General features: G+C 68.8%; 53 protein-coding genes (2 of these 53 cut by a window edge). 28 read left to right on the plus strand and 25 right to left on the minus strand.

Going from position 1 to position 55,542, the window contains the following annotated elements; all coding sequences use genetic code 11:
• The 3 genes in view from OG570_RS11775 to OG570_RS11785 are tightly spaced (at most 30 nt apart) and all read left to right on the plus strand, a layout consistent with a single transcriptional unit that may run on beyond the window.
• Nucleotides 1–485: the 3' portion of an ABC transporter ATP-binding protein gene (locus tag OG570_RS11775; RefSeq protein WP_247059500.1), read on the plus strand. Its footprint begins 121 nt before the window's first position; 485 of the gene's 606 nt are visible here — the last part of the coding sequence; the start codon falls outside the window, past its left edge; it ends in the stop codon at nucleotides 483–485.
• Nucleotides 479–1,759, plus strand: a complete 1,281-nt coding sequence (locus OG570_RS11780; RefSeq protein WP_326956509.1) for a hypothetical protein — start codon at nucleotides 479–481, stop codon at nucleotides 1,757–1,759. The genes OG570_RS11775 and OG570_RS11780 overlap by 7 nt, the downstream gene beginning before the upstream one ends.
• Nucleotides 1,760–1,789: 30 nt before the next feature.
• Nucleotides 1,790–2,368, plus strand: a complete 579-nt coding sequence (locus OG570_RS11785) for an EndoU domain-containing protein (RefSeq protein WP_326956510.1) — start codon at nucleotides 1,790–1,792, stop codon at nucleotides 2,366–2,368.
• Between the two features lie 24 nt (nucleotides 2,369–2,392).
• Here the strand turns inward: OG570_RS11785 and OG570_RS11790 are convergent, their stop codons facing one another.
• Both OG570_RS11790 and OG570_RS11795 read right to left on the minus strand, forming a co-directional pair.
• Nucleotides 2,393–2,665 carry a helix-turn-helix domain-containing protein gene (locus tag OG570_RS11790; RefSeq protein WP_326956511.1) on the minus strand — a complete coding sequence of 91 codons (273 nt, stop codon included), beginning with the start codon at nucleotides 2,663–2,665 and terminating at the stop codon, nucleotides 2,393–2,395.
• Nucleotides 2,666–2,779: 114 nt separating this feature from the next.
• Nucleotides 2,780–4,399, minus strand: coding sequence for an alpha/beta hydrolase (locus OG570_RS11795; protein WP_326956512.1), 1,620 nt, complete (start codon nucleotides 4,397–4,399; stop codon nucleotides 2,780–2,782).
• A gap of 200 nt (nucleotides 4,400–4,599) precedes the next feature.
• On the opposite strand from OG570_RS11795, the gene OG570_RS11800 reads away from it, so the two are divergent.
• A complete protein-coding gene (locus tag OG570_RS11800) occupies nucleotides 4,600–4,881 on the plus strand; it encodes a DUF3311 domain-containing protein (RefSeq protein WP_326945334.1) in 282 nt (93 codons plus the stop codon).
• Nucleotides 4,878–6,536, plus strand: a complete 1,659-nt coding sequence (mctP, locus tag OG570_RS11805) for a monocarboxylate uptake permease MctP (protein WP_326956513.1) — start codon at nucleotides 4,878–4,880, stop codon at nucleotides 6,534–6,536. Before OG570_RS11800 ends, mctP begins: the two co-directional genes overlap by 4 nt.
• On the opposite strand, the gene OG570_RS11810 is transcribed toward mctP, so the two are convergent.
• Nucleotides 6,530–7,135 (minus strand): hypothetical protein, encoded by a 606-nt coding sequence (locus tag OG570_RS11810; protein ID WP_326956514.1) that lies wholly within the window; start codon nucleotides 7,133–7,135, stop codon nucleotides 6,530–6,532. The two genes, mctP and OG570_RS11810, sit on opposite strands and share 7 nt — an antisense overlap.
• A gap of 32 nt (nucleotides 7,136–7,167) precedes the next feature.
• On the opposite strand from OG570_RS11810, the gene OG570_RS11815 reads away from it, so the two are divergent.
• Nucleotides 7,168–7,743, plus strand: a complete 576-nt coding sequence (locus OG570_RS11815) for a peroxidase-related enzyme (protein WP_326945332.1) — start codon at nucleotides 7,168–7,170, stop codon at nucleotides 7,741–7,743.
• Here OG570_RS11815 and OG570_RS11820 read toward each other — a convergent pair.
• The 3 genes from OG570_RS11820 to OG570_RS11830 form a co-directional block, all read right to left on the minus strand.
• A complete protein-coding gene (locus OG570_RS11820) occupies nucleotides 7,740–8,666 on the minus strand; it encodes a bifunctional helix-turn-helix transcriptional regulator/GNAT family N-acetyltransferase (protein ID WP_326956515.1) in 927 nt (308 codons plus the stop codon). The two genes, OG570_RS11815 and OG570_RS11820, sit on opposite strands and share 4 nt — an antisense overlap.
• A 222-nt stretch (nucleotides 8,667–8,888) precedes the next feature.
• Nucleotides 8,889–9,038: a hypothetical protein gene (locus OG570_RS11825; RefSeq protein ID WP_247059489.1), complete on the minus strand. Its 150-nt coding sequence runs from the start codon at nucleotides 9,036–9,038 to the stop codon at nucleotides 8,889–8,891.
• Nucleotides 9,039–9,308: 270 nt separating this feature from the next.
• Nucleotides 9,309–10,499, minus strand: a complete 1,191-nt coding sequence (locus tag OG570_RS11830) for an ATP-binding protein (RefSeq protein WP_247059488.1) — start codon at nucleotides 10,497–10,499, stop codon at nucleotides 9,309–9,311.
• 397 nt (nucleotides 10,500–10,896) lie between these two features.
• On the opposite strand from OG570_RS11830, the gene OG570_RS11835 reads away from it, so the two are divergent.
• Complete coding sequence (locus OG570_RS11835) at nucleotides 10,897–11,388, plus strand: hypothetical protein (protein WP_326956516.1); 492 nt, start codon at nucleotides 10,897–10,899, stop codon at nucleotides 11,386–11,388.
• Between the two features lie 59 nt (nucleotides 11,389–11,447).
• Here OG570_RS11835 and OG570_RS11840 read toward each other — a convergent pair whose 3' ends face one another.
• Complete coding sequence (locus tag OG570_RS11840; protein WP_326956517.1) at nucleotides 11,448–12,182, minus strand: MerR family transcriptional regulator; 735 nt, start codon at nucleotides 12,180–12,182, stop codon at nucleotides 11,448–11,450.
• A 177-nt stretch (nucleotides 12,183–12,359) separates the two neighbouring features.
• On the opposite strand from OG570_RS11840, the gene OG570_RS11845 reads away from it, so the two are divergent.
• Nucleotides 12,360–12,899, plus strand: coding sequence for a DoxX family protein (locus OG570_RS11845; protein WP_326945328.1), 540 nt, complete (start codon nucleotides 12,360–12,362; stop codon nucleotides 12,897–12,899).
• A 50-nt stretch (nucleotides 12,900–12,949) separates the two neighbouring features.
• Here OG570_RS11845 and OG570_RS11850 read toward each other — a convergent pair whose 3' ends face one another.
• Nucleotides 12,950–14,239: an acetyl-CoA C-acetyltransferase gene (locus OG570_RS11850; protein WP_326956518.1), complete on the minus strand. Its 1,290-nt coding sequence runs from the start codon at nucleotides 14,237–14,239 to the stop codon at nucleotides 12,950–12,952.
• A gap of 93 nt (nucleotides 14,240–14,332) precedes the next feature.
• Here OG570_RS11850 and OG570_RS11855 point away from each other — a divergent pair, with 93 nt between their 5' ends.
• Nucleotides 14,333–15,667 carry a 3-oxoacyl-ACP reductase gene (locus OG570_RS11855; protein WP_326956519.1) on the plus strand — a complete coding sequence of 445 codons (1,335 nt, stop codon included), beginning with the start codon at nucleotides 14,333–14,335 and terminating at the stop codon, nucleotides 15,665–15,667.
• Nucleotide 15,668: 1 nt separating this feature from the next.
• Complete coding sequence (locus tag OG570_RS11860; protein ID WP_326956520.1) at nucleotides 15,669–16,511, plus strand: MaoC family dehydratase; 843 nt, start codon at nucleotides 15,669–15,671, stop codon at nucleotides 16,509–16,511.
• On the opposite strand, the gene OG570_RS11865 is transcribed toward OG570_RS11860, so the two are convergent.
• Nucleotides 16,503–17,159: a TetR/AcrR family transcriptional regulator gene (locus tag OG570_RS11865; RefSeq protein ID WP_247059480.1), complete on the minus strand. Its 657-nt coding sequence runs from the start codon at nucleotides 17,157–17,159 to the stop codon at nucleotides 16,503–16,505. The genes OG570_RS11860 and OG570_RS11865 overlap by 9 nt on opposite strands.
• Nucleotides 17,160–17,286: 127 nt before the next feature.
• Here OG570_RS11865 and OG570_RS11870 point away from each other — a divergent pair, with 127 nt between their 5' ends.
• Together OG570_RS11870 and OG570_RS11875 are read left to right on the plus strand one after the other, a co-directional pair.
• Nucleotides 17,287–17,949 (plus strand): SCP2 sterol-binding domain-containing protein, encoded by a 663-nt coding sequence (locus OG570_RS11870; RefSeq protein ID WP_326956521.1) that lies wholly within the window; start codon nucleotides 17,287–17,289, stop codon nucleotides 17,947–17,949.
• 102 nt (nucleotides 17,950–18,051) lie between these two features.
• On the plus strand, nucleotides 18,052–18,603 hold the full coding sequence (locus OG570_RS11875) for an SCP2 sterol-binding domain-containing protein (protein ID WP_326959984.1): 552 nt from the start codon (nucleotides 18,052–18,054) through the stop codon (nucleotides 18,601–18,603).
• A gap of 45 nt (nucleotides 18,604–18,648) precedes the next feature.
• On the opposite strand, the gene OG570_RS11880 is transcribed toward OG570_RS11875, so the two are convergent.
• Nucleotides 18,649–18,837 (minus strand): hypothetical protein, encoded by a 189-nt coding sequence (locus OG570_RS11880; RefSeq protein ID WP_326956522.1) that lies wholly within the window; start codon nucleotides 18,835–18,837, stop codon nucleotides 18,649–18,651.
• 1,451 nt (nucleotides 18,838–20,288) lie between these two features.
• Between OG570_RS11880 and OG570_RS11885 the strand changes: the two genes are divergently transcribed.
• From OG570_RS11885 to OG570_RS11895, 3 genes are all read left to right on the plus strand, one after another.
• Entirely contained in the window at nucleotides 20,289–20,966 is a 678-nt protein-coding gene (locus OG570_RS11885; protein ID WP_326956523.1) for a hypothetical protein, read from the plus strand.
• A 69-nt stretch (nucleotides 20,967–21,035) separates the two neighbouring features.
• Nucleotides 21,036–22,442: a transcriptional regulator gene (locus OG570_RS11890; RefSeq protein ID WP_326956524.1), complete on the plus strand. Its 1,407-nt coding sequence runs from the start codon at nucleotides 21,036–21,038 to the stop codon at nucleotides 22,440–22,442.
• Nucleotides 22,443–24,269, plus strand: coding sequence for a DEAD/DEAH box helicase (locus OG570_RS11895; protein WP_326956525.1), 1,827 nt, complete (start codon nucleotides 22,443–22,445; stop codon nucleotides 24,267–24,269).
• Here the strand turns inward: OG570_RS11895 and OG570_RS11900 are convergent.
• Nucleotides 24,262–25,569 carry a DNA cytosine methyltransferase gene (locus tag OG570_RS11900; RefSeq protein WP_326956526.1) on the minus strand — a complete coding sequence of 436 codons (1,308 nt, stop codon included), beginning with the start codon at nucleotides 25,567–25,569 and terminating at the stop codon, nucleotides 24,262–24,264. The two genes, OG570_RS11895 and OG570_RS11900, sit on opposite strands and share 8 nt — an antisense overlap.
• 53 nt (nucleotides 25,570–25,622) lie before the next feature.
• Here OG570_RS11900 and OG570_RS11905 point away from each other — a divergent pair, with 53 nt between their 5' ends.
• Entirely contained in the window at nucleotides 25,623–26,081 is a 459-nt protein-coding gene (locus OG570_RS11905; protein WP_326945317.1) for a very short patch repair endonuclease, read from the plus strand.
• Between the two features lie 80 nt (nucleotides 26,082–26,161).
• Here OG570_RS11905 and OG570_RS11910 read toward each other — a convergent pair whose 3' ends face one another.
• The 3 genes from OG570_RS11910 to OG570_RS11920 all read right to left on the minus strand — a co-directional run bounded on the left by OG570_RS11910 (nucleotide 26,162) and on the right by OG570_RS11920 (nucleotide 27,737).
• Nucleotides 26,162–26,641, minus strand: a complete 480-nt coding sequence (locus tag OG570_RS11910; RefSeq protein WP_326956527.1) for an FxsA family protein — start codon at nucleotides 26,639–26,641, stop codon at nucleotides 26,162–26,164.
• Between the two features lie 167 nt (nucleotides 26,642–26,808).
• The gene (locus tag OG570_RS11915; RefSeq protein ID WP_326956528.1) at nucleotides 26,809–27,048 is read right to left on the minus strand and encodes a hypothetical protein; all 240 of its coding nucleotides are present in this window, start codon (nucleotides 27,046–27,048) and stop codon (nucleotides 26,809–26,811) included.
• A gap of 137 nt (nucleotides 27,049–27,185) precedes the next feature.
• Nucleotides 27,186–27,737 (minus strand): TetR/AcrR family transcriptional regulator, encoded by a 552-nt coding sequence (locus OG570_RS11920; protein ID WP_326956529.1) that lies wholly within the window; start codon nucleotides 27,735–27,737, stop codon nucleotides 27,186–27,188.
• An 85-nt stretch (nucleotides 27,738–27,822) separates the two neighbouring features.
• Between OG570_RS11920 and OG570_RS11925 the strand changes: the two genes are divergently transcribed.
• On the plus strand, nucleotides 27,823–28,737 hold the full coding sequence (locus OG570_RS11925; RefSeq protein ID WP_326956530.1) for a quinone oxidoreductase family protein: 915 nt from the start codon (nucleotides 27,823–27,825) through the stop codon (nucleotides 28,735–28,737).
• Here OG570_RS11925 and OG570_RS11930 read toward each other — a convergent pair.
• Both OG570_RS11930 and OG570_RS11935 read right to left on the minus strand, forming a co-directional pair.
• Nucleotides 28,734–30,680: an ABC transporter ATP-binding protein gene (locus OG570_RS11930; protein ID WP_326945311.1), complete on the minus strand. Its 1,947-nt coding sequence runs from the start codon at nucleotides 30,678–30,680 to the stop codon at nucleotides 28,734–28,736. The genes OG570_RS11925 and OG570_RS11930 overlap by 4 nt on opposite strands.
• A 20-nt stretch (nucleotides 30,681–30,700) precedes the next feature.
• Nucleotides 30,701–31,282, minus strand: coding sequence for a TetR/AcrR family transcriptional regulator (locus OG570_RS11935; RefSeq protein ID WP_247059462.1), 582 nt, complete (start codon nucleotides 31,280–31,282; stop codon nucleotides 30,701–30,703).
• Between the two features lie 95 nt (nucleotides 31,283–31,377).
• Here OG570_RS11935 and OG570_RS11940 point away from each other — a divergent pair, with 95 nt between their 5' ends.
• Entirely contained in the window at nucleotides 31,378–31,671 is a 294-nt protein-coding gene (locus OG570_RS11940) for a DUF6191 domain-containing protein (protein ID WP_326945310.1), read from the plus strand.
• Between the two features lie 49 nt (nucleotides 31,672–31,720).
• Here the strand turns inward: OG570_RS11940 and OG570_RS11945 are convergent, their stop codons facing one another.
• The 3 genes from OG570_RS11945 to pdhA are packed head-to-tail and all read right to left on the minus strand — an operon-like array spanning nucleotide 31,721 to nucleotide 35,284.
• Nucleotides 31,721–33,070, minus strand: a complete 1,350-nt coding sequence (locus tag OG570_RS11945) for a dihydrolipoamide acetyltransferase family protein (RefSeq protein ID WP_326956531.1) — start codon at nucleotides 33,068–33,070, stop codon at nucleotides 31,721–31,723.
• Between the two features lie 16 nt (nucleotides 33,071–33,086).
• Complete coding sequence (locus OG570_RS11950) at nucleotides 33,087–34,079, minus strand: alpha-ketoacid dehydrogenase subunit beta (RefSeq protein WP_326945307.1); 993 nt, start codon at nucleotides 34,077–34,079, stop codon at nucleotides 33,087–33,089.
• The gene (gene pdhA / locus OG570_RS11955) at nucleotides 34,079–35,284 is read right to left on the minus strand and encodes a pyruvate dehydrogenase (acetyl-transferring) E1 component subunit alpha (RefSeq protein ID WP_326945306.1); all 1,206 of its coding nucleotides are present in this window, start codon (nucleotides 35,282–35,284) and stop codon (nucleotides 34,079–34,081) included. The genes OG570_RS11950 and pdhA overlap by 1 nt, the downstream gene beginning before the upstream one ends.
• A gap of 373 nt (nucleotides 35,285–35,657) precedes the next feature.
• Here pdhA and OG570_RS11960 point away from each other — a divergent pair, with 373 nt between their 5' ends.
• Nucleotides 35,658–37,079 carry a M20/M25/M40 family metallo-hydrolase gene (locus OG570_RS11960; RefSeq protein WP_326956532.1) on the plus strand — a complete coding sequence of 474 codons (1,422 nt, stop codon included), beginning with the start codon at nucleotides 35,658–35,660 and terminating at the stop codon, nucleotides 37,077–37,079.
• Nucleotides 37,080–37,161: 82 nt separating this feature from the next.
• On the opposite strand, the gene OG570_RS11965 is transcribed toward OG570_RS11960, so the two are convergent.
• From OG570_RS11965 to OG570_RS11975, 3 genes are read right to left on the minus strand one after another with little or no spacing between them, the layout of a single operon-like run.
• Nucleotides 37,162–38,004, minus strand: a complete 843-nt coding sequence (locus OG570_RS11965; RefSeq protein ID WP_247059456.1) for a transglutaminase family protein — start codon at nucleotides 38,002–38,004, stop codon at nucleotides 37,162–37,164.
• The gene (locus OG570_RS11970; protein WP_326945304.1) at nucleotides 38,001–38,948 is read right to left on the minus strand and encodes an alpha-E domain-containing protein; all 948 of its coding nucleotides are present in this window, start codon (nucleotides 38,946–38,948) and stop codon (nucleotides 38,001–38,003) included. Before OG570_RS11970 ends, OG570_RS11965 begins: the two co-directional genes overlap by 4 nt.
• A 10-nt stretch (nucleotides 38,949–38,958) precedes the next feature.
• Nucleotides 38,959–40,620 carry a circularly permuted type 2 ATP-grasp protein gene (locus tag OG570_RS11975; RefSeq protein WP_326956533.1) on the minus strand — a complete coding sequence of 554 codons (1,662 nt, stop codon included), beginning with the start codon at nucleotides 40,618–40,620 and terminating at the stop codon, nucleotides 38,959–38,961.
• 148 nt (nucleotides 40,621–40,768) lie between these two features.
• On the opposite strand from OG570_RS11975, the gene OG570_RS11980 reads away from it, so the two are divergent.
• The 5 genes from OG570_RS11980 (at nucleotide 40,769) to OG570_RS12000 (ending at nucleotide 46,639) form a co-directional block, all read left to right on the plus strand.
• Nucleotides 40,769–41,704 carry an ABC transporter substrate-binding protein gene (locus OG570_RS11980; protein ID WP_326956534.1) on the plus strand — a complete coding sequence of 312 codons (936 nt, stop codon included), beginning with the start codon at nucleotides 40,769–40,771 and terminating at the stop codon, nucleotides 41,702–41,704.
• 17 nt (nucleotides 41,705–41,721) lie between these two features.
• The gene (locus tag OG570_RS11985; RefSeq protein WP_326945301.1) at nucleotides 41,722–42,684 is read left to right on the plus strand and encodes an amino acid ABC transporter permease; all 963 of its coding nucleotides are present in this window, start codon (nucleotides 41,722–41,724) and stop codon (nucleotides 42,682–42,684) included.
• Nucleotides 42,681–43,454: an amino acid ABC transporter ATP-binding protein gene (locus OG570_RS11990; RefSeq protein WP_247059450.1), complete on the plus strand. Its 774-nt coding sequence runs from the start codon at nucleotides 42,681–42,683 to the stop codon at nucleotides 43,452–43,454. Before OG570_RS11985 ends, OG570_RS11990 begins: the two co-directional genes overlap by 4 nt.
• A gap of 84 nt (nucleotides 43,455–43,538) precedes the next feature.
• Nucleotides 43,539–45,854, plus strand: a complete 2,316-nt coding sequence (locus OG570_RS11995; RefSeq protein WP_326945300.1) for an oxidoreductase — start codon at nucleotides 43,539–43,541, stop codon at nucleotides 45,852–45,854.
• Between the two features lie 317 nt (nucleotides 45,855–46,171).
• Entirely contained in the window at nucleotides 46,172–46,639 is a 468-nt protein-coding gene (locus OG570_RS12000; protein ID WP_326956535.1) for an SRPBCC family protein, read from the plus strand.
• On the opposite strand, the gene OG570_RS12005 is transcribed toward OG570_RS12000, so the two are convergent.
• Nucleotides 46,629–47,204 (minus strand): hypothetical protein, encoded by a 576-nt coding sequence (locus OG570_RS12005; RefSeq protein WP_247059447.1) that lies wholly within the window; start codon nucleotides 47,202–47,204, stop codon nucleotides 46,629–46,631. The genes OG570_RS12000 and OG570_RS12005 overlap by 11 nt on opposite strands.
• Before the next feature lie 177 nt (nucleotides 47,205–47,381).
• Between OG570_RS12005 and OG570_RS12010 the strand changes: the two genes are divergently transcribed.
• The 3 genes from OG570_RS12010 (at nucleotide 47,382) to OG570_RS12020 (ending at nucleotide 52,895) form a co-directional block, all read left to right on the plus strand.
• Nucleotides 47,382–49,199 carry an NHL domain-containing thioredoxin family protein gene (locus OG570_RS12010; protein ID WP_326959986.1) on the plus strand — a complete coding sequence of 606 codons (1,818 nt, stop codon included), beginning with the start codon at nucleotides 47,382–47,384 and terminating at the stop codon, nucleotides 49,197–49,199.
• A 1-nt stretch (nucleotide 49,200) separates the two neighbouring features.
• Entirely contained in the window at nucleotides 49,201–49,533 is a 333-nt protein-coding gene (locus OG570_RS12015; RefSeq protein WP_247059446.1) for a GroES family chaperonin, read from the plus strand.
• 1,298 nt (nucleotides 49,534–50,831) lie between these two features.
• The gene (locus tag OG570_RS12020; RefSeq protein WP_442788315.1) at nucleotides 50,832–52,895 is read left to right on the plus strand and encodes a VanW family protein; all 2,064 of its coding nucleotides are present in this window, start codon (nucleotides 50,832–50,834) and stop codon (nucleotides 52,893–52,895) included.
• Between the two features lie 4 nt (nucleotides 52,896–52,899).
• Here the strand turns inward: OG570_RS12020 and OG570_RS12025 are convergent, their stop codons facing one another.
• Entirely contained in the window at nucleotides 52,900–53,664 is a 765-nt protein-coding gene (locus OG570_RS12025; RefSeq protein WP_326956536.1) for a leucine-rich repeat domain-containing protein, read from the minus strand.
• The gene (locus tag OG570_RS12030; protein WP_326956537.1) at nucleotides 53,661–54,506 is read right to left on the minus strand and encodes a helix-turn-helix transcriptional regulator; all 846 of its coding nucleotides are present in this window, start codon (nucleotides 54,504–54,506) and stop codon (nucleotides 53,661–53,663) included. The genes OG570_RS12025 and OG570_RS12030 overlap by 4 nt, the downstream gene beginning before the upstream one ends.
• A gap of 111 nt (nucleotides 54,507–54,617) precedes the next feature.
• Between OG570_RS12030 and OG570_RS12035 the strand changes: the two genes are divergently transcribed.
• Nucleotides 54,618–55,542 carry the 5' portion of an MFS transporter gene (locus OG570_RS12035; RefSeq protein ID WP_326956538.1) on the plus strand. The gene runs 479 nt beyond the window's last position, so 925 of the gene's 1,404 nt are visible here — the first part of the coding sequence; the start codon lies at nucleotides 54,618–54,620; the stop codon falls past the right edge of the window.

The raw sequence follows: 55,542 nt of genomic DNA on the forward strand, positions 1-55,542 counted from the left end.
CGACGTTGATGCGCTGCTTCTACGGCATGCAGCGGCCGCAGCGGGGCCGCGTGCTGGTGGACGGCAAGCTGCCCGACGAGCGGGACGTCGAGTTCCGGCGGAAGGTGTCGGTGCTGTTCGACGACTCCGACTTCTTCGCCGAGCTGACCCCGTTGCAGCACCTCGACCTGCTCTCCGGCACGTTCGGCGCCGACCTCGGCGACCACCAGGACCTGCTGCGCGACGCGGGCCTCGGTGAACGCATGCACGTCACGTCCGGGCACTTCTCCGCCGGCCAGCGCCGTCGGTTGCTGCTGCTCGGCGTCACCGCGCGGCCGCACCGCGTCCTGCTGCTCGACGAGCCGGAGCGCGCGCTGGACACCGCGGGCAAGGAGTGGCTGGTCGAGGTGATCGCCCGGTCGACGGCGGCCGGCGCGGCGGTCGTGGTGGCCACCCACCACCCGCCGCTGCTGGAGGCCGCGGACAGCGTGCTCGAACTGTGGTGACCGTCGCGCCGCGGCGGATGAAGATCCCGGGCCGCAAGCGCTTCGGCGGGATCTTCAGCGGCGACACGGCGTCGTTCGTCTTCCTGTTCGGCTTCGGGTTCCTCTTCACGGCGTTCTTCCACGTCGACGGCTGGCGCCCGGCGGTCTACGGCTCGTCGCGAGTGGACTTCCCGGCCGTCCTCGGCTTGCTGACGCTGTGCTGCGCGGTCGGCTGGCGCGGCCTGCTGCGCCGCGGGTTCGCCTGGGTCGAGCCGGCCGAACTGACCTGGCTGGACTTCGCCCCTGTGGACCGCGGCCGCGTGGTCGCGCTGCGGCTGCTCGGCGCGTGGACCGGCGTCGTGGCGGTGACCGGTTACCTGGCCGCGCTGCTGCTCGCGGTCGGCGGCGGCGGGCTCGACGAGTGGCGCGCGGGGATCGCCGTCGTCGCGGCGACCGCCGTGATCGCGTACGTGACGGCGCGTCGGACGGCGTTGTGGTTCGACGCGGCCGGCCCGCTGGTGCTGGCGGTGCTCGGGCTGGCGATCGCCGCGTTCCACCTCGGCGCCGCCACGGTGGAGTTCGTCGCGGCCGGCGTGGTCGTCGCGGCCCTGCCGCTGGCGTTCGGCGGCGAGCCGGTGACGCGCGCGGGCCGGTCGGCGCTGCTCGCCGGCTGGGAGGGCCGGGTGCTGCGCTCGGTCGCCGTCACCTTCCTCGACCCGATGATGCTGCTCCCGCCGTCGGCGCCGGTCGGGCGGATCTCCGTGCGCCGGCCGACGCCGCTGCGGCTGGCCGTGGCGGAAACCGTCGGCCGGACCAAGTACGCGGGCGCGGCCGTGCTGGTCGGCTTCGCGATCGTCGTCGCGCACATCGCGCTGCCGACGCTGCCGGGCCCGGTCCTCGTCGGCCTCGGCGCGTACCTCGCGTTGACGCCGTTCAGCGCCGGGCTCGGCGAGCTGTGGCGCAACCCGGGACGTCGCCGCTGGCTGGGCTCCCCGGACCGCGACCTGGTGCTGGCGAACGGCCTGGTGCTCGCCGGCGTCGGCCTGCTGTGGGCGGTGGTGCTGTACGGCGTCACGCTGGCGGCCGGGACGTCGTTCGCCGGGCCGGCGTGGCTCGCGGTGCCGCTGTCGGTGCTTTCGATCCTGCGCACGGTCACCCGCAAGGCCGTCGACTACGGCAACCCGGCGTTCGTGGACACCCCGATGGGCCCGATGCCCGCCAACCTCGTCCGCCAGCTCTTCCGCGGGCTCGACCTGCAGGTTATCGGGATCGTGCTGCTTTCTTTGCGCATTTGACCTACCCTCGATGCGACGAATGGAGCAGTCATGGGTGGCGGACACGCGTCAGGGGTGGGGCGCCGGGCGACCAGCGAGTTCCCGCCGGGCTGGAACGACGAGCACATCATCTCGGTGGTGAAGGACGTCGCGAACGACCCGAGCGAGGCCCGGCGGCAGCAGCGGAACGGCCGTTGGCGGTGTGCCGGCGAGCGGTTCAACGTGCACATCGTCGTGCTGGTCGAGGAGAACGGGTACGTGCACACGGCCTACCCGGTGGCGGGCCCCGGCGTGACCCGCAACCCGGACGCGGCCCGCGACCCGGCGAACCCGACGGTCGCCGACCTCAAGGAGAACCGCATCAGCTTCTTCGCCGACAGCGTCCTCACGATGCTCGGCGACCGGCTCTCCCCCGAGGACTTCACGCACTACCGCACGCTGCTGTGGTCAGGCGAGTGGGAAGAGCTGGCGGACGTCCTGGCCGCACACGCGGCCAAGGTGGACCTGAAGTTCTCGGCCGACGAGCTGTCGGACTTCGAGAAGCTGCTGAACAGCTACGACCTGCCGGTAGCGGGCTGCGCGTTCCTCAACGACCGCGACCACATCCTGACGCAGCTACGCCAAGGCTAGGCAACGCCCGAGGGCCAACTGCACCTAGCTGGCCTGCGAAAGCGGTGGTGACGGGGCCGGCGCGACGGCCGCGCGCAGCTCGTCCAGCGGCAGGCCGACGGCGTCCGCGATGGCCGTGACCGTGAAGAACGCCGGTGTCGGGATGCGGCCGGTCTCGATCTTGCGGAGCGTCTCGACCGAGATGCCGGCTTCCCCCGCGACGTCGACCATGCTCCGGCCGGCCCGCGCCGTCCGCAGCGCCTGACCGAGGCGTTCGCCTCGCTCGCGCTCTTCCTCCGTCAGCGGTACTCGCACCATGAAACCAATTCTAATACCAGTAGTTATCCACTGCCTGTGGACAACTCTGTGCACAGGTGTGGAAAAGCCCCGCCGAACCGGAGTTCGGCGGGGCTTCCACAACACCTGGTGGCGTCAGGCGCCCGGAGGCACCGGAAGTGCCACACCGGGCAGGCTCTGGTCGTTCGGCACAACACCGTCGACCAGGTAGGCCTCCACGACCTTGTCCACACCCGCGTTGCCGCCGGCGTAGATCCCGTGGTCACCCTCGCCGGTGATCGTCAGCATCCGCGAACCCGCGAACGCCTTGTGCGCGCGGCGCGCGCCTTCGATCGGCGTCGCCGGGTCGTGCTCCGACTCGACGATCAGCACCGGCGGGACACCCTTGCCGTCCAGCACGGGCAGCGGCGCCGGGGTCTTCTTCCAGAACAGGCACGGCTGGATGAACCAGCCGGCGCCCAGCAGCGGCTGCTGCTTGTCGATCAGCTTCTGCGAGTCCTTGATGGCACTGTTCGTCGTGCCGGTCCACGGACCCTCGTTGCAGGGGATGCTCCAGAAGCTGGCGTCGTACGAGTCGCCGTCGCTCGGCACCATCAGCGGCTGCGGGCCGAAGGTGGTGGTGCTCGTGTCGCCGGCCTTGACCTTCTGCGCGGCCGCGGCCTTGGCCTGCGACGAAGCGCCGCCCTGGGTCAGCGTGCGGACGCTGACCAGGTAGTCGGCCAGCGCCGGGAAGGCGCGCTTCGAGTAGATCTGCGACGCGATGAAGGCGTCCAGGCCGTTGGCCGACACGCTCGAACCGTCGGGCAGGGTGACCGCGCCCTGGGTCAGGGCGTAGCGGACCTGCTCGTAGGTCTGGCGGGCCGCCTCGCCGGTGGTGCCGAAGTGGTAGAGCTTGTCGTACTTCGCCACCCACGGGAGGAAGTCGGACCGGAAGCGGCGCTCGAAGCCGAGCGGCTGCCAGTCGAACGACTTCTGCCAGGTCGTCGTGAACTCCGTCGAGGAGTCGAGCACGAACCGGCCGGTGCGCGCGGGGTAGGCCTGGGCGTAGTGCGCGCCCATCCAGGTGCCCGCGGAGTAGCCGACCCAGTTGATCTTGTCGCGGCCGAGCAGCACGCGCAGCAGGTCGATGTCCTTGACCGTCTGGTCGGTGTTGATCAGCGGGCCGAGCTCGCCGGACTTCACCTGGCACGACTGCGCGGCGTACTTCGTCGCCTGCAGGATCAGGTTCAGGTTCGCGCGGTCGCGGTCACGCGGGTCCAGGTCCGAGCCGGTGCCGATGGCGCCGCCGCACGTGATGTTCGTGCTCTTGCCGGTGCCGCGCGGGTCGAACCCGACGATCTCCTGGTGCTCCCGCAGCTTCGGCTGGTTGCGCAGCCGCGCCGGGAAGTTCCGGCCGGGCGCGCCGGGGCCGCCGGGGTTGGTGACGACGCTGGCCGTCGCGTCGCCGGTCGCCTTCAGGCGGCTGACGGCGATGGTCAGGTCGATCTGGGCGTTCGCCTGGTACCAGTTGCGCGGCGTCTTGTAGGTCGCGCACTCCATGTCCTCGGCGCCCGCGGGCGGGGCCGTCGGCAGCTCGGAGGGGACTGCGCACTTGTGCCAGTCCAGCTTCTGGTTCGCGTACTGCACCGGGATGTTCGTGGAGTTCCGCGGCAGCTTGGCCGCCGCGGCCTCCTGACCTGCGAACGCAGGCGTGAACCCGGCCAGCAGGGTGCCGGCGATCGCCGGGATCACCACCGCGTAGCGGAGTCGTGTCATACGGTTGCCCCTTTGGATTTTCTTCAAGTGGAGTCGCGCTATTGATATAGGGCGGGTAACGACGGGGCAACCGACGTTGGTCGGGGTGTTGGCCGGCAACGCGGTACGCGGCGATCAAATCGATATCGGACAGACGTGACGTCCCGTCAGCCAGGTTCTAAGGTCAGGCGGTCGGTTACGGGAGTGTTAGGTGAGGTCCGATGTCGACTGTGAAGCACGACGACGGGAAGGTGCGCGGGAAGCCCTTCAACCCGTGGTACCTGCTCTTGATCGTCCCGCTGCTGGTCCTGGTCACGCCACTGTTCAACATGGACGGTCCGCGGCTGTTCGGGATGCCGTTCTTCTACTGGTTCCAGTTCCTCTTCGTCGTGGTCGGCGTCCTCAGCACGTGGATCGTCTACCTGATGACGCGGGAGAAGCCGGCCGGTGACGCCCCGGACAAGCTGAGCGTCGACGACCTGGACGAGGGGGACGCTCGATGAGCAACCTGCAGTGGCCGGAACTGATCATCTTCACGGTCCTGTTCCTGCTGGTCACCGTGCTCGGGTTCATGGCGGCGCGCTGGCAACGTGGCGGCGGGCTGGACCACCTGGACGAATGGGGCCTCGGCGGCCGCAAGTTCGGCTCGTGGGTCACCTGGTTCCTGCTCGGCGGTGACCTCTACACGGCGTACACGTTCGTCGCGGTGCCCGCGCTGGTGTTCAGCGCCGGCGCGCTCGGCCTCTACGCGCTGCCGTACACGATCGTCGTCTACCCGATCGTCCTGCTCCCGGCCCTGCGGATGTGGTCGGTGTCGCGGGTCCGCGGCTACGTCACCCCGGCCGACTTCGTGCGCGGCCGCTTCGGCTCGCCGATCCTCGCGCTGCTGATCGCCATCACCGGCATCGTCGCGACCATGCCGTACATCGCGCTGCAGCTGGTCGGCCTCGAAGCCGTGCTGCGGACCATGGGGATCAACGGCTCCGGCATCGTCGGGCACCTGCCGCTGCTGATCGCCTTCATCATCCTGGCGGTCTACACCTACCAGTCCGGCTTGCGGGCGCCTGCGCTGATCGCGTTCGTCAAGGACATCCTGATCTACATCGTCATCCTCGTGGCGATCATCTACCTGCCCTCGAAGCTGGGCGGCTGGTCACACATCTTCGACACGGCGGCGGCGAAGCTCGGCACGAAGAGCCCGGCCACCGGCAAGCCGGCCGGGTCGATCCTGCTGAACGCGAACAACCAGCTGCAGTACGCGACGCTGGCCCTGGGTTCGGCGCTCGCGCTGTTCCTCTACCCGCACTCGCTGACCAGCGTGCTGGCCTCGCGCGGCCGCAGCGTCATCAAGAAGAACATGGTCGCGCTGCCGGCGTACTCGCTGGTACTGGGCCTGCTGGCGTTGCTCGGGTACGTCGCGATCACGGCGGGCGTCAAGCCGCTGACGAACGCGGCGACCGGCAAGCCGGACGGCAACACGATCGTCCCGGTGCTGTTCGACAACCAGTTCTCGTCGTGGTTCGCCGGCATCGCGTTCGCCGCGATCGGCATCGGCGCGCTGGTGCCGGCCGCGATCATGTCGATCGCCGCGGCGAACCTGTGGACGCGCAACATCTACAAGGAGTACATCCGCAAGAACGCGACCCCGCAGGAAGAAGCGAAGCAGGCGAAGCTCGCTTCGCTGGTCGTGAAGCTGGGCGCGGTCGCGGTGATCATCCTGATCGACCCGCAGTTCTCGATCGACCTGCAGCTCATCGGCGGCGTGCTGATCCTGCAGACGCTGCCGGCGGTCGCGCTCGCGCTGTACACGCGCTGGTTCCACCGCTGGGGCCTGATCGCGGGCTGGGTCGTCGGCATCGGCTGGGGCCTGATCATGCTGTACGGCATCCCCAACCCGGCCAACGGAAAGCTCCACTTCGGCGGTTCGGCGCTGTCGCTCGGCAACCTGTCGATCTTCGGCTGGCACCCGTTCTCGGGCTCGCTGGTGCAGATCTACGTCGGCTTCGTCGCGTTGATCGCCAACCTGGTGGTCGCCGCGATCGTCACGGTGATCGCGCGGCAGATGAAGGTGTTCAACGGCACCGACGACACCAACCCCGCGGACTACCTGGCCGACGAGAACGACAAGAACCTGCGCCCGATCGGCGCGGCTCACTGAGCCGTGCGTCTGAGGATCACCGCGCGGGAAACGAGGTAGAGCACCACGCCGTTGAGCAGGTGCCAGAGGAAGTGCGTGCCGGCCGGGACGTAGTCGCAGACGTCCCGGTCGAGCGTGCGCAAGCTCAGTGACAGCGCGAAAATCGCACCCGCCACAGCGAAGTGCGTCCAGGAGGCGTCGCGCGAGAAGGCGAGAATCGCGACGACGACGCCGAACGTGATGAGCGCGGAGAGGTAGAGCCCGCCCCCGAGCAACGCCGTGACGACAGTGAGCACGAGGAACGCGGGTGCGGCGAGCCAGGCGAACCGCAGGTTGTATAACACGCGCGCGAACAACACGACGTACACCAGCACAAAAACGAGAATGCTCACCGAATCCGCGACGCCGGCCCAGCGCGTCGCGAGCAGGTGAAACGCCGTGCTGGCCGCGAAAACGAGTCCGATCAGCCCGGCCAGCAGCCGCCCGGCGCGGTCCCCCGCGGCCAGCCGCCACACGAGCACCGCGGCCACGAGAAACGCGAGATTGCCGAGACTGTTGAAGGGTTCTCCCCAGAGCCCGGGCGCGACCCGTTCGCAGTACCCGTCGACGTAGTCCGTCACGGGGACAGCCAACCATGACTAGCGTGGAGTGTATGAGCGACGCGGTGAGCCGGTTCCCGGTGACGGAACTCGAAGACCTGCCCGACGACCTGCGCGAGCGCGTCGGCGTGATCGCGGAGAAGTCCGGGTTCACGCCGAACATCTTCCGCGCGCTCGGCCACCGGCCGGCCGAGCTGCGGGCGTTCCTCGACTACCACGACGCGCTGATGGAACGGTCCGACGGACTCAGCAAGGCCGAGCGCGAGCTGGTCGTCGTCGCGACGTCGGGCGCCAACCACTGCACCTACTGCGTCGTCGCGCACGGTGCGATCCTGCGCATCCGCGCCAAGGACCCGGAGCTCGCCGACCGCGTGTCGAGCAACCCGTGGCAGGTGGAGCTGGACGAACGCGGCCGCGCGATCGTCGACCTGGCGCTCGCGCTGGCCCAGGACTCGGCGCTGTTCGGCGAGGGCGACCTCGAAGCCGCGCGTGAGGCGGGCCTGACCGACGACGAGATCTGGGACGTCGGCGCGATCACGGCGTTGTTCGCGATGTCGAACCGGCTCGCGCACCTGACGGCGTTGCGGCCGAACCCGGAGTTCTACACGCTCGGCCGCGTCCCGCGTTAGAACTCCCGGCGCCAGATCTCCTCGGTCAGCTTCGGACCCCAGCCGTCGAAATCCGCTTCTTCGACGAGTTCGAACCCGGCCGCGCGGTAGAGCGCCCGGGCGGCGTCGAGGATGGACACCGTCGACAGCTCCATCACGCGGTAGCCGTGGGCCCTGGCGAACTCGACGCACTCGGTCACCAGCCGCTTGCCGACGCCGCGACCCCGGGCCGCCGGCTCCAGCAGCAACAGCCGCAGCTTCGCGATGTCCGCGTCGGAGCCGCGGGCGCAGCCGATGCTGCCGACGCGCTCGCCGTCGAGCTCCGCGATCCAGAAGCCCTGGCGCGCGTCGTCGTGCACGGCGAAGTCCGCGACGATCCGGGCGACCAGCCCCTCGAACCGGTTGTCGAAGCCGTACTCGCGGGCGTAGAGCGCGCCGTGCCGCTGCACCACCCAGCCGAGGTCGCCCGGTCGTGGCGGGCGGAGGACGAGCGCCGGGTCGCGCCGGCGCTCGCCGACGACGTCACCGATCGTGCGCATGGCGGCCAGCATGCGCCGCTGGTCTTCGTCGGCGAAGCGCCGGAGCAGGCCACCGATCTGTTCGGTGGACCGGCGGTTGAGCAGCGCGAAGGCGTCCCGGCCGGCGGCGGTCGGCCGGACGAGCTGACGGCGGGCGTCCTCGTCGGACCGCTCGCGGGTGATCAGGCCGCGGCCCTCGAGGCGAGCGAGCAGCCTGCTGGCGTACCCGGCGTCGAGGTCGAGGCGTTTCCGCAGGTCGGTGACGGCCAGCGGGTCGCGCTGGGTCAGCTCGAAGAGCACCCGGGCTTCGGGGAGGGAGTACTCGGCGTCGGCCGGGCCTTCGTCCAGGACACCGATGACTCCGGTGTACAGCCGGTTGAAGGCGCGGACCGCGGCAACCCGTTCGGCCAGCTCAGTGTCATTCATTGACCACCTCAACAAAGTCGTTGACGGAGTCAATGATTACGCCATGAGGCGGCGCAGGCAAGAAGGTTTCGGGGAAATGGGAAACCCCGTGATGCTGCCAGGTCGGGGGTCCGCCAGCATCACGGGGTCGTAGGGGGTATCGACGCGGATTTGCGCGGCGTTACACCTTCACCAGTTTGTGGGCTAGGTCACTCGAATGGGCGACCGCCACCTGGTGGTTGGTCAGCGCATGTAGCCCGAGCGGGCCTGCGCGATCGCGATGAGTTCCTGACGAACCGTCGCGGTGGCAGCGGTGTCGATCGCCCGGTCCAGCGCCCGGCGAGTGCGAACCTCGGCGCGACGGGCTCGGAGCTTGGCGGCGATGTTGTTCATCGGTTTCTGCATCCCCTTCGGAGGGTCTCGGTGGCTTGTAGCTCTAGTATGCACCTTTTTTCACAAGGAAGCCAACGAATGTCCGGTGATGTGGCGCACTCGCCGATGAATCATCGGCAAATTTGGGAAAGAGCCGAAGAGATCATGGTGTCGGCGGTCACGACGAGGCAACCCGTCTGTCGTTGTCTACGACTGTCTAGTGATTCACCGATACTCGGCTAGCGACGCTCATAGACCGCGATACGGCCAGGTCAGGAGCGTCGGGCGCGGTCAGTCGCGGCTGAGCAGGTAGTGCCCGAAGTGCGGGACGGTGAAGGCGATCTGTCCCCGCTCGGCGGAGAACACGAGGCCCTTCTTCATCAGGCTGTCGCGCGCCGGCGACAGCGACGACGGCTTCCGCCCCAGGAAGACGGCGACGTCGGCGGTGCCGGCGGCCTCGTCGCGGCCCTGGGTCAGCTCGGCCATCGCGAGCAGGTACTCGCGCTCGGCCGGTGTCGCGCGCTCGTAGCGCGAGCCGAAGAACCCGACGGCCAGCTCGGACTCCGCCTCCGGCGCGGCGACCTGGACGTCCTTGAGCGTGATCGGGTCGGCCGGCGCCGCGTCCCAGGCCGCCTTGCCGTAGGCCTGGATGAAGTAGGGGTAACCGCCGGACGCGTCGAAGAGCGCGTCGAGCGCCTCCGGCTCGATGCTGGCGTCCTCACGCTCGATCGGCGCCATCACGGCGAAGTCGGCGTCCGCGCGGTCGAGCCGGTCGATGCGCGCGTAGCGGAAGAGCCGCTCGGAGTAGGACTTGGACGCCGAGAGCACCGCGGGCACGTGCGGCAGCCCGGCGCCGACGACGACAAGCGGCGCCCCGGACTGCGAGAGCTCGTGACAGGCGGCGCAGAGCGCCGAGACGTCGTCGGGCTGCAGGTCCTGGATCTCGTCGATGAGCAGCGCGACGCCGGTGCCGACGTCCGCGGCCAGCTCGGCGACGTCGGTGAACAGCTCCACGAGGTCGATCTCGATGTCGCCGGAGTCGGCCCGCCCCTGCGCGGCGGGCACGTCGATGCCCGGCTGCCACCGGTCACGCAGCTTCGCGTCGGCCTTGTTGGCCCGCAACGCGAACGCCTTGAGCACCCCGAGCACCTCTTCGACCCGATCCGGCGCCCGGTGCCGCACGGCGAGATCCCGGATGGCCCGGTGCAACGCGGCGGAGAGCGGCCGCCGCAGTTCGGCGTCCGGCCGCGCCTCGATCTTCCCGGCCCCCCACTTGTGCCGCACGGCCATCGCCCGCAGCTCACCGAGCAGCACGGTCTTCCCGACCCCACGCAGCCCGGTCAGCACAAGACTGCGTTCAGGCCGCCCCCGCGCCACGCGCTCCAGCACCACTTCGAAGGCCTTGAGCTCACGCTCACGCCCGGCCAGCTCGGGAGGCCGTTGCCCGGCGCCCGGCGCGAAGGGGTTGCGGATGGGGTCCACTCTGCCAAGCTATCGACGTATCTAGCGCCAGGACGATATTCGGCCATAGACAGCTAGCGCGTGTCGCCGGAGTTCGACCGGATGGCCGAACGATCACCAACCGGGCTCGCTGGCCACACATCGACGTGAGGGCCGCACACCGCGGCGCTGATGGCGCATCCGCAGGCCCCGCCAACAGCCGCAGTGCCAGCCTCACGGGAACCCGAGCGGCCCTTCGCCCCCACTGGCGTCCCCCACCCATCCCTGGGGGGCAGCCCCGTGTCCAGCGTATCGCCGCCCACCGACGAACCGGCTCCGTCGCCGCGATTCCGGCCCAGTTGTCCACAATCGCCACGACCTGTGGACAACCACGACCGGAAGCCGCGAGGCAAGGCCGCGATGTGGCACCGTGGGTGGCGTGACCGAATTGGACGTGGGCGCGGTGGTGGCCGGCACCGTGTCGATCATCCCGAGGCTCGGCGCCATCGGACTGTTCGTGGACCTGGGCGGTGCGCCGCAAGGATTTGTCGACGTCTTGAGCCTGCCGAGGCAAGCGACAGACTGGCCGCCCGTCGGCACGAAGACCACCTTCGAAGTCCTCACCCGCAGCCCGAAACAGATCCGCTTGTGGCCGCTCGATCCGCGATTCCGAGCAGGGCCGTTCGACAACGGCGTCTCCGAAGACGAGTGGCAGGCACGGAAAGCGCGGTACCCGGTCGGCGTGAGCCTGACCGCGGAGGTGAGCGACACCTACATCTCGGACGGTTCTTACTTAGTCCGGTACGAAGGCGGCTGGTCCTCGATGGAAGGACAGGGCGAGCCGCCCGAAGTAGGCACCCGCGCCGAATACGAGGTGGTCAGCCACCTCGACACGACCCGGCGCACACTCCTGCGTCCAGCCGGTACATAGAGACGAACAGGTCTGCAGCCCTGCTCGTCTCTACCCCCAGCGCGCACTACGACGCAGCGCTAGTCGCTCAGGTTCCGCTCCGCGTAGATCTTCATCGCGTCGCGGACGAACTCCGCCGTCGCGCCTTCGAACCCGTAGCGCGGGTCGTCCACGTACAGCTGTCCCAGGCCCGCGAAGTAGCCCGCGGACACCGACGAAACCGCCGGCCGGAGCCACGCGTGCAGCCGGCCCGTGATCGCTTGCACCTCGGCCGAGTCCGGGGAAAGCCCGGCCGCGCGGGCCGCGCCGAACGCCGTGGAGACGTCTACCTGCTCCTGCTGGTGGGCCTTCTTCTCGTCGGCCGACAGGGAACTCCACCACCGGTCCCCCGTCGCGTACGCCGAAGCGCCCCAGCGCCGGGTGACCTCTTCCTGGTACTGCGTGTGGTCGAAGCCGTCGAACACTTCTTCTGCCATCAGTCGTTCACCTCCCTTCAGTTTCCGTAGCGTTGTGCGGACCGACGCGATCTGCCGCCCGATCCGCCGCTGCTCCTGTTCGAGCAGGTCCAAGTGGGTCTCGAGCGCGGCCGCGCGGTCGCGTTGCCCGTCGAGGACCTCGGCGATGGCGGGGAGCCCGAGACCGAGATCGCGCAGCAGCAGGATCCGCTGCAGCCGGACGAGCGCGTGCTCGTCGTAGTAGCGGTAGCCGTTGCCGCCGATCCGGCTGGGCTCGAGCAGGCCGACCGCGCCGTAGTGGCGCAGCGTCCGGCTCGTGGTCCCGGCCGAGCGGGCGATGTCCTGGATCGACCACTCCATGACGTCGACGATAGAAGTTGACGCAGCGTCAAGGTCAAGCGCTAACGCTTTCTAGTCTTATCTAGGAACGACACGATATTCGCCCAGACAACGCTAGGAGGGTTCGGCGCCGGGCCGAGCGGGCATTCCAGCTGTAGGTTTGACCAGGAAGAAGCCCGGACCAGGAAGGCAACGACCGTGATACTCCGTCGTGTGGCTCGTCCACTGATCGCCGCGACATTCGTGTACGGCGGGATCAACGTGCTCCGGAACACGCAGTCGCACGCGAAGACCGCCGAGCCGTTCCTCACGGACGCCTTCGACAAGCTCGAAGGCGTCATTCCCGAGCAGGTGCCGCGCGACCCGGCCACGCTCGTCCGCATCGACGCCGCCGTGAAGATCGGCGCGGGTCTCGCGTTCGCGACGGGCAAGGCGCCGCGGCTGACGTCCGCGCTGCTGCTCGGCAGCCTGGTCCCGACGACGCTGGCGGCGCACAGCTTCTGGACGCTCCAGGACCCGGCCGAGAAGAAGAAGCAGCAGATCCAGTTCCTGAAGAACGCCGGCCTGGCCGGTGGGCTGATGCTGGCCGTCGCCGACACCGCGGGCAAGCCGTCGGTCGGCTGGCGGGCGCGTCGCGTGGCGAAGGACGCCGGTCACGGCGTCGAGAAGCTGGGCCGCAAGGCTGAGAAGCGCGCCAAGAAGCTGGCGAAGAAGGCCGAGAAGGCCCTCCCCAACTGACAAACGCGAAAAGGGGCCGTCCCAACCGGGAGGGCCCCTTTTCGCGTGCCTTACTTCTCCAGGATCGCGGTGACGCCCTGGCCGCCCGCCGCGCAGATGGAGATCAGGCCGCGGCCGGACCCCTTCTCGTGCAGCAGCTTCGCCAGCGTCGCGACGATCCGGCCGCCGGTCGCGGCGAACGGGTGCCCGGCCGCCAGCGACGAGCCGTTGACGTTCAGCTTCGCCCGGTCGATCGAGCCCAGCGGCTCGTCCAGTTCCAGCTTCTCCTTGGCGAACGCCGGATCCTCCCACGCCTTGAGCGTGGCCAGCACCTGCGACGCGAACGCCTCGTGGATCTCGTAGTAGTCGAAGTCCTGCAGCGAAAGCCCGGCCCGCGCGAGCATCCGCGGCACGGCGTACGCCGGCGCCATCAGCAGGCCTTCCTCGCCGTGCACGTAGTCGACGGCCGCGGTCTGCGAGAACGTCAGGTACGCCTGCACCGGCAGCTTGTGCGCCTTCGCCCACTCCTCGGTGGCCAGCAGCACGGTCGACGCGCCGTCGGTCAGCGGCGTCGAGTTGCCCGCGGTCATCGTGCCGCCCGGTCCGCCGAACGCCGGCTTGAGCTTGGCGAGCTTCTCCGCGGTCGAGTCCGCGCGCAGGTTCTGATCGCGCGCCAGCTTGAGGAACGGCGTCACGAGGTCGTCGAAGAAGCCGCGGTCGTAGGCGGCGGCGAGGTGCTGGTGGCTGGCGGCGGCCAGCTCGTCCTGCGCCTCGCGGGTGACGTCCCAGATCTTCGCGGTCAGCGCCGCGTGCTCGCCCATCGACAGCCCGGTGCGCGGCTCGGAGTTGCGCGGGATCGCCGGGACGATGTGCCCGGGGCGGACCTTCGCGAGGAGCTTCAGCCGGTCGCCGAGCGTCTTCGCGGCGTTGAGCTGAATGAGGATCTGGCGCAGGTCCTCGTTCACGGCCAGGGGCGCGTCGCTGGTGGTGTCGACGCCGCCGGCGATGGCCGAGTCGATCTCGCCGAGCGCGATCTTGTTCGCGACGTTGACGATGGCCTGCAGGCCGGTGCCGCACGCCATCTGCACGTCGGACGCGGGTGTCGCGGGCGAGAGCTTGCTGCCGAGCACGCTTTCGCGGGCCAGGTTGAAGTCCTTCGAGTGCTTGAGCACGGCGCCGGCCGCGACCTCGCCGATGACCTCGTCCTGCAGGGAGAAGCGGCTGACCAGGCCGTCGAGCGCGGCGGTGAACATGTCCTGGTTCGACGCCTTCGCGTACGGGCCGTTCGACCGCGCGAAGGGGATCCGGTTGCCGCCGATGATCGCGACCTTGCGGACGGCTGGTGCTTTCTTGGGCGGCATGAACGTCACCTCTCTGGTCGGCTCTCTCACACTGTAACCTACTCGCAAGTAGGTTAGACTGCGACGTGACGCAGACTGCACGGGAGGCAACCGATGGCTGACAGGTACCAGCAGTTCACGAAAACCCCGTTGGGGAAGTTCGTGGTGCCGAAGCTCGGCCTGCCCAGCCCCGCCACCCTGCGCCGGTACCAGCCCGGGCAACCCGCCCTCGAGGGTCCCGCACTTCTCGGCGCCGCGCCCGGCGGACGGCTGGAGAAGAAGGTCCGTGACCAGCTCGCGGACGCGGGCATCAACGTCGTCACCACTTCGGGTGACAGGCATGCGGCGCTCGTCTTCGACGCCACCGGCGTCACCGAGCCCGGCCGCCTGCGCGAGGTCTACGACTTCTTCCACCCGGTGATCCGCAGCGTCGGCCCGTCCGGCCGCGTCGTCATCCTGGGCACCCCGCCTGAGCAGGTCGAGGGCCGCGAGCGCATCGCGCAGCGCGCTCTCGAGGGCTTCGTGCGCTCCGTGGGCAAGGAGCTGAAGCGCGGCGCGACGGCTCAGCTCGTGTACGTCGCCGAAGGCGCCGAAGACGCGACGGAGTCGACGCTGCGCTTCCTGCTGTCCGCGAAGTCGGCCTTCGTCGACGCCCAGGTCATCCGGATCGGCGCCGAAGGCAAGACGGCGACCGCGCCGGCCAGCTGGGAGAAGCCCCTCACCGGCAAGGTCGCGCTGGTCACCGGCGCGTCCCGCGGTATCGGCGCGGCGATCGCCGACGTCCTGGCCCGCGACGGCGCGCACGTCGTCGCCCTCGACATCCCCGCCCAGGGCAGCGACCTGTCGAAGGTCGCCAACAAGATCGGCGGCTCGGCGCTGCAGCTCGACATCACTTCGCCGAGCGCGCCCGCGAAGCTCGCGGAGTACCTGAAGGAGCGTCACGGCGGCGTCGACGTCGTCGTGCACAACGCGGGCATCACGCGCGACAAGACGCTGGGCAACATGAGCGAGAGCGCGTGGGACTCGGTGATCGCGGTCAACCTCGCGTCGCAGCTCGCGGTGAACGACAAGCTGCTCGCCGACAAGATCCTGAACGAGAACGGCCGCGTCATCGGCGTCTCGTCGATCGCGGGCATCGCCGGCAACGTCGGCCAGACGAACTACGCGACGTCGAAGGCGGGTGTCATCGGCATGGTGAACGTCGGCGCGCCGCAGCTCGCGGCGTACGGCGGCACGATCAACGCCGTGGCGCCGGGCTTCATCGAGACGAAGATGACGGCGGCGGTCCCGCTGTTCATCCGCGAGGCCGGCCGCCGGCTGTCGAGCCTCGGCCAGGGCGGCCTGCCGGTGGACGTCGCCGAGACGATCGCCTGGTACGCGAACCCGGCGTCGGCCGCGGTGAACGGCAACGTGGTCCGCGTCTGCGGCCAGGCCCTGCTGGGGGCCTGACGTGGCGATCCGCGAACTCGACAGCACGCCGAGCCTGGCGACGCTGTACCCGAAGGCGCTGCTCGGCGGCGTCCTGCGCAAGCCGGCCGGCTCGTCGCTGCCGGACACGGAGCTGGTGCGCACCGGCGTCGTCGTCGACCCGGCGCACCTCGCGGCGTACAACACGGTGTGCGGCTTCCGGCTGAGCGACGAGCTGCCCGCGACGTACCCGCACATGCTGGCGTTCCCGCTGCAGATGGCGCTGATGACCGAGCAGGGCTTCCCGTTCCCGCTGCTGGGCATGGTCCACGTCGCGAACCGCATCACCCAGCACCGCGCGCTGCGGCTGGGCGAGCCGCTGACGGTGCGTGTCCGCGCGGAGAACCTGCGCCCGCACGAGAAGGGGCAGCAGTTCGACGTCATCAGCGAAGCCCAGGTCGGCGACGACACGGTGTGGACGGACGTCAGCACGTACCTGCGCCGCAGCGGCTCTACTGGCACTGCCCCTCGCCGCGAGCAGCTCGCGCCCCCGACCCCGGACGCGATCTGGCGAGTCCCGGGCGACATCGGAAGGCGCTACGCGGAGGTCTCGGGCGACCGCAACCCGATCCACCTGCACCCGCTGACGGCGCGCCTGTTCGGCTTCCCGAAGGCGATCGCCCACGGCATGTGGACGAAGGCCCACGCGCTCGCGGCGTTCGAGGGGCGTCTGCCGGAGGCGTTCACGGTGGACGTCCGCTTCAAGCAGCCGGTGCTGCTGCCGGCCAAGGCGGGCTTCACGTCGTGGGCCACGCCGGAGGGCTGGGCGTTCGAGCTGTGGAGCAAGTCGAAACCCCACCTGGACGGCACGATCACCTCACTCTGACGGCTTCCAGACCTCGCCCTCGATGAGGTCGTTGAAGCCGAGCCAGACGAGGTTCATCAGCCAGGACGCCAGGACGCCGTCCGAGATGTCGGGGTGGTCGAGGGCCCAGTCGGCCAGCGACTCGGCCGCCCCGACCAGGGCCGCTGACAGGCCTTCGCCGGAGAACTCGGCCTGCTCGCCGACGCCCTTGCGGGTGCCGGCGGACACGACGAGCGCCGCGACCAGCTGGATCGCGCGGGCCCGCATGTCGGTGACCTCCGCGGCGAACGCGCCGCCGACCGTCAGGGCCTGGCGGTGCAGCACCGTCCACGACTCGCGGTACTCCGCGACGAACCGGTAGAACGACCGCAGGCCGTGCCACAGCTGCATGTCCGGCGGCAGGTCGGGCTTCACACCGGCCTGGATGGCCTCCAGCAGCCGCGTCGCCTCGCGGCGGATGCACGCGCCGAACAGGTCCTCCTTCGAGCCGAGGTAGGTGTAGATCATCGGCTTCGAGACGCCGGCGACGTCGGAGATCTCGTCCATCGACGCCGCGTGGTACCCGTGGCGCGAGAAGACCTGGACGGCGGCGTCCAGGATCTGGCGCTCGCGCACCGCACGGGGCAGCCGCCGAGCCCGTTCGGGCGGACGCTGATCATCCTCTGACACGCTGGACCTCCCTGTTACTGACCGGAGACGGTACCGGGCGTTGACCCGGTGGGGTGATTTCGGCACGCTTGCCCGCCTACCTACTGGCGGGTAGCCTTACGCTCGGGTAACTGGAGAGGGAGTGACCATGGCCGACAATGCCGGGATGACCAGCGCCGATCAGATCGTCGGCCTCCGCGGGGCGGCGTTGCTCGACACCCTGGAACGGCTCGACCCGCTCGGCCCCGAGGCGCACGCCCTCGACGTCAACACCCTCGCCGACGCGGTCAACCCCCGCGATCTCGGCAAGGACGACTTCCGTCGGCTCCTGAATGCCCTGCTGCGCCTGGCCGAGCGCGCCCCCGCGTTCGACCTGAGCAAGGTCGACCCGGCGCGCTTCGCCTCGCTGGTCGCCGCCGCTTCGCGCGCCCAGCTCGAAAGCGTCGTCGCCGAGCGGCCGCTGCGCGAGCGCGTACTGGACGAGATCTTCGCCCGAATGGGTGCCCACATCCGCCCCGACCGCGCCCGCGACCTGCACGCCGTCGTCCACTGGCGCATGGCCGGCGGAACCGGCGACGGCGGCTACGACCGCTATGAGACGGTCATCTCCCGCGGCTCGTGCACGGTCAGTCGCGAGATGCGCGAACGCCCCCGCGTCACGATCACGATCGCCCCGGTGGACTTCTTCCGGCTCATCACCCACCAGGCGACACCCGCAGTGTTGTTCGTCACGGGAAAAATCAAAGTCAAAGGTGACCTCGCCTTTGCCGCCGGCCTGATCGGATTCTTCGATCTTCCGAAACCCGCCTGACCGGATACACTTTCGGCCGTGCCCCGAAATGCGGAAGACCGCCCCTGGCGATCCCGCCTGCGCGCCTCCCGCCGCCCGGTCCGCATCCGGGCGAGCCACGCGATCAACGGCTTCGCCGAGAAGCTGGTCATCGGCAACCTGACGGCCGGCCAGTTCATCCAGGTCCTGGAAACCCTGCACATGCTGGGAAACGCGGGCGCGGGCATCGAGCTGAGTTCACTGTCGACAGACGTCCTGGTCGACGTGGTCCGCCGAGCATCCCGCGACCAACTGAAGGCCATCGCCGATCATCCGGAACTCCGCTCGGTCTTCCTGGACGAGATATTCCGCAGAATGTCGGAACACTTTCTCCCGTCCCGCGCTCGTCACGTGGACTTCGTAGTTTCTTGGCGCTTTTCCGACGGCCAGGGAGAGGACGGCTACGACCGCTTCCAGACGGTGATCGAGGACGGAGTGTGCGTTTCCAGCACAGACCTGTCCCGCAGCCCGGACACCACGATCACCCTCTCGGTGGACGACTTCATCCGCATGGCGACGGGCAACGCAGCGGTGGCAGCAATGTTCGTGACGGGCCGAGTGAAGGTGAAGGGCGAGTACGCCCCGGCAGTCAGGTTCTCAAGCTACTTCGACATCCCGAAGCCAAGCGGTGCGTAGGGCTCGTCAACGCGCCGGCGAGCCCTACGCACCGCCGCTTCGTGACTAGCTGTCGCTGGACGTCACGATGTCGATCACCCACTCAACGGCGGCCTTGCCCAGCGCGTAGATCGCGCCGCGCGCGAAGGTGGACGGCCAGCTGGGCTCTCCGCCGGCTCGCGCCGGCTCACTGGGGCGCGAGCCGGCGGTCGCACGGGGACGCGAACTGCCGGTCGAGCGCTTAGACTTGCTCATGGAGCTCCTGACTTGTTTGCCCAGGTGAGGGGTTCTGAAGGGGAAAGCCCGCCGGTAATCGCTTCCAGGCAAACCGGCTGGCTTTCCCCGACGATGTTGATTGATCCGGATGTCTCGACGAGACATCCGGAGCTGGGGCGTAGACGCGGCCGAGCGGTCACGTTCCGTGTTCGATGAGAAGTTCTCGCATGCTGCCCCCTTACGGTCGCTTCATGTGTTGTCACCACATGTGACTGCCACTCCTGCAACTGTCACTCCATGTAAATGTGCCGCCCGTCACAATCCTGTTCTGGGATCGCGGCCTGGGTTTGTAGTGTGCCCCGGTCCGCCTGTGTCCCAAGCTCGATATGACGTCGATGCCGTCGCGACGCGGTGTCGGTAGCAATGATGCGGGTGCAGGTAGCATGGTCGGCAGTTCGATGGCGTCGGTAGAGGGTTCCTCTCCTTTCTCTTCGTTGTTGGCGGGCAATGGTAATTCCTGTTGCGCCGGTCGACTTCGAGGTAATCCCTGTTGCGCCGGTCTTCTTTGGGTCGACCCTCCGATGGCTTGATCCAGCGTGCATCACGCTATCGGGCACGGTCGCCGAAGCTTGGCCATGTTCAGCTGGTACTTGACGAGTTCGCGCAGGTTGAGAAGCTCGAGCAAGGTGCAGGGAACCTGAGTGCAGTCGCCCTCCCATGCGAGTGAGTGCAGCTTCTTCAGGATCCTGACGTCGGGAACCCTGTGTGCATTCGCGAAGAGTGACAGCAATGCAGGGGAAACCCACAACTGCCTCGCTCGAGCAGCCTGCGTCTGCTGCTTCATGCAACTGCACAGTTTCACGATGAGATCCGCGAGCTCGCGCTGCCCGGGCGTTGAATTCGGCGGGTAGTTTCCCCCAGTGTCGCCTAACCTCATCTGCTTCCTCTCGATTTGGGCGCGCTTAATAGAGCCAGTGGCCCCGGCCCCTCTTGTGGGCGGGGTGCATCGGAGATGTGTCCGCTTGGCGAGTCGATCAGCGTTGGCGGATCAGCGTGTTTCAGTGTCTGGACAGTCCAGCCTTGACCTCTCCTACCTGCAGGATGTTGCGGAGCCTGCTCGGATGGGTGACAACCCGTACGGGTTGTCACCCTAGCGCACTTCGCGCGCTTCAGGGTGTGAAGTCTCTGATGTCGGGGAATTTGCGAGAGGGCTGGAGTCGACATTGCCGACGGGGACTGAGTCGTTTCTTGCTGAAGGCGTGACCGCTCGGACCTGTTTGCCGAGGTCAGGGCGATCACTGATGGAATACCCGCCGCCATGTCTCGATCTCGAAATGATCTTGAGTTGAGGGACATGCCTTCGGGTGTTTACAAAAATTGTAAACACCCGAAGGCATGTCCCTCCCGTGATACAAAGGAAGGGTGCTGAGGACTTCCGAATCCGGGGTCTTCCTATGCGTGACTAGAACGTGAACAGAAAGTGATGGTGGATGATGCTGCCTTCGTGGAAAGATCCCAACCTGGGGACGATGAAGCGTGTTGCTTTGTGGCTGCTGGCCGAGGTCGGCGAGGGAAACGAGTTCACCAAGGAGCAGATGCGTTCAGCCTTTCCTGGCGTTTCGCAGATTGATCGCCGGATGCGTGACCTGCGCAGCTTTGGCTGGCGTATCGACACCAACCGGGAAGACCCGACCCTCACGGCTGCGCAGCAGCGCTTCGTGAGCAGCGGTCAGCCGGTGTGGGAGAAGGGAATGGCGTCGCGGGTCGCTTCCGCGTCGGCCATCGGAGCAGTGCAAAGGCGGGAAATCATCTCCAATGATGGCAACATGTGCCGTTCGTGCGGGATCACCCCCGGCCAGTTCTATGCCGGCACCTTCGAAGGTGCCCAGCTCGACATCGCCCGGCGGGATGTCATCGTGTCTGGTGAGCAGACTGAGATGCAGCTGGTGACAGAGTGCAACAGGTGCCGGGTTGGCGCGAAGAACCTCGTTGCTGACCTTCCTACAGTGGTGGATCGCGTTAACGCGCTGTCACCGGACGAACGTGAGCTTCTCGCCGGCTGGATCGTCGCCGACGAGCGAGTCTTCAGTCCTGCTGAGCGAGTGTGGGCCGAGTACCGCGCCCTGCCGGAGGACGCTCGCGCTGTGGTGCGCACTTCTCTGGGCTGACCAGGGGGTGTGACATGGGTCCGGTTATGGTTTGTAGCTGCCGCGGCACGTAGGTCGTACAGGAGAAGCATGATCAAGGATTACGGTCGGCCGCCCCGGTCTGACGAGAACCAGTCCCTTATCGAGCGTCGCCTCAAGGAAGTCACCGAGACCGGCGGCCCGCGTGAGACGCAGACTGTCGACTGGCGGGGCGGCCAAGCCCACCTGGATGTCATCCAGCTGCCTGCCGGCGACCTCTACTACAACCCGGCGACCCATCGCATCCGCGCACAGCGAAGTCATGATCCGCAGCTCGACCAGCTGGTCGATGAAGATCCCTGGAGCAGCGAGAGCCAGGACTACCTCGGGTATCTCCTGCAGGCCTTGCCGGCGGACCCCAGCAGGACCGATCCAACCTTCACTGAGCTGCTGGAAAGCCTTCGCGAGTACGACCAGACCGAACCAGGCCTGATCACGCGAGACGGTGTGCTGGTAAACGGCAACACGCGCCGGGCCGCGTTGCTGAAGATGGGCGGGCCACAGCAACCCATCAGGGTTGCTGTGCTGCCGGAGTCCTGTGACTGGGAGGACATCCGGGACGTCGAGCTGTCCCTGCAGCTCAGGAAAGAGCACCGCCGCGACTACTCCTACATCAACCGGCTGCTGGCCATCGACGAGCTGGTGAACCAGGGCCTGCCGATCGGGAAGATCGCCGCGATCTTCCGGAGCACCGTGCCGGCCTGCAAGCAGGACCAGTGGGTCTTCGCCTGCATCAAGTCGATGATCGAACGCAGCGAGGTGAACGGGCACCGCATTCCGCTCGTGGCGTTCGAAGATCACCAGGAGAAACTGAAGGAACTGCACAGGCGCTACCAGAAGGACCTGTCAGCGAACGGTGAGCGTGCAGAGCTGACCAAGGAGTCGCGGCTCGCGGCGATCATGCTTGGCTTCTCGAAGACCGATGTCCGTTTCATCGAGTCGGACTTCCAGTCGCGTTACCTGGACAAAGCTCTGCCCGTGGAACTCAGGCCCGAGCCGGCGCCGGCGACGGTGGCCATTCCAGGTTTGGGTGTCTCGGTGAAGGGTGCGTCGGACGAGGTGGCAGCCGCCCGTGAACTGACGAACACCGTGCTCAAGGCACGCACGGTCGAAATCACACACACCAGCGGATATGCGGGTGAGCCGGTCGAGGAAGCTGCGGAGCTCAAGGAAGCGATGGACCGGGCTATCGAGCGGGCCGGACGCCAGATACAGCTGCGAAAGCGCAAGCAGGCTGCACCGGACCGGCTGAATTCCGCAACGGCGGAGATTGATCAGTGCATCACGGAGCTGGTCATGTCGCGCGCGTCCCGGGCGCTCGACGAGGAGGCGTTCAATGATGCGCTTCTGAGCTTCCGCCGAAGTCTGCGCGGCCTCGCTGTCGAGACGTCCCGGACGGTGGAAGAGCAGAACGACGGGGTTGCGTGGCTGCGCCAGATCCTCGAACTGGAGTCCTGAGTGGAGGAAACCGGTTCTAGCCTGGTCATCGGTTTCGACCTGACCCGGACACAGGCGAAGCTTCAGACCGTAGGCCAGTTCCGGGAGAACCTCGCTGGTCTTCTTGCTGCTTTCCCGAACGGCCAGATGACAGAGCGTCTTGTTGCGCTGATCCCGATCGACGAGTTCATCGGAAGTGTCGAGGCGCTGGCCGAGTGGCCAGCGCCGGAGTCTGTCGTCTGGGAGGATTCGTTCCGCAACCTGGTCATGGAGATGATCAGTGACGCGGAACGGTCGGAACGTCTCCTCGAAGGTGAGGAAGACGACCTCGTCGTCCGCGAGGACGAGGTTGTCGACCAGCTCGAGCCAGGCTGGTCTGGCGATCTCACGCCGTTTCAGCGGCGAGACGTGGCAAAGCTCGTTTCGCTTGGCCATGGTGCGAACTTCAGCGTTCCCGGCGCGGGTAAGACCCGCGTGGCTCTGGCGGCGTTTTCTGCTTTTCGCCGGCGCCGCCGCGTACGGCGTCTGCTCGTCGTCTGTCCGAAATCGGCGTACGAGGCATGGCAGGAAGAGGGAGAGAAGTGCTTTGCCGGCATGCTCGACGTCCAGGTCTACGACGGTAGGTCGTCGTTGTCCGCGGACGTGCTGCTGGTGAACTACGAGCGCTTGGATCGATCTCAAGGCATCATCACCAGCTGGCTGCAGGAGGCGCCGACGATGATGATCCTGGACGAAGCGCACCGCATGAAGCTCGGGAGCGCTGGGGTGTACGGAGCTGCGTGTATGGCCCTGGGCCCGCTCAGCATGATCAGGATGATCCTTACCGGTACGCCTGCCCCGAACGGTCCCCGAGATCTCGAAAGCTTGATGGCTTTCGTGTGGCCTGGCCGCGGGAGGCGCGTGGTCACCAACGCGATCGACGGCGGCAATTTGATCTATGCCAGCCGTGCGCTCAAACCTCTTTACACCAGGACCACCAAGAAAGAACTCGGGCTGCCGCCGGTGTCGTTGAGCATGCGCATGGTCGACCTCCCACCACTGCACCGGGAGATCTACGACGCCATTGTCGGCCGGTTCTCTGCCAGAGCTGAGCGGAGCAGGTCCGGTTTTGACGCGCTCGGCCGGACTGTGCTGAGGTTGATCATGGCTGCGACGAGCCCGGCGCTCCTGGCCGAGGGGGCTTCCAAGTACGAACCACTGTCACTTCAGGTTCCGCCGCTGGAGGTCCCGCCCAACGATCCGCTGCACCTGCTGCTCGGATCACTTTCCGAGTACGAGATGCCGCCGAAGTACCAAGAGGTGCTGGCGATCGTGAAGGAGAACGCCGAGCGAAAGCGGAAAACACTGGTGTGGGCCAGCTTTGTCCGCTCTATCAGCACCCTCGAAGTTCTTCTCGCCGACTTCCAGCCGGCTGTCGTGCACGGGGGCACCGTCGATCGTGAGGAACAGATCGATGCCTTCCGCAATGACCCGGACTGTGCGGTGCTCATTTCCAACCCAGCGACTCTGGGTGAGGGCATCAGCCTGCACCAGGTCTGCCACGACGCTGTCTACGTCGACCGCGACTTCCAGGCCGGCCGGTTCCTGCAGAGCCTGGATCGTATTCACCGGCTAGGCTTGGCGCCTGACACGGAAACCCGGATAACCGTTCTGGCGACGCGCGGAACCGTTGACGAGATCGTGGCGATGAGGCTCGGGGAGAAGCTCGAGTTCATGGGCAAGCTTCTCGACGACGCTGCTGTCCAGCAGCTCGGCGACCCGTTCGAGGAGCCGTCTGTTGTCGCCGGCATGGACTCCGTGGACGTCAATGCGCTGCTAGCCCATGTCCGGAAGCCGGACACTAACTGATCTTGGCCCGGTTCTGGCTGAACTTCTCGTGCCGGTCGTGATCCTCCTGCCCGATGAACGCCTTGAATTCACCGAGGCGGTAGGTCAAAGTCGAGTCGGAGGCGGGCTCGTGGGGTACGTGGAAGTCACGGCGAAGCTGGGCAATACGTTCTTCCAGCTCAGCGACCCCGTTGCGAAGCTTGGCCCGCTTGATGATCACTTCGGCCGGCACGTATCCCCCAAGCTCCCGCAGAACCTTGTACACGGGGTCATGGCTCGAGGTCTCACGCGAAACGGTCTCGCCCTCGTGTCTGAGTGCCCTCATGATCGCCGTTCCCACCGCTTCGGCGACCGGAGGGGGAAAAGCATTGCCGATCTGCCGGTAACGAGTCGTTTTTCGTCCGGTGAACGTCCATTCGTATCCGGGAAGCCAGCCCTGGATACGGGCTACCATTTCGTTCGTCAGCTTCGGGCCGGGAGCTTGGTTGTCCTCGGTCCTGAACTGGGCGTCTGATTTCGGCGGGGCGTCGGCGAGACCCATCGCATCGACGCTGAGCTCGGCCCAGGCGCGCTTGGCTCTGGTCGGACCCAGATCGGCGCCGCCATGTTTCTTGGAACCGCCGACAATTGTGGGGCCGATCTTGTCAGCGTCCTCTATCCACTGTTCGAGCCCTTCCCAGCCGTCCGCGCCCATGAGGTCAGCGATGGCGGCGCTGACAGTGAGCTGCTCGGCGACCGGCTCCGGCCACTTGAAGTACTTGGCATCCTCTTCCTGCATGGCAACGAGGACGAACCGGGGGCGCAGCTGGGGAACTCCGTAGTCGCACGCGTTGAGCAGCCGCCACTCGGCGACGTACTTGAACTCGGCGAGGCGATCCAGGACGTACTGCCGGTAGCCCGAGAACCGGGGCAAGCTGAGCCCGCGCACGTTTTCGAGCATCAGGGCGCGTGGCCGGACCTTGTCGACCTGCTCGACGGCCCAGGCAAAGAGGTCACGTTCGTCGCTCGCGCCCAGCTGCTTTCCGGCGATCGTGAACGGAGGGCAGGGGACTCCTCCGGCCAGCAACGCGACCTCGTGGTGCTCTTCGGGGTTGAAGACAGCGGGATCAGCGACGTCGCCCTGCTGGACGATGTCACGCTTTTCCTCGTTGATCTCGATCTGTCCCGGGATGTTCGTCTGCAGAGTCTGGAAGGCGTTAGCGTCCAGCTCCACGGCCAGGCGGTGCTTGAACCCTGCTCGCTCGAGGCCCAGAGCCTGCCCACCCGCGCCTGCGCACAACTCAACGACCTCGAAGGAGCTGTCGTCGGATGCGCGGGTCATCGGAGTCCTTCCGGGGGTGGCGTCGCGATGTGGCGCCTGAGACTATCTGGCGCATGCCGCGCCGCGTAACACCCCCGGCAGCTGAGAACGAGGCGAAGCCGAAGCCCTACCCTGCTGCCGCGAACGAGGGCCGATCTCGCAACATGAAAGCCAATCGGCGAACCGACACGAAGCCCGAGGTGACTCTTCGTAAAGCGCTGCATCGGCTCGGTTACCGGTATCGCAAGGACTTGCCGATCGTGCTCGATGCCGTACGAGTCCGCCCTGACATCGTCTTCACCAGCCGCAAAGTCGCAGTCTTCGTTGATGGCTGTTTCTGGCATGTTTGCCCCCAGCACGGCAGGCAACCGACGAGCAACGAGTGGTATTGGACGCCGAAGCTCCGGCGTAACGTCGACCGCGACAAGCTGGTCACGGGCGCGCTCGAGGAGGCTGGCTGGCAAGTGGTGCGGATTTGGGAGCACGTGCCGTTGCCAGACGCCGTCACGGCTGTCGAGAACGCGATCACGTAGGGCGAACACGCGTTCGATCCTAACGCTGACCTCTGGCAACGCCCAGCAATGCTTGCATGGCGTGTCGGTCGTACGGGTTGTCAGCCTTCGATGACGCGGCCTTCGATCACCGGCTGTGACTTCTCCCCCGACGACGGCGACGACGAAGACGGCGGCACCACTTCGCTGTCCACCACCATCGCCGGCCCGCGGCGTTGGTTGGCGAACTTCAGCGCTCGCTTCTCCATCCGCTTCAGCCACAGCCGACGGGCCACCGCGCGTGACGGCGGCAGCATCAACAGCAACCCCAGGACGTCACTCACGAACCCCGGGATCAGGATCAACACCCCGCCCAGGCCGACGAGCATGCCGTCGGTCAGTTCTTTCTCCGCTGACCGCCCCGCGCGGGATGTCTCGATGAACGCGCGCATCGCCTTGGCGCCTTCGCGGCGGGCCAGCCAGGAGCCGATGAAGGCGCCGGCCAGGAGGAGGCCCAGCGTGCCGAGCACGCCGACGGCCGAGCCGACCGCCCAGATCGCGGCGATCTCGGCGAAGACGTAAAGCAGGAACGCGACAGCCATACCGGGACAACGAACGAGCTGTCCGATTTGCTCCCGGGTCCGCGGGCCACCGGCTGGTCTCACCGATCGTGTCCGACTGGCTCGCTGGCTCCTGATCGCGCTCGCCGTGCTTGCCGCGGTCGCGATCAGCGTGAGACGGCGACGGTCTCGGCTCACGTTTCCGCAGCTCAGGGTGCATTGCGATGTCCGTTCTCGCGTGGCTGTTCATCGGGATCGTCGTCGCGGGCGTGACCGCCTGCGGGTTGCTGTGGTTCCTCGGCTGGCCGCACTTGCCGAATGCCGCAGTCTTCGACGTCACCCAGGTGCTCGACCTGCTGAAGATCGCCCTCTGCGTGGTCGCCGGATTCGGCGGGGTCGTGCTGCTGGCCGTCAACTACCGCAAGCAGCGGGCGACCGATAACGAGCACGCTCTCGCCGTCGAGAAGGCCGAGCGCGAGACTACGCAGACGTCCTCTGCGGTTCGAGAACGCGCGCCTGCCTGGTTGAACCTCCGCAACGTCGAGTTGCGCAGCGGCACCAAATCCCCGAGCGGTGCGTCCGGCGGTCAGCGCAGGAGCGTCTCGATCATTGATCGCAACCCCAGCGCCAAGCGGTGGGATTCCCCGGTGCGCAGCAGGTGGAGCATCAGGTCGCTGTGCAGCGAGCCCAGTAGCAGGTGCGCGATCAGGTCCGCGTCCAGCGACGGGGCCGCCGCGGTGAGCAAGCTTGCCACGTGTGCGTGCCACGACAGGTAGATCGGGCTGTTCAGGCGGTCCGTCGAGGCCTGCTCGAACGCCGCCATCACCGTGACGTTCTTCGTCGCCAAGTCGACCACCGCGTCGAAGAATGCCGCCAGCCGGGACGCCGGTGGGGCGCCTGGGCCGAGTGGGGGTGGGCCCGATTCGAGAGCCGTGGACAGCGCTCGGACTCGCTCCTCCACCACCGCGCGCATCAGGCCTTCGCGGTTGCCGAAGCGGTGGAACACCGTGCCCTTGCCGACGCCGGCCGCCTGTGCGACGCGGTCCATCGAGACGTGCTCCAAGCCTTGGGTGGCCAGCAATTCCTCGGTCGCGCGCAGGATCGCGCGGCGGTTGCGGGCCGCGTCGGCGCGTTCCATACATGCTCCTCGACAAGTTGACTGGCGGTCCATATAGTAGGCGACCGTAAGTTGACCGATGGTCCAGTTACTGGGGAGAAGCAACATGCGAGCAGTGGTGCAGCACGGCACGGGTGGTCCTGAAGTGCTGAAGGTCGAGGAACGACCTGAGCCCGCGCGCCGTGAAGGCGAGGTGCTGATCCGGGTCGAGGCGATCTCGGTGCCGTTCTACGAAACCCAGCTGCGGGCCGGGATGCTGTCCGGTGGGGAGTCCGCGATCTTCGGGCACGAGGCCGCGGGCGTTGTCATCGAGGCTGACGATCCCGCGTTGAAAGGCAAACGCGTTGTCAGCATGTCTTACGTCGGTGGCGCGTACGCCGAAGTCGTCGCTTCGAGCAGGTACACCCTGGTTCCCGAGCACGTCTCCGCGGAAAGCGCGGTCGCCGCCGCCGTGCCCGCGTCGGTGGCGCTCGTCCTGTTTCGCACGGCGGACGTCGGCGACGGCGAGACCGTGCTGGTCGAAGCCGCGTCCGGGTCGATCGGCGGGTACCTGACGCGGCTGGCGAAGGACGCGGGCGCGCGGGTCGTCGCGACCGCGGGTGCGGGGAAGAGCGTGAAGGGCGCCGACGTCGTGCTCGACCACGACGATCCGGACTGGCGAACCCAGGCCCCAGACGGGATCGACGTCGTCTTCGAGTCGATCGGCGGGCCGCGGGCGGCCGAAGTACTGCCGAAGGTCGTGCCGCGTGGGCGGGTTCTCGCGTACGGCCTGCTCAGCGGCGAGTTCCCGGCGATCACGGTCGCCGACCTCATCCCGCGTGGGCTCACGCTGATCGGCTTCGGCGGGCCGGACGCCTACGGCAAGGACGCTGGCGCCGCCACCGGCGAGGCGCTGGGCCTCGTCGGTGACGGCACGCTGACACCCGTGATCGACCGGACGTACGCGCTCGACGACGTCGTCGAGGCGCACGCCCGGGTCGAGAGCCGCGAAGGCGTCGGCAAGGTCCTTCTCGTGCCCTAGCTCGGAATCTCGTCCAGGTACGCCTGCGCCTGGAGCGTGAACAGGTCCGCGTAGCCCGCCTTCGCCGCCATCAGCTGCTCGTGCGTGCCGTACTCGGCGACCTTTCCGTGCTCCAGCAACAGGATCCGCTCCGCCTGGCGCACGGTCGAGAACCGGTGCGAGATGTACAGCGTCGTGCGGCCCTCGGACAGTTCGCGCAGGCGCGCGAACAGGTCGTGCTCCGCCTGCGCGTCCAGGGCCGACGTCGGCTCGTCGAGGATCAAGATCGGTGCCTCCCGCTGGAACGCTCGGGCCAGCGCGATCTTCTGCCACTCGCCGCCGGACAGGCTGACGCCCTGGTCGAACCAGCGCCCCAACGGCGTTTCGTAGCCGTTCGGCAGCCGCTCGATGCGCTCGTCGGCCCCGGCTCGGCGGGCCGAGTCCTCGATGTGGGGCCGGTCCTCGAGCCGGGTCTGGTCGCCGAGGCCGATGTTCTCCGCCGCCGTGCCCTGGTAGGTCACGTAGTCCTGGAACATCGCGCTGATCCGCGTCCGCAGCTCGTCCGGGTCGTACTCGCGGATGTCGACGCCGTCGAGGCGGATCCGGCCGCCGGTCGGGTCGTAGAGCCGGCAGAGCAGCTTGAACAGCGTCGACTTGCCCGCGCCGTTGCGGCCCACGACAGCGACTGTTTCGCCCGGGCGGATCTCGAAGCTGACGCCGTCGAGCGCCGGCTCCTCCGCGCCCGGGTAGGCGAAGGTCACCGAGTCGAACTCGATGTGACCCTCCACTGTGGACGGCATGGGCCGGGGCTTCTCGGGCGCCGTGATCTCCGGCTTCGTGCCCAGGAAGCGGTAGAGCGTGTCGAGGTAGAGGTTGTTCTCGTACATCCCGGAAAACGCCGTGAACAGCCCGGACACCGACGTCTGCACGGACGTCGCCGCGGCCGTGTACAGCGCCAGGTCGCCGAGCGTGAGCCGTCCGCCGACCGCTTCCAGCGCGATGTACAACGCGATCGCCGAGCCGACGAACGTGCTCAGCAGGCCCCAGGACGTCGAGCTGATGTTGCGGTTGATCGTCAGCTTCCGCTGCCGCTCGTAGGAGACGACGCCGAGCCGGCGGAACCGGTCGACGAAGTACGGGCCGAGCCCGAACAGCTTCGTCTCCTTGGCGTAGGTGTCCGTCGTGACCAGCGAGGACAGGTAGTCCATCCGCCGCTTGATCGGCGACATCAGGAAGGTGAGCCAGAACGCGCGCGAGCCGTACTTCGACTGCGAGATGAACGCCGGGATCGGCGCGAGCAGCGCGACCAGCGCCAGCAGCGGGCTGACGGCCACGAGCAGCGCGATCATGCTGCCGAACGTGATCAGCGTCCGCACGAGCCCCAGCGCGGAGTTCATCATCGACAGCGGGCGCGTCGGCGCTTCCTGCGCGGCCTGGCGCAGCATGTCGTAGGACGCCGAGCCCTCGAAGTAGGCCAAGTGCAGTTCGCTGGCGTGCGCCATCACCTGGTGGCGGATGGTCAGGGTCATCCGCTCCTGCAGCAACGTCTGCGCGATCGACGTCACCGCGCTGCTGACCGCGGTCGCGACGAGCACGCCGAACTGGAACAACGCGACGTTGACGATGTCCATCGTCGTACCGCGGTGCTGGATCGCCGCGACGACCGAGTCGAGCAGCAGCTTCGCGATGTACGCGGTGGCCGTCGGCAGCAGACCCGACAGCAGCGTGATCAGCGCCAGCAGGATGGTCAGGATCGGGCTCGCCTGCCAGGTCAGCTTCACGACCTTCGGCAGGCCGCGGACCGTGCCCGAGACCGACGTCTTCGCGCGTTTCAACCGGGAACGCCAGTCCTTCGGCTGGTCGTCCTGCTTCGGCTCCGGGATGTCGACCGGGCCGGTCAGCCCGCTGTCCGGGACCGTCGAGATGGCTCGCCGCCGGCCGCGCCGGGCGATCGCGAACTCCATCCCGCCCCCACCACCCGGGATCATTCAGCCTCCAACGCGCCGTGCAGGAACAGATCGACCACCTGGCGCGTGGTGGGCGCGTCGTCGTCCGGGGCCATCCGGCGGCCGCCGAACAGCATGGTGAGGAACAGTGCGGCCAGGTGCTCGGGCGACAGCCGGAGCCGGTCCTTCTCGGGCTCGAACAGCTCGGTCATCGCGCCGCGCATGGCGGCCATCGACTCCCGGCGGCCGCCCTTCCAGCTGCCACGCAGGCGCTGCTCGGGGTCGCGGTGCTTGATCCGGCCGGACGCGTGGAGGGCGCCCATCAGCGCGCCCATCCGCTCGAGGTGAGCGCCGAGCGCTTCGGCGGCTTCGACGAGCCGGTCTTCGAGCGGCTGGTCGACGGGGATCTCGGCGATGGCGTCGAGGACGTGGTCGGGACGCAGGGCTTCGGCCGTGCAGGCGTCGAACAGCTCGTCCTTGTCCTTGAACGCGCGGAAGATGGTGCCCTCGCCGATGCCGGCGGCGCGGGCGATCTGGCTCGTGGTGACGGTGGCCCCGTGCTCCATCAGCAGGGGCAGCACCGCGTGCACGATCATGCTGCGCCGGGCTTCGGCGCTCATGCCCGGCGCTCTACGCCGGGTTTCGGGTGCTGGTGTCATGGCACCAGTGTGCGGAGTGAGTACTCACTCCGTCAAGCGAGTATAAGTTGGCTCTCATGGGTGTGGTCTGGGCGATGGCGTTCCCGATGCTGCTCGTGCTGCTGTTCCTGCTGGCCGTGCTCGAGGTCTGGGGCCGCCGGTTCCTGCCGTGGCACCGCCGCGGCGACGGCCAGCGGGTGGCGAGCGTGGCCGCGACCGAGGAGGTCGAAGCGCTGCTCGGCGGCACGAAGCACCACGACCTCGAGCAACGCCAGGTCCAGCTGATGCTGGTCGACGACGAGGCCGACGGCGCCCCGCCGCGCACCCGCGTCGACCTCGACGCCGGGAAGTTCGTCGTCCGAGAGCCGTGAAGGCCTCCTTACCGGCCGTAAGAGCCGGTAAGGAGGCCTTCACGGACGATCAGTAGGTCATCGCCATGGCCGGGTCGGCCAACAGCGCGCCGACGTCGGCCAGGAACTCCGAGCCCTGCTGGCCGTCGACCACGCGGTGGTCGAAGCTCAGCGACAGCTGCAGCACCTTGCGGACCTTGATCTCGCCGTCCACGACCCACGGCTGGTCCTTGATCGCGCCGAGGCACAGGATCGCGGACTCGCCCGGGTTGATGATCGGCGTGCCGGTGTCGACGCCGAACACGCCGACGTTGGTGATCGTGATCGTGCCGTTCGCCATGTCCGCCGGGGACGTTTTGCCCTGGCGGGCGACCTCCGTCAAGGCGGTCAGCGCGCTCGCCAGCTCCTTCAGCGACAGCGAGTCGGCGTCGCGGACCTTCGGCACGATCAGGCCGCGGGGCGTCGCCGCCGCGATCCCGAGGTGCACGTAGTCCTTGTAGACGATCTCCTGCGCCGCCTCGTCCCACACCGCGTTGATGTCCGGCGTGCGCTTCGCCGCCAGGCACACGGCTTTCGCCGCGAACGTCAGCGGCGTGACCTTCACGCCGGCGAACTCCCGCGACTTCTTCAGCTTCTCGCGGAACTCCATCATCGGCGTGACGTCGATGGTCAGGAACTCCGTGACGTGCGGAGCGGTGTACGCGCTCTGCACCATCGCGGCCGCCGTCATCTTGCGGACGCCCTTGATCGGGACGCGCCGCTCGCGGGTGGCCGGGTCGTAACCTGAGTCCACAGTGGACACAGTCGCGGCGACCGGGGCGGAGCCGTTGGCCGCCTTGTGGACGTCGTCCCGCGTGATGACGCCGCCGTCGGCGGTGCCGGTCAGCGCGTGCAGGTCGACGCCCAGCTCCTTGGCCAGCTTCCGCACCGGCGGCTTGGCCAGCGGCACGTAACCGCCCCGAGGTGCAGGAGCAGCGGGCGCGACAGGAGCAGGGGCGACAGGAGCAGGTGCGGCGACGGCGGCCGCGGGAGCAGGCGCCGCGCCCTTCCGGGCCCGCCGCTGCGTGACGACGGCCTTGGAGCCGTAGCCGACCAGCGGCTTCATCTCCTCTTCCTCGGCCGGAGCCGAAGCGGCGGCCGGAGAAGCGGTCGGAGCCGGAGCCGCCGCGCCGCCCGGGTCGACGTCGATGGTGAGGATCGGCGTGCCGACCTCCACCGTCTGGCCCGGCTCGACGTGCAGCTCCGTGACCACGCCGGCCCACGGGATCGGCAGCTCGACGGCGGCCTTCGCGGTCTCGATCTCGACCACGATCTGGTTGACCGTCACCGTGTCGCCCGGCTTGACGTGCCACGAAAGGATGTCGGCTTCGGTCAGCCCCTCGGCCGTGTCGGCCAGGGGGAACTGCTTGAACGTTGGCATGACGCGGAAATCCCCCTTACCAGGCGAGCGAGCGGTCGATGGTGTGCAGCACCCGGTCCAGGTCGGGGAGGTAGTGCTCCTCGAGCTTGGCCGGCGGATACGGCGTGTCGAACCCGGTCACCCGGAGGACGGGCGCCTCCAGCGAGTAGAAGCACTCCTGCTGGACGCGCGCGGCGATCTCCGACGTCAGCGACGACTCGGACGGCGCCTCCGACAGCGCGATCAGCCGGCCGGTCTTGCGCACCGACTCGAACACCGGGCCGAGGTCCAGCGGCGAGAGCGTGCGCAGGTCGATGACCTCGAGGGACTTGCCCTCGTCCGCGGCCGCGGCGGCCGCGTCGAGGGCGACCTTCACGGTCGGGCCGTACGCGACGACCGTCGCCGTCGTGCCCTCGCGCACGACCTGCGAGGAGAACACCGGCGACGGCGTGCCGGCGACGTCGATCTCCGCGCGCAGCGCGCCCGAGTGGTAGAGCCGCTTGGGCTCGAAGAACAGGATCGGGTCGTCCGACTTGATCGCTTCCTGGATGCCCCAGTAGGCGTCGACGGCGTTCGAGATCGAGACGACCTTCAGGCCCGGGATGTGCGCGAACAGCGACTCCGGCGACTCGGAGTGGTGCTCGACCGCGCCGATCCCGCCGCCGAACGGCACCCGGATCACGACGGGCATCTTGATCTTGCCCTGCGTCCGGTAGTGCAGCTTCGCCAGCTGGGACGAGATCTGGTCGAACCCGGGGAAGATGAAGCCCTCGAACTGGATCTCGCACACCGGCCGGAACCCGCGCACGGCCAGGCCGACCGCGGTGCCGATGATGCCCGACTCGGACAGCGGCGTGTCCAGCACGCGCTGCTCGCCGAAGTCCTTCTGCAGGCCGTCGGTGATCCGGAAGACGCCGCCGAGCTTGCCGACGTCCTCGCCCATGATCAGGACCTTGGGGTTCTCTTCCATCGCCCGGCGCAGGCCGAGGTTGAGCGCCTTGCCGATGGTGAGTTTCTGGAGGTCGGTCATCAGTGTTCACCCGCCGCTGCGAAGCCGTCGAGGTAGGACAGGAACTCTTCGCGCTGCGCGTCCAGCACCGGGTTGCCCTCGGCGTAGACGTTGCTGAAGATCCGCTCCGGCGGCGGCTCCGGCATGTTGAACGTGTACTCGCGCAGGTCCGCGGCGAAGGCGTCGGCCTCGGCCTGGACCTGGTCGAAGAAGTCGTGGTCGGCGCCGCCCTTGCGGGCCAGGAACGCCCGGACGCGCTCGATCGGGTCCTTGAGCTTCCACTCTTCGAGCTCGTCGGAGAGCCGGTAGCGCGACGGGTCGTCGGTCGTCGTGTGCGCGTCCATCCGGTAGGTGAACGCCTCGATCAGGACCGGGCCGTTGCCGTGGCGGCACTCGTCGAGCGCCCAGCGGGACACCGCGAGGCAGGCCAGGACGTCGTTGCCGTCGACGCGGATGCCGGGGAAGCCGTAGCCGCGGGCGCGCTGGTAGAGCGGCAGGCGCGACTGGCGCTCGGTCGGCTCGGAGATCGCCCACTGGTTGTTCTGGCAGAAGAACACGAGCGGCGCGTCGTAGACCGCGGCCCAGACGAAGCCCTCGTGGACGTCGCCCTGCGAGGTCGCGCCGTCACCGAAGTAGCAGATCGTGGCTTCGCCGTCGTCGTCACCGACCTTGCCCTCGAACCGCTGCCCCATCGCGTACCCGGCGGCGTTGAGCACCTGGTTGCCGATGACGATGCAGTACGGGTGGAAGCCGTGGGCCTTGTAGTCCCAGCCGCTGTGGTCGGTGCAGCGGAAGATGCCGAGCAGGTCCTTCATGTCGACCCCGCGCGCGTACGCGACGCCGTGCTCGCGGTAGCTGGGGAACGCCATGTCGTTCTGCTTCAGCGCGCGGCCGGAGCCGATCTGCGCGGCCTCCTGGCCGAGCAGCGGAACCCAGATGCCGAGCTGGCCCTGGCGCTGCATCGCGTTGGCCTCGCGGTCCGCGCGGCGGACGAGCACCATGTCGCGGTACAGGTTGCGCAGGGCTTCGTCGTCGATGTCGTCGACGTACTTGTCGAACTGCGGCGACGGGACCCGCTCGCCTTCGGGGGTGAGCAGCTGAGTCAGCTCAGCGCCACCTTCGCTGGTCGCTCGCAATCCGGCGATCACCTGCTCGGGGGAAGGCTGGGCCGCGACGGCGGCCGGTCCATCTCCAGGCTCCGGGTGCGTCCACTGTTCGGACGGCATGGGCGTTGCTCCTCGGTGTCGGTGCCTCTGGCGGCCGCTTGTGGCGACCACAGCGACTGCACCGGCGGGGACCAGCGTTTCGGGTCTCCGAAGCGCTCGGTCACCGTCGGCGTTGACGGTTCACGCCGACATCCTGGCACGAAGGTCCACGTCTTGGTCAGACGCGGTTGCTGATTTGTTGCTGAGAAACGGGCTCTGAACAGGCAAAACGCTAGGAAGCCCGAGCATTGGACCTACGAGAGTATGGCGCCGGTCCGCGCGTTCACCAGGCTCGCACGCGTGGGTGCGTACCTGTGCGTGTGCGTCTTTGTGCCCTGCGGAGTCGACCTTGTGATGTGCCGCACGCCGGAACCCGCGTGGCACGATGGACGCCGTGGAGCACAAATCCGTTCGTGAATCCGTCGTGTCCGGCTGGACCGACGACGTCATCCCGAGCCTGTCCGGGCTGGTGGCCATCCCCGCCTTGTCCCCGGCGTTCGACGCCGACTGGGCGAAGACCGGGCACCTGGCCGCCGCCGTCGAGCACGTCCGCGCGTGGATCGCCGCGCGCGACCTGCCGGGCGCGACGATCGACGTCGTCGAGCTGCCGGACCGGACCCCCTTGCTGCTCGTCGACGTCCCGGCGACCCCGGGCGCGGCGGCCGAGGGCACCGTCCTGATGTACGGCCACCTGGACAAGCAGCCCCCGGTGGGCGGCTGGTCCGAGGGTCTCGACCCGTGGACGCCGGTGATCCGCGACGGCCGGCTGTACGGCCGCGGCTCCGTCGACGACGGCTACTCCGGCTACGCGGCGACGACGTCGATCGAAGCCGTGCACGCCGCCGGCGGTGAGCACGCGCGCATCGTCGTGCTGCTGGAGACCGGCGAGGAGTCCGGGAGCCCCGACCTGCCCGCCTACGTCGAGCACCTGGCCGACCGGATCGGCGAGGTCTCGCTGGTCGTCTGCCTCGACGCCGGCGGCAGCGACTACGAGCGGTTGTGGCTGGTCACGAGCCTGCGCGGGATGCTGCACCTGGACGTCAACGTCCAGCTGCTGGGCTCGGCGCAGCACTCCGGCGTCGCCTCGGGCGTCGTGGCGAGCTCGTTCCGCATCCTGCGAAGCCTCATCGAGCGCCTCGAGGACAGCGCCACCGGTGAACTGCTGCTCGACGAGCTGAAGGTCGACGTCCCGTCGGACCGGCTGGCCGAGCTGAAGGCCGTCTCGAAGGACTTCCCGGAGGCGCTGTCGAAGGCGTTCCCGCTGGTCGAAGGTGGTCGCGTGATCACCGAGGACGCGCTGGAGTTGATGCTCAACAACGCGTGGCGCCCGACGCTGTCGATCATCGGTGCCGACGGCTTCCCGAAGCCGGCCGACGCGGGCAACGTCCTGCGCGAGAGCACGACGTTGACGCTGAGCTTCCGCCTCCCGCCGACGGTCGACGCCGCGAAGGCGCTCGAAGCCGTGAAGCGCACCCTGACCACGGACGTCCCGTACGGCGCGAAGGTGACCTTCGGCGACAACACGCAGTCGGAGGACGGCTGGAACGCGCCGTCGGAGGCGCCGTGGCTGACGGCGGCGCTGCAGACGGTCAGCGACGGCGTCTTCGGCCAGCCGCACCGCGCGACGGGCATGGGGGGCTCGATCCCGTTCATGGGGCTGCTGTCGCGCAAGTACCCGGAGGCGCAGTTCCTGGTCACGGGGGCGTGCGGGTCGGACTCGAACATCCACGTGCCGGACGAGTGGCTGCACATCGAGTACGCGCAGCAGGTCACGGAGGCCGTCGCGCACATCCTGGACGCCCACGCCCGCGGCTGACCCAAGTCGAGCTTTCGCTACGAAAGTGTTCCGGAGGAGGCCTCCACAACACTTTCGTAGCGAAAGTGCGGTATACGGAGAGTTACGCCAGCCGGGTCAGGTGGACCGACACGTCCAAAGTGGACTGCCCACCCCCGGTGAAGATCCCCTTCAGCGGCGCCACGTCCGCGTAGTCCCGTCCCATCGCCACCCACACGTGCCGCGGCCCCACCGGGATCGCGTTCGTCGGGTCGTACGCCCACCAGCCGCCGGTCCAGACGTCGACCCAGGCGTGTGACTCGCCCTCCACCACTTCGCCGAGCTTCGCTTCCCGCCTCGTGTGCAGGTAGCCCGACACGTACCGCGCCGGGATGCCGATCGCGCGCAGCATCACCAGCGTCACGTGCGCGAAGTCCTGGCAGACGCCTTCGCGCGCGTTCCACGCGTCCGTCGCCGTGGAGTGCACGCCGGTCGTGCCCGGCTGGTACTTCAGCTGCTTGTGGACCCATTCGCACACCGCCAGCACGGCTTCCGCCGGGTCGAGGCCGGTGCGCAGCGCGCGGGCCTCGCGGGCCAGCGCGAGGTCGCGCGGGGTGTAGTCGGTCGGCGTCAGGTACTCCGTGCGGTGGTCGACGACCGTGTCGCTGCGGAGGTCCTTCCAGGACGCCACGCGGATCGGCTCGGCCTCGTCGGCCGTCTCGACCACCGACGTCGCCAGCACGGTGAACTCCGTGTGCGGCGCGTGGAGGTCGAACGACGTCACGACCGTGCCCCAGTAGTCGGTGTACCGGTACGCGCGGGTCGCGGGCGTCGTCTCGATGCGCGTCGCCACCGTCGTCTGACGGCGGTCCGAGCGCGGGGTCAGCCGCGCCTCGTTGTACGACTGCGTGGCCGGCGTCGCGTACCGGTACCCCGTCCGGTGGGCCACCCGAAGCTGCCAGGTCACAGCGAAACCTCCGCACCGCTCCACGCCACCCACGGCGACGTGCTGAAGTACTGCATGGACACGGCCTCGCCGATCTCCTTGATCGACGTCTGCAGCGTCCCGAGCCGCCGCGGCAGGTCGGTCAGCAGGTCCGACGGGCGCAGGAACTCCAGCTCGCTGCGGGCCCGGCCGAGTTCGCGCAGCGCCTCGGTCTTCTCGTTGTTGCGTGACCCGCCACCGGTGTCGAGCCGCTGCAGGCACTCCTCCGCCTGCCGCAGCGCGTGGAACACCGACCGCGGGAACAGCGTGTCCCGCAACAGGAACTGGACGACGCGGCCCGCGTCGAGCGCACCACGGTAGGTGCGCAGGTAGGTGTCCTGCGCGCCGGCCGAGCGGAGCACCGTGATCCACCCGGGCGACGACGCGCGGTCCGAAACCCGGGACAGCAGCAGCCGCACGACCATGTCGGCGCGTTCGATCGACCGGCCGAGCACCATGAACAGCCAGCCGTCGTCGCGGCTCATCGTCGAGTCGGCGAGGCCGGCGAACATCGCCGCGCGCTCCTCGACGAACGACAGGAACGCGTGCGGCCCGGCGCGCCGGGCGTAGCGCTGGCGGTCCGGCACCGCGTTCCACGTCGCGTTCAGGCATTCCCACAGCTCGGTCGAGACGACTTCACGGGCGCCGCGGGTGTTCTCGCGCGCCGAGTTGATCGACCCGACGATCGACGCCGGGTTGTCCTTCGCGTACGCCACCAGTTCGGTCAGCTTCCAGACGTCGAGGGACTCGGTGCCCTCCGACTCGATGCCCAGGACGGCGAGCAGCTGACGGCTCGCGTGGTCCGAGTCGACACTCGCGTCCTCCAGCAGCTGGTGGACCGAGACGTTGAGGATCCGCGAGGTGTCGTCGGCGCGTTCGACGTACCGGCCGATCCAGTACAGCGACTCCGCGTTGCGTGCCAGCATTTCGAACCCCCTAGCTCTGCTGTTGCTGCTGCTGTTGCTGCTGTGACAGAGACAGCTCGGGCCCCTGTTCCGCGACCATTCCGTCCACAGTGGACACCGTGCCCAGTGCCGGTTGTTCCAGCTCGCGCTCGGCGGTGGACGTCCGGGAGGCCAGCACCCACGTGTCCTTCGAGCCGCCGCCCTGCGACGAGTTGACGACCAGGCTGCCTTCCGGCAGCGCCACCCGGGTCAGCCCGCCGGGCAGCACGAAGATGTCCTTGCCGTCGTTGACGGCGAACGGGCGCAGGTCGACGTGCCGCGGCGCCAGCCGGTCCTCCACCTTCGACGGCACGGTCGAGAGCTGCACCACCGGCTGCGCGATCCAGCCGCGCCGGTTCGCCCGCACCTTCCGCCGCAACGCCGTCAGCTCCGCCGGCGTCGCCTCCGGCCCGAAGACGATGCCGTACCCGCCGGAGCCTTCGACCGGCTTGACGACCAGCTCGTCGAGGTGCGACATCACGTAGTCGAACTCGTCCGGCAGCCAGCAGCGGTAGGTGTCCACGTTGGGCAGCAGCGGCTTCTCGCCGAGGTAGTACCGCACCATCTCCGGCACGTAGGTGTAGACGAGCTTGTCGTCCCCGACGCCGTTGCCGATGGCGTTCGCGACGACGACGTTGCCCGCGCGCGCCGCGTTGAGCACGCCGGCGATGCCGAGCACCGAGTCCGGCCGGTAGTGCACCGGGTCGAGGAACTCGTCGTCGATCCGCCGGTAGATGACGTCGACCGGGCGTTCGCCCTCGGTCGTCCGCAGGTAGACGACGTTGTCACGGCAGAACATGTCGCGGCCTTCGACCAGTTCGACGCCCATCAGCCGGGCCAGCAGCGAGTGCTCGAAGTACGCCGAGTTGTGGACGCCGGGGGTGAGCACCACGACCATCGGGTCGGCGACGTTCGCCGCGGCCGCCGCGCGCAGGGCCCGCAGCAGGTGCGACGCGTAGTCGCCGACCGGGCGCACCCGGTGCTGGGCGAACAGGTCCGGGAAGACCCGCGCCATCGTCCGCCGGTTCTCCATCACGTACGACACCCCGGACGGGTTGCGGAGGTTGTCCTCCAAAACTCGGAAGGTGCCCTCCTCGTCGCGCACCAGGTCCACACCGGACACGTGGATGCGCACGCCGTTGGGCGGGTTGATGCCGTACGCCTCGCGCTGGAAGTGCTCACACGACGTGATCAGCCGACGCGGGAAGACGCCGTCACGCAGGATCTGCCGGTCGCCGTAGATGTCGGCGAGGAACGCTTCGAGCGCGCGGACCCGCTGCGCCACCCCGCGTTCGAGCTTCGACCACTCGGCCGCCTGGATCACCCGCGGCACCAGGTCCAGCGGGAACGGCCGCTCCTGGCCCGACAGCGAGAACGTGATGCCCTGGTCGACCATCGCCCGGTCTAGCGCGAGCGACCGCGAGTTGAGGTCGTGCGCGTCGAGCGCCGCGATCGACTCGTACAGCGCCCGGTACGGGCCGCGGACCGTGCCGTCGTCGGCGAACATCTCGTCGTAGGCGTCCGCGTGCGGACGTTCCGGCGAGAGGTAGCCGTCGAACCGGGCACCCGGCCGGGTGATCCGGCGGGTCGTCGCCTTCCGCGCGCGTCGACCGGAGGGGGGCAGCCGGGGCGGGATCGCGTTCATGAACGACATCCTCACCTACGTGCCCACCAACGCGCGACACTCCCACGCTGGTTGAAGCGTTGCGAAACTTCGCTGTAACTCGACAGTGCTGTGCTTTGGTATGGATGAGTGGCAATATGCGTGCTCTCACGAACTGAGAACTACGAGGAGTGACGACGTGGCCCGAGGACCCCAGCTCAAGGCGCTCGCCCTGTTGCCGGCATTCGCCCTGGTCGGACTGACCATGGCCTGCGGCGCGGGTGGTAGCGGTGCCGGCGACGTCGGCTCGAGCAGTGCCGCTCCGGCGGGTACTGGATCGGGTGACGCAGGCACGGTCGCGAAGGACGACGCGCTCGCCGCGCTGGTGCCCGCCGACGTCAAGACCGACGGCAAGATCCTCGTCGGGCAGGACCAGAGCTACCCGCCGAACGAGTTCCAGGACAACGGCAAGGCCACCGGCTTCGACGTCGACCTCGGCACCGCCATCGGCCAGGTGCTCGGCGTGCAGATGGAGTTCCAGAACTCCTCGTTCGACGGCATCATCCCCGGCCTCGGCGCCAAGAAGTACGAGATGGGGATCTCGTCGTTCAGCATCAACGCCGACCGGCTGCAGTCGGTCGACATGATCTCCTACTTCAGCGCCGGCACGTCGCTGGCCGTGCTGAAGGGCAACCCGGACGGCCTGAAGGTCGACGACCTCTGCGGCAAGAAGATCGCCGTGCAGAAGGGCACCACGCAGGTCGAGGACCTCGACAAGAAGAACGCCGCCTGCACCAGTGGTGGCAAGCCCGCCATCGAGGTCACGCAGCTGCAGGCCCAGACCGACGTCAACCTGGCGCTGACCGCCAAGCGCGTGCAGGGCGAGCTGGCCGACTCCCCGGTCATCGACTACGCGGTCAAGCAGACCAACGGTCAGCTCGAGTCGGTCGGCACGCCGTACGACACCGTGCCCTACGGCATCGTGCTGCCGAAGAACAGCGGTGACTATGGCAAGGCCGTCCAGGGCGCGATCCAGAAGCTGATCGACAGCGGCGCCTACAAGAAGATCATGGACAAGTGGGGCCTGAACGCCGCCGGTGCGGTCACCAAGTCGGAGATCAACCCGGCCAGCTGAGATAGGACTTAGTTCGCGTGTCCAGTTCCTCCGAGGCGTCCCCCGCTGGGGCGCCGATCGACGCCGAGCCCATCAAGGCCGTCCCGGTGCGCCACTACGGGCGCTGGGTGGCCGGCGTGATCATCCTGTTCGTCGCGTTCATCGTGCTCCGCAGCGTGATCACCAACGACGCGCTGCAGTGGCCGGTCGTCGGGGACTACCTCTTCGACGACCGGATCCTGCGCGGCCTGCAGAACACGTTGATCCTGACGGTGATCTCGATGCTGATCGGGATCGTCGGCGGCATCCTGCTGGCCGTCATGCGCCTTTCGCCCAACCCGCTGACGTCGGGCGCCGCGGCGCTCTACGTCTGGCTGTTCCGCGGGACCCCGCTGATCACGCAGCTGATCATCTGGAACTTCCTGGCGCTGGCCTACCCGCGGCTCGGGCTCGGGGTGCCGTTCGGCCCCGAGTTCGTCAGCTGGGACACCAACCAGCTGATCACGCAGTTCACCGCGTCGCTGCTCGGCCTGGGTCTCAACGAAGCCGCGTACATGGCGGAAATCGTGCGAGGCGGCATCCAGTCGGTCGACGACGGCCAGCTGGAAGCGGCGGGCGCGCTCGGCATGAGCCGCACGCGGACGTTGCGGCGGATCATCCTCCCGCAGGCCATGCGGGTGATCATCCCGCCGACCGGCAACGAGACGATCTCCATGCTGAAGACGACGTCACTGGTCGTGGTCATCGGGTACTTCGAGCTGATGGTCGCGGCGCAGACCATCTACTCGCAGAACTACAAGACCGTGCCGCTGCTGATCACGGCCGCGGCCTGGTACCTGTTCATGACGTCGGTGCTGACGCTGATCCAGATGCAGATCGAGAAACGGTTCTCGCGCGGCACTTCGCGCGGTGAGGCGAACAAGACCAGGTGGGCGGGCCGGATGCTCGGTTTCCGGTTCGGCTCCGGTGGCGCGCAGGGTGGAGCGGGGGTGTCGGGATGACCCCGGTCGTTTCCGCGCAGAAGATTCGCAAGAGCTTCGGCACCGTCGACGTCCTCAAGGGCATCGACCTCGAGGTGCAGGAGCGTGAGGTGCTCTGCCTGATCGGGCCGTCCGGCTCGGGCAAGTCGACGCTGCTGCGCTGCATCAACCACCTCGAGAAGATCGACGCCGGCCGGCTCTACGTCGACGGCGTGCTCGTCGGCTACCGGCAGCGCGGCGACAAGCTGCACGAGCTGCGCGAGAGCGAGGTCGCGTTCCAGCGCAAGGACATCGGCATGGTGTTCCAGCGGTTCAACCTCTTCCCGCACATGACCGCGCTGGAAAACGTGATGGAGGCGCCGATCCAGGTGCGTCGCGAGCCGAAGGCCCAGGTGCGGCAACGCGCGTTGGAGCTGCTGGACCGCGTCGGCCTCGGTGACAAGGCGAAGAACTACCCGGCGCAGCTGTCCGGTGGGCAGCAGCAGCGCGTCGCGATCGCCAGGGCGCTCGCGATGAAGCCGAAGCTGATGCTGTTCGACGAGCCGACGTCCGCGCTGGACCCGGAGCTCGTCGGCGACGTCCTGGGCGTGATGAAGCAGCTCGCCAAGGACGGCATGACCATGGTCGTCGTCACCCACGAGATGCAGTTCGCGCGTGAGGTGGCGGACAAGGTCCTGTTCATGGACGGCGGCGTCGTCGTCGAAGAGGGCCCGCCCGACCAGGTCATCGGGGACCCGCGGGAGGAACGGACCAAGTCGTTCCTCGCGCGCGTGCTCAACCCCAACGCCTGAGGATCTCGCGGCGGAAACGGTGTTCCGGCACCGTTTCCGCCGCGGTTTCGCTACCTTGGTGGCGGGGCGAGGGGAGATCGGGCCATGTCGACCGAAAGCGCGCTGCCGCCGTTGGATCCCTTCGCGGGGATCCCCGACAAGCGCTACGAGGTCAAGGCCTCCGAGCTGCTGAAACCCGGCAACGGCGGGTTGCTGCGCTGGCGCCGGCAGGCCACGAACGCGCCGATCGTCTACGTCGAGGACGCCTACATCACCGGGACGCTGGACCTGCGGGCCGCGGACCTGAAGTACCTGTTCCGGTTCGAGCGTTGCCGGTTCGAGCAGCCGCCGGACGTGCGCGAGGCGAACCTGCTCGGCCTGGTCTTCCGCAAGTGCTGGCTGCCCGGGCTCAAGGCCCGCAACATGCGCAGCCGCAACGACGTCCGGCTGATCCGCTGCGTCGTGCAGGTCGACGGCGACGACCGTGAGATCGAGGAGACCACGGTCCAGCGCGGCGACGACCGCGAACGCGGCATGCCGAACGCCGCCGTCAACCTGACGGACGCGGTGATCGAGGGCTCGATGGTGCTGACCCGGACGGTGATCTCGCACCCGCATGGCAAGGCGATCCAGGCGGACCGGCTGGTGCTCACCGGCGCGCTGCTGGCCTACCGGATGGTCGCGAACGGCGAAGTCCGGCTCCCGGGCCTGCGGACCGGCGGTAACGTCAACTTCTCCGGCGCCACGCTGAACAACCCGGACGGCTTCGCGCTCAACGGCAACGGCCTGCACATCGGCGGCAGCCTGCTCTGCGAGGTCGACAACTACGGCCCGGCCAGCCAGCGCAAACGCTTCTCCGCCACCGGGATCATGTACCTGCCGAGCGCCACCGTGGACAGCGACATCATCCTGCGCGAAGCGAAGCTGACAGTGTCGCAGCAGGGCCCGATCGCCGTCGACGCGTGGAAGTCGAACGACCCTTACCTCGACCCGCGCCCGGCGCTGGTCGCCGACCGGCTGAGCGTCGACGGCAACCTCGAGCTGTCCGACGGCCTGCAGGCGCTGGGCACGTTGCGCATGGTCAACGCGCGGATCGGCGGCTCGCTGCGGCTGGCCGGCGCCGAGATCAGCGTCGTGCGCGGCAAGACCCCGCCGTACTACGACCGGGCGCTGCACCTGGACGGCACCGAGATCGGCGGCGACATCGAGGCGACCAGCCTGCGCGTGCCGGCCGGGCAGCTGCGGCTGGCCGACGTCACCATCGGCGGCAACTTCCTGGCCTGGAACTCGATGTTCCGCCACCCCGGCCGGGACGTGTTCTCGGCGCGGCGCTCGAAGATCGCCGGCAACTTCCAGCTCACGGACGCCACGATCCACGGCACGCTGCGCCTGCAGGGCCTCGAGGTCGGCGGCAGCATCAACCTCGCGGGCACCCGGCTGACGGACCCCGGACGTCGCGCGACCAGCAGTTTCTCCCTCGACGTCCGCACCGGCCGGATCGGCCGCGACCTGCTGCTGCGCGACGACAACAGCCGCCCGTTCGTCGCCGAAGGCGGTGTCAACCTGGACGGCGCCCAGGTCGCGCGGCGCGTCGACATCCGCGGCGCCCAGCTGGGCTCGTTCCCGCCGTTCAACGTCGCTCTCGACGCCGGCGACGTCGCCGCGGACGAGTTCACGTTCACCCCGAGCAGCCCGCCGGCGGGCCGCGTGGTGCTGCGCCGCGCGCACTGCGGGACGTTGACGGACAACGAGGCGTTCTGGGCCTCGACCGAGGGCATCGAGCTGGAGGACTTTCGCTACGACGCCCTGAAGAAGGGCATCCCCCTCGACGACGACAAGTCCCTGGACCACCGCATCGAGCTGCTGCGCAAGGCCATGCGCGGCTACCGCCCGGGCCCGTACGACCAGCTCGCGCACATGCTTCGCGCGGCGGGCAACGAAGAGCACGCGTCGACGGTCGCGCTGCGCAAACAGCAGTTCCGCTACGAGGCACTGGCCCGCGGCTTCAAGTTCTTCGGCCCCGGCGTCCGGCTGTGGAGCTGGCTCCAGCGGTCGATGGTCGGCTACGGCTACCGCCCGGTCCGCGCGCTGGGCTGGCTCTTCACGCTGCTGGTGCTGGGCAGCCTGTGGTTCGGCCTGGGTACGGACGACTGCGTCAACTGGCCGGCCACGGACCAGGCCCACCAGATCATCGCGAATGGCCCCCGCTGCGTGGTGAACCAGCAGGACACGGGCCTGCAGTGGAACCCGGTGATCTACACGGCGGACCTGCTGGTCCCGATCGTCGACTTCGGCAACAAGTCCCGCTGGTACATGCACGGAGCGGACAACTGGGTAGCGGCGGGCTTCACGGCGTCAGGCTGGATCCTGGCGACCACGGTGGCCGCGGGTGTGAGCCGGATGCTGCGCCGGGAGAACTGACTCTCGCGCTCTCTGCCGATCTCTAGAACCAGCGCGATAAAGCCGCAGAAACCCCAAGCCACTCCTCGACACCCGCATATCTGCCAGCTGCGGCGCCCGCTCGGACCCCCATACAGCCCCCACCACCCCTAGACAGCCCCCACCACTCCCTGGGGGGCGTCCCACGTCCAGCGTATCGGTCACCCCCGACAGAACCGGCTTTTCCGGCCGCTGGGCGTCGAGTTGTCCACATCGCCCGAAAGTCATCCACAGGCAGCTTCGCTGAACCGCGGTCGGTGACATACCCTCGGTATGTCATCCTCGACGCGGAGGTCACCATGAGCCAACCCGACGCCATCGGCCGGATCGAGGTCGGCGCGGCTCCGGAAGCCGTGTACGCACTGGTCAGCGACCCGGCGAGGCTGGCCGACGTCGCCGAGGAGTACGCCGGGCACCGGTGGGTCGGCCGGGCGCGCGGGCCCGTTGTGGGCGCCCGGTTCCGCGGGCGCAACCGGCGTGGCCTGAGGCGGTGGAGCACCTTGTCCACCATCACCGACGCCGATCCGGGCCGCCGGTTCGGCTTCGAGGTGACCTCGGTCGGGTTGCCCGTCGCGCGGTGGCAGTACGACTTCGAACCCGCCGGTGCCGGCTGCGTCGTCGTCGAAAGCATGTGGGAGCGGCGGCCGGCGTGGTTCCGCGTGCCGACGTCGACGGTCACCGGCGTCTGGAACCGGCGCGAGGCCAACACGGCGAACATCGCCGCTACCCTCGCGCGGCTCAAAACCGCCGTCGAAGCTAGTCGATGAAGCGGGACCAGAAGGGTATGTAGCGCGGGCCGTCCGGTGGGGCCGTGCAGATGCCGCCCGTGCCGAACTCGCGCTGCAGGTAATCCCGCAGGTCGGAGCCGTACACGACGATGTCGGTCTGGTACACCGACAACACCGGGTAACCGGACGTGCCGGCGAGACCGGGCAGGTAGCGGTGGCCGCACACCGGCACGAGCTGCGGCACGTCGGCCAGGCGGTGCCCCGCTTCGCGGACCGCGTCCTCGGGCCCGACCGGGCGCGTGCCCCAGTCGGGCAGCCAGAAGCCGTTGTGTTCGACGTCGTACAGGACGCCGTCGACCGGCCAGGCCAAACGTTTGCGCAGCTGCTCGGGGTTGCCGCAGCGCCAATCCGGCCAGCGGTCGCCGATCGGGACGCCCGCGGCGAGGAACGTGCGGTGGTCCGCGGCGAAGCGGAAACCGAACCGGCGCTCGACGTCGTCGAGCTCGGCCTCGCTCAGCCCGGGACGCACCGGTTCCCGGAGGTTTTCCTGCAGGTGCCGCGCCTCCTCCGGGGAGAGGGCGCCGGTCGGCTGGACGGGAGTCATGACCCAAGAGCGTAAGTGGCGCCCGACCCCGCCGCGCGTTCTTTTCTGCTCTCTTGACGTGCGGCCAGGGGTGACCCCGGTCGGGTGAGTTTGTTCTCTCATCGGCTGGACTCCGGAACAGAGCGTGAGCGCGTGTAGTTCACTCTTGCCGTGACATCTCCCCGACCGCAGGCCCGCGTGCGCGCTCCCGAGCTGCGCGGCGACGTCTGGCTGAACACCGGCGGCCGCCCGATCACCCTGGCCGAACTGCGCGGCCGCATCGTGCTGCTGGACTTCTGGACCAGCGGCTGCGTCAACTGCCTCCACGTCCTCGACGAGCTTCGTCCGCTCGAGGCCGAGTTCACGGACGTGCTGGTCACGATCGGCGTCCACTCGCCGAAGTTCCTGCACGAGGGCGAGCGCGCGTCCATCGAGGCCGCCGTGCGCCGGTACGAGGTCCACCACCCGGTGGTCAACGACCCGAAGATGGAGCTGTGGTCGCAGTACGCGGTCCGCGCGTGGCCGACGCTGGCGGTCATCGACCCCGAGGGTTACGTCGTCCACGTCGCCGCCGGTGAAGGGCACGAAGAGGCGCTTCGCCGCGTCATCGCCGACCTCGTGAAGAAGCACGAAGCGAAGGGGACGCTGCGCCGCGGCGGCAGCCCGTACGTGCCGGTCGAGGAGCAGCAGAGCGAGCTGCGGTTCCCGAGCAAGGCCGTCGCCACCGCCGAAGGCCGCATCCTGGTCGCCGACACCGGGCACCACTCCGTCGTCGAGTTCGCTTCGGACGGTGAGACGGTCATCCGGCGCTTCGGCAGCGGAGAGCGTGGCGGGCAGGACGGGCCGTTCGACGTCGCCACGTTCACCGAGCCGGCGGGCATCGCGCTGCTGCCCTACGACGTCGCCGAGCGCGCCGGCTACCACGCCGTCGTCGCCGACACCGCCGGTCACCGGCTGCGCGGCCTCGACCTGATCACCGGCGAGGTGACCACGGTCGCCGGCACCGGCGCGCAGTGGCGCAACGGGCCGGACTCGGGCAAGGGCGTCGAGGTCGAGCTGAGCAGCCCGTGGGACGTCGAGTGGTGGGGCCCGGCCGGCGGGGTCGTCGTCGCGATGGCCGGCAACCACACGCTGAGCGTGTTCGACCCGGCGTCGGGGAGCATCCGCCGCTTCGCCGGGACGACCGTCGAAGGCCTCCGCGACGGCAACGTCAGCGAAGCGTTCTTCGCGCAGACGTCCGGCCTCGCCGCCGACGGCGACAAGCTGTGGCTCGTCGACGCCGAGACGTCCGCTCTGCGCTGGATCGAGCCGGCGGGCGACTCGTTCACCGTGCAGACGGCGATCGGGATCGACCTCTTCTCCTTCGGCCACACCGACGGCCCGGCCGACAAGGCGCTGCTCCAGCACCCGCTCGGCCTCGCCGTGCTGCCCGGCGCGCGGATCGCGATCGCCGACACCTACAACGGCGCCGTCCGCCGCTTCGACTTCTTCACGCGTGAGGTGACGACGCTCGCCACCGGCCTCGCCGAGCCGCAGGGCCTGTTGCTGACCGACGGCCGGCTGCTGGTCGTCGAGTCCGCGGGCAACCGGATCGGCCCGGTGCCGGCGAGCGAGCCCTCGGTGGTCACCGGCGACGCGCACGCCGTGCGCCGCCCGCCGACGGTCCTCGCGCCCGGCGAAGTCGACTTTTCGGTCGTCTTCACCGCGCCGCCGGGCGAGAAGCTGGACGACCGGTACGGCCCGTCGACGCGGCTGGAGATCAGTGCGTCACCGCCGGAGCTGCTGGCCGACGGCACCGGCGCCGGGACCGAGCTGACCCGCAAGATCCGGTTCGCGCCGGGGGTGACCGAGGGTGTGCTGCAGGTTGTCGCCCAGGCGGCGAGCTGTGACGACGGCGGTGCGCACCCCGCGTGCCGGATCACCCGGCAGGACTGGGGCGTCCCGGTGCGGTTCGAGGAGGGCGGGGCGAGCGAGCTGAGCTTGGTCATGGCCGGGGAGCCGCGCGACGCCGAGTAGGATGCGGACCGTGTCTGACGGGCCGAAACTCGAGATCCAGATGCTGCACGACCGGGTACTCGTGCGGCTGTCGCCGGAAGAGGGCGAGCGGCGCAGCAGCGGTGGCATCGTGATCCCCGCCACCGCGCAGGTCGCGCGCCGCCTCTCGTGGGGTGATGTACTGGGCATCGGGAACAGTGTGCGGAACGTCAATCTCGGCGACCGCGTGCTCTTCAACCCGGAGGACCAGCTCGAGGTCGAGATCCAGGGCGAGGGGCACCTGGTGATGCGCGAACGCGACATCCACGCCGTAGCGACCGAACGGACCGAACACGGCACCGGGCTCTACCTCTAGAGCCCCGCGGAGGGCAGGGCGTGGCAGACGACGAGGCGCACAACCGCGCCGACGCGCGCGAAGCACCGGACGCCGGCCAACCGAAGCCAGCCGCCACGAGGGGTGCGACTGCCGCGGAGCTGCCTTTCGCGCACGGGTCAGCTGCGGAGCCACTCGCCGCGAACGAGTCGGCTGCCGCGAAGACGCCTGTTGCGAACGGGGTGGCTGCCGCGGAGCCGCATACTGCTTCGGACTCGCCGACGGAGGAGCCCGTGGCCGAGGTGTCGTCTGCCGAGGCACAACCCACCGCCGAATCCGACCCTGCCACGGCGACCGGATCGGCCGACGCTGAGTTGCCCCTCGCCACCGCCTCCGGGTCGTTGCGGAATGAGTCCACAGCTGGGGAGCAGCTCGCCGCCGATTCCGAGCCAGCTGCGGCGGCCGGTGCTGGGGCGCCATTTGTCGCCGACTCTGGGGTGTTGCCGGACGGGCCCGCAGGTGAGGCGCGGTCCGTCGCCGATTCCGAACTAACCGCCGCGGACGGATCGGCCGGTGCTGAGGTGCCGCTTGCCACTGGCCTCGGGGTGCCGCGGGAACGGCCTGCGGCTGAGGCGCGGTTCGCCGCCGATTCCGAGTCGGCTGCTGCGGCCGGATCGGCTGGTATCGAGGTGTCAACCGCCGCTGATCCCGGGGTGTTGCCGATCGGGCCTGAGGGCGAGGTGCAGTTCGCCGCTGATTCCGAGTCGACCGCTGCGGACGGAGTGGCCGGTCCAGCCGCCGCTGATCCCGGGGTGTTGCCGATCGGGCCTGAGGGCGAGGCGCGGTTCGCCGCTGATTCCGAGTCGACCGCTGCGGACGTAGTGGCCGGTCCAGCCGCCGCTGATTTCGGGGTGTCGCGGGGCGGGTCTGCGGCTGAGGCGCAGCTCGCCGCTGAATGCGAGCCGGCCGCCGTGGACGGAGTGGCCGGTCCAGCCGCCGCTGATTCCGGGGTGTTGCCGGTCAAGCCTGCGGGCGAGGTGCAGTTCGCCGCCGAATCCGGGGTCGTTGTGGCGATCGGTTCGGCCGGTGCCGAGGTGCTGACCGCCGGCGACCCCGCGCTGTCGCCGGAAGTGCCTACGGTCGAGGTGCCGTCCGCCGCCGGTGGATTCGGGAACCCTGTGGCTACCGAGGCCGCTGCGGAGGTACGGCCCGCCGCTGAGTTCGGGCCGTTGCCGGAAGGGGCCGCGGTTGAAGTGGCGCCTGCCGAGACGGGGTTCGTTGCCGAGCCCGCGTTGCAGCCGGACGAGCCCGCGGCGCTGGCCACAGACGGTGCCGAATCTGTGCAGTCGCTGAATGAACCAGTCGCTGCTGCTGAGGACGTGGCGCAGCCAGGGCCGTGGCCCGACGAGCGTGCCGCTGTCGAGGGTACGGCGCGGTCTGGGCCGTGGCCGGTTGAGTCTGCTGGGGGTGCGGCGCGGTCTGGGGCGTGGCCCGGTGAGTCCGCTGGGGATGTGGGGGCGCTTGGGCCGTGGCCCGATGAGCGGGCTGCTGCCGCTGCTGAGACTGTGGCCATCGAGGCTGTGCCTGGTGCTGAGCCTGTCGACGATGCCGTTGTCACCACTGATCTCTTCGCTGAGGACCTGCTTGGCGAACTCCTCGAGAACCCCGCAGCCCCGCCTCCGCCGGAGACTCCGGCGCGCAAGCTGCGGAAGGGTGTCGCTCGTACGATGATGATCGTCGGGCTTGCGCTGGGGCTCTTCGTCATTCTCTACGCCGTCGACCTTCTCTCCAGTGCCGGTGATGTGCCGCGGGGGGTGACCGTGGCCGGGATCGGTGTCGGTGGCATGACCCATGCCGAGGCGGAAGCCAAGCTGCGCAAGGAACTCGAGCCTCGGCTTACCCGGCCGGTTGTTGTGCACGGTGGGGATGTCCAGGCCGAACTCGTTCCGGCGCGCTCGGGGCTGGGGCTCGACTGGCCCAACACCCTGGGGCTCGCCGGGCACCAGCCGCTCAGTCCGATCACCCGGATCATGTCCTTCTTCACCAGTCGTGAGGTCGGTGTCGCTACCCGGACCGATGAGAACCAGACCAGTCAGGCCGTCCGCGCGCTGGCCGACGGCAAGCTCGACCACGCCGCCACCGAAGGCGCTGTGGGGTTCATGCCGTTGCCGGGTAGCGATGGCGGCGTCACGCCCTATCCGATCCTGCCGCGCCAAGGGCAGCAGCTGACCGATCTCGCGGGCGCGGTCCACGCCGTCACCGAGCACTGGCTGGACCCGGGTGGCGTCAAGCTGGCGATGGCCATCACGCCGGTGCGGGCGACCGCCGCCGGGGTGCAGGCCGCGTTCCAGCAGATCGTCGTGCCCGCTGTGGCCAAGCCGGTTGTCGTGCACGGGCAGGGCAAGGACGTGCCGCTCAAGCCGGACGCGATCGCCTCTTCGTTCCAGTTCGCGCCCGTCGAAGGCGGTGCCGTCGAGGTGCGGATCGACCAGGGCAAGCTGCAGGCCGCGCTCAAGGACGGCCTGGCGAGCACCGAGACCGACGGCAAGGACGCGCAGATCGTCTTCGCCGGCGACCAGCCGACCGTCGACCCGTCCGAAGACGCCCGGAAGATCAACTGGGAGAAGACCTTCCTCCCGCTGATCGACGTCCTCAAGAAGACCGACGGGCGCGATCTGCCCGTCGCCTACAACGCGTCGAAGCCCGGCGTGACCACCGAAGCCGCGGGGGCGCTCGGCATCACGGAGGTCATCGGCGAGTTCACCACCGGCGGGCTCACCGGCCCGGCGACGACGAACAACCGCACGCTGGCCGATCGCGTGTCCGGCACGATCGTCAAGCCCGGTGAGACGTTCAGCCTCGGCGGCCGCTCCGGCCCGCGTACCGCGGACAACGGTTACGTGCCCGCGCCGGCCAACGAAGACGGCACCGGTCCGACCGTCGTCGGTGGCGGCGTCTCGCAGCTGGCGTCCACTTTGTACAACGCGGGCTACCTCGCCGGCCTCGCCGACGGCGGTCACCTCGAGCACGACACCTACCTCGACCGCTACCCCGTCGGCCGCGACGCCAAGGCGATCAACGCCGACGGCAGCCCGGTCGAGCTCAAGCTGACCGACGACGCCCAGACCGGCATCGCCCTGCAGGCCGTGGTGTCCGGCGACTCCGTGACGGTCCGGATCTGGGGCACCCGGCACTACCGCGTCGAGGGCTCGACCGGCGGGCAGACGCCCGGCGACCCACCGCCGGTGCAGTTCGGGGGCGCCACCCCGTGCCAGCCGTCGATCGGCACGCCCGGCTTCAGCGTCACCGACACGCGCGAGCTCTACGACGTCGCGAGCGGCGCAGAGGTCCGCCGGACGTCGCACACCGCGACCTACGGTCCGCGTCCGACGATCCTGTGTTGAGTTGTCAGCGAAGGACCATGCAACCCGCCTCCTCGAAGTCCCGCAGCCACGACGGCTCCCGGAAGTGCTTGTTCCACCGCAGATCCAGTTTGTCCAACTTGGACAGTCCGGCCACCGACGCGGGTAGCGTCACCAGCGAGTTCTCCCGCAGGTCCAGCTGACGCAGCTCGCTCAACGCCCCGATCGACGCCGGCAGCTCGCGCAGCCGGTTGCCCCGCAGGTGCAGCTCCCGCAGGGAACCGAGCGCGCCGATCGACTCCGGCAACGCCGTCAGTTCGTTGTGGTAGAGCCGGAGTTCGCGCAGCGACGCGAGCCCGGAGACGTCGGGCAGCGACTCGATCCGGTTGTCCGTGCACCCGAGGTACCGCAGCTTTCCCAGGCGGCACAACGACGACGGGAACTCCGTCAGCCGGTTGTCGCTGACGTAGAGGTACTCGGTGAGCCCGGCCAGGTCACCCAGCTCGCCCGGCAACGCCGGGAACCGGTTGTGCCCCAGGTCGAGCGTGTGCAACGACGACAACGCGGAGATCCCCGGTGGCAGCTCGGTCAACGAGTTCGTGGCCAGGTTGAGCACCCGCAACCCGGTCAGCCGCCACAGCGACGGCGGAACGACGGAGATCTCGTTCGCGTACAGGCTCAGGTGCTCCAACGCGGACCCCAGCGCCGGCACGGACGTCAGCCGGTTGCGATCGAGATCAAGGCGCGTGACGTCGTCTGGTATCGACGGCACCGAAGTCAGTCCCTGCCCGCTGAGATCGAGCCACGTCATGAGCCCTCCCGGCGGCGGGTCGTGGGCAACAACGCCCAGGTGGCCGCGTCGTCCGGCGTCGACACCTGGACCCGCAGGCCCGGCACCTCCGACACCGCCAGCTCGGTCAGCCGGAAGTTCAGCCGCCCGGCCCGCGGGTGGTCGAACCGCCGCAGCCGGGCCAGCGGCTCGGCGACCTCGTTGCGCGCCCACAGCTCGGCGAACTCCGGGCTCAGCGCCGAAAGCCGCCGGATGTCCTCCGCCCAGCACGGGTCGCCGAGGTGCCGGCCGTACTCGGCCCGCATCCGCGCGACCATGTGCGGCACCTCCTCGTCGTAGTTCAGCAGGAACGCCCGCGCGTTCGGTTCGGTGACGCAGCACCAGAGCAGGTTCTTGTGCAGGCACGGCAGGCTGTGCCACTCCCAGAACAGCTCTTCGTGCGCCGCGTTCGACTCGAGGATGTCGAACCGGCCGTTGACGACCGTGGCCGGCAACGGTTCCAGGGCGCGCAAGACCTCGCACACCGCGTCCGGTACCACCTCGACCGCCGACGGCAGCCGTGAAGGGGTCAGCTCCGCCAGCCGGTAGAGGTGTTCCCGCTCGGTGTGGTCCAGCCGCAGTGTGCGCGCGACGGCGTCGAAGACCTGCGCGCTCGCGTTGATCGGCCGGCCCTGCTCCAGCCACGTGTACCAGGTGACGCCGACCCCGGCGAGCAGCGCGACCTCCTCCCGCCGCAACCCGCTCGTGCGACGGCGCAGGCCGGGCGCGAGCCCGACCTCCTCGGGGCCGATCCGCGCCCGGCACGCCTTGAGGAACCGGCCGAGTTCCTCTCGGCGGCTCACGGGGACCTGCGTCTGGGTCATGTGGGCATAGTGCCCGAGGGGTACGACAGTTTTGGAACGAAGCAGGTGCCGCCAGTACCAGCATCACCGGACTCTCGGTACCGCAAGCGAAAGAGCCGCAGGGTCAGGGGCATGACACTCACCACCCCGGCCCCGGCCGTCCCGGGCCGGAGCACGCGGCCGTGGTTCATGCTCGGCGTGCTGCTGCTCGGCCAGTTCATGGCGCTGCTGGACGTCACCGTCGTGAACGTCGCCATGACCGACATCCGCACCGACCTGCACGCGTCCGGCGCCGCGCTGCAGCTGGTCGTGTCCGGCTACACCGTGGGCTACGCGATGCTGCTGATCACCGGCGCCCGGCTCGGCGAGCTGTACGGGCGGCGCCGGATGTTCGTCACCGGCGTCGTCGCCTTCACGGTCTTCTCGCTGTTGTGCGGCCTGGCGCCCGGTGCGGGAACGCTGATCGTCGCCCGGATCGCCCAGGGCGCCGGCGCCGCGCTGATGATGCCGCAGGTCATCAGCGTCATCCAGGCGCAGTTCAGCGGCCCCGCGCGGGCGAAGGCGCTCAGCGCGTACACCGCGGTCATCTCGGTCGCGTTCGTCGCCGGCCAGGTGGTCGGCGGCGTGCTCGTCGGCGCGGACCTGTTCGGCGCGGGCTGGCGGCCGATCTTCCTGGTGAACGTGCCGATCGGCGTGCTCGTCGCGGTGCTGGCGGCGAAGCTGGTGCCCGGTGGCGGCGCCCGGAACGGCCGTCAGCTCGACTTCGCCGGGCTCGCGATCGCGGTGCCGGCCGTGGTCCTCGTCGTGCTGCCGCTGGTGCTCGGGCACGAAACCGGCTGGCCCGCCTGGACGTTCGCCTCGCTGGTCGCCGGCGCCCTGCTGGCCATGCTGTTCGTGGTCGTGGAACGCCGGGTGCGCGATCCGCTGGTGAACCTCGACGTGCTGCGGATCCGCGGCGTCGCACCGGGCCTGGCCGCGCTGGCCGCCGGGGTCGCGTCCTACGGCGGTTTCCTGTTCTGCTTGGCGCTGCACCTTCAGACCGGATTGGGTGACACGG

It is taken from the genome of Amycolatopsis sp. NBC_01286 (assembly GCF_035982555.1).
Classification (GTDB): Bacteria; Actinomycetota; Actinomycetes; order Mycobacteriales; family Pseudonocardiaceae; genus Amycolatopsis.

What these genes read in the sequence shown, in the direction of transcription:
- OG570_RS11925 (WP_326956530.1), top strand. Translation starts at nt 27,823, where the DNA reads ATGCGAGCAGTGGTGCAGCACGGCACGGGTGGTCCTGAAGTGCTGAAG.
- pdhA (WP_326945306.1), bottom strand. Translation starts at nt 35,284, where the DNA reads ATGCCGTCCGAACAGTGGACGCACCCGGAGCCTGGAGATGGACCGGCC.
- OG570_RS11880 (WP_326956522.1), bottom strand. Translation starts at nt 18,837, where the DNA reads ATGAGCAAGTCTAAGCGCTCGACCGGCAGTTCGCGTCCCCGTGCGACC.
- OG570_RS11900 (WP_326956526.1), bottom strand. Translation starts at nt 25,569, where the DNA reads ATGACCCGCGCATCCGACGACAGCTCCTTCGAGGTCGTTGAGTTGTGC.
- OG570_RS11820 (WP_326956515.1), bottom strand. Translation starts at nt 8,666, where the DNA reads ATGAATGACACTGAGCTGGCCGAACGGGTTGCCGCGGTCCGCGCCTTC.
- OG570_RS11785 (WP_326956510.1), top strand. Translation starts at nt 1,790, where the DNA reads ATGGGTGGCGGACACGCGTCAGGGGTGGGGCGCCGGGCGACCAGCGAG.
- OG570_RS11970 (WP_326945304.1), bottom strand. Translation starts at nt 38,948, where the DNA reads ATGCTGGCACGCAACGCGGAGTCGCTGTACTGGATCGGCCGGTACGTC.
- OG570_RS12000 (WP_326956535.1), top strand. Translation starts at nt 46,172, where the DNA reads ATGAGCCAACCCGACGCCATCGGCCGGATCGAGGTCGGCGCGGCTCCG.
- OG570_RS11890 (WP_326956524.1), top strand. Translation starts at nt 21,036, where the DNA reads ATGATCAAGGATTACGGTCGGCCGCCCCGGTCTGACGAGAACCAGTCC.
- OG570_RS11885 (WP_326956523.1), top strand. Translation starts at nt 20,289, where the DNA reads ATGATGCTGCCTTCGTGGAAAGATCCCAACCTGGGGACGATGAAGCGT.
- OG570_RS12030 (WP_326956537.1), bottom strand. Translation starts at nt 54,506, where the DNA reads ATGACCCAGACGCAGGTCCCCGTGAGCCGCCGAGAGGAACTCGGCCGG.
- OG570_RS11790 (WP_326956511.1), bottom strand. Translation starts at nt 2,665, where the DNA reads ATGGTGCGAGTACCGCTGACGGAGGAAGAGCGCGAGCGAGGCGAACGC.
- OG570_RS11905 (WP_326945317.1), top strand. Translation starts at nt 25,623, where the DNA reads ATGCCGCGCCGCGTAACACCCCCGGCAGCTGAGAACGAGGCGAAGCCG.
- OG570_RS11930 (WP_326945311.1), bottom strand. Translation starts at nt 30,680, where the DNA reads ATGGAGTTCGCGATCGCCCGGCGCGGCCGGCGGCGAGCCATCTCGACG.
- OG570_RS11995 (WP_326945300.1), top strand. Translation starts at nt 43,539, where the DNA reads ATGTCGACCGAAAGCGCGCTGCCGCCGTTGGATCCCTTCGCGGGGATC.
- OG570_RS11795 (WP_326956512.1), bottom strand. Translation starts at nt 4,399, where the DNA reads ATGACACGACTCCGCTACGCGGTGGTGATCCCGGCGATCGCCGGCACC.
- OG570_RS11850 (WP_326956518.1), bottom strand. Translation starts at nt 14,239, where the DNA reads ATGCCGCCCAAGAAAGCACCAGCCGTCCGCAAGGTCGCGATCATCGGC.
- OG570_RS11800 (WP_326945334.1), top strand. Translation starts at nt 4,600, where the DNA reads ATGTCGACTGTGAAGCACGACGACGGGAAGGTGCGCGGGAAGCCCTTC.
- mctP (WP_326956513.1), top strand. Translation starts at nt 4,878, where the DNA reads ATGAGCAACCTGCAGTGGCCGGAACTGATCATCTTCACGGTCCTGTTC.
- OG570_RS11910 (WP_326956527.1), bottom strand. Translation starts at nt 26,641, where the DNA reads ATGGCTGTCGCGTTCCTGCTTTACGTCTTCGCCGAGATCGCCGCGATC.
- OG570_RS11825 (WP_247059489.1), bottom strand. Translation starts at nt 9,038, where the DNA reads ATGAACAACATCGCCGCCAAGCTCCGAGCCCGTCGCGCCGAGGTTCGC.
- OG570_RS11935 (WP_247059462.1), bottom strand. Translation starts at nt 31,282, where the DNA reads ATGAGCGCCGAAGCCCGGCGCAGCATGATCGTGCACGCGGTGCTGCCC.
- OG570_RS12015 (WP_247059446.1), top strand. Translation starts at nt 49,201, where the DNA reads ATGCGGACCGTGTCTGACGGGCCGAAACTCGAGATCCAGATGCTGCAC.
- OG570_RS11940 (WP_326945310.1), top strand. Translation starts at nt 31,378, where the DNA reads ATGGGTGTGGTCTGGGCGATGGCGTTCCCGATGCTGCTCGTGCTGCTG.
- OG570_RS11990 (WP_247059450.1), top strand. Translation starts at nt 42,681, where the DNA reads ATGACCCCGGTCGTTTCCGCGCAGAAGATTCGCAAGAGCTTCGGCACC.
- OG570_RS12005 (WP_247059447.1), bottom strand. Translation starts at nt 47,204, where the DNA reads ATGACTCCCGTCCAGCCGACCGGCGCCCTCTCCCCGGAGGAGGCGCGG.
- OG570_RS11815 (WP_326945332.1), top strand. Translation starts at nt 7,168, where the DNA reads ATGAGCGACGCGGTGAGCCGGTTCCCGGTGACGGAACTCGAAGACCTG.
- OG570_RS11870 (WP_326956521.1), top strand. Translation starts at nt 17,287, where the DNA reads ATGGCCGACAATGCCGGGATGACCAGCGCCGATCAGATCGTCGGCCTC.
- OG570_RS11855 (WP_326956519.1), top strand. Translation starts at nt 14,333, where the DNA reads ATGGCTGACAGGTACCAGCAGTTCACGAAAACCCCGTTGGGGAAGTTC.
- OG570_RS12025 (WP_326956536.1), bottom strand. Translation starts at nt 53,664, where the DNA reads ATGACGTGGCTCGATCTCAGCGGGCAGGGACTGACTTCGGTGCCGTCG.
- OG570_RS11975 (WP_326956533.1), bottom strand. Translation starts at nt 40,620, where the DNA reads ATGTCGTTCATGAACGCGATCCCGCCCCGGCTGCCCCCCTCCGGTCGA.
- OG570_RS11840 (WP_326956517.1), bottom strand. Translation starts at nt 12,182, where the DNA reads ATGGAGTGGTCGATCCAGGACATCGCCCGCTCGGCCGGGACCACGAGC.
- OG570_RS11920 (WP_326956529.1), bottom strand. Translation starts at nt 27,737, where the DNA reads ATGGAACGCGCCGACGCGGCCCGCAACCGCCGCGCGATCCTGCGCGCG.
- OG570_RS11950 (WP_326945307.1), bottom strand. Translation starts at nt 34,079, where the DNA reads ATGACCGACCTCCAGAAACTCACCATCGGCAAGGCGCTCAACCTCGGC.
- OG570_RS11945 (WP_326956531.1), bottom strand. Translation starts at nt 33,070, where the DNA reads ATGCCAACGTTCAAGCAGTTCCCCCTGGCCGACACGGCCGAGGGGCTG.